The sequence below is a fragment of the Ruficoccus amylovorans genome, assembly GCF_014230085.1.
GTDB lineage: Bacteria > Verrucomicrobiota > Verrucomicrobiia > Opitutales > Cerasicoccaceae > Ruficoccus > Ruficoccus amylovorans.
Genome location: NZ_JACHVB010000020.1, coordinates 288358 through 346028 on the forward strand (window position 1 = coordinate 288358; position 57671 = coordinate 346028).

A 57671-nucleotide genomic window follows, 5' to 3' on the forward strand; every position below is an offset into this window, starting at 1 on the left:
CCAGGTCGATGTCCTTAAGCGCCGCCTTGAGTTCTTTGCCGGCCTTGAACTTGATCACTGCCCGCGTAGGGATGACCACGTCCGTTTCCGGTCGGTTGGGGTTGCGTCCGATCCGGCTCTTGCGCACCTGCACCTCGAACACGCCAAAATTGCGCAGTTCGACGTTGCGGCCCTCGGCCAACGCGTCAGCGATGCAGTCGAGGGTCAGCTGAACCGTTTCCCGGACTTCTTTTTGCGGAAAATTGGTCTTGTCATAGATGGCAAGCACGATGTCCCGCTTGGTAAGGTTCCCGGCCATAAGATGTAGTCTTTAAGGTATTTAGCTCTGGTGCAACGATATTTATGCGATTGGAATCGGATATTCCCCCCCGCGCCCTGTCATGTCAAACCCAATTTAGTTGCCCGCAATGGCCAAAAAAGCGTTACTTTTTGACAGCCGCCCTGTCCGTAGTTTCCCTCGACTGCTCACGCCGAGCACCCGCGCCCAACCGGAACCTCCGGCGGCACTTCACCTATTTTTCAAACATAATCCCCCTTTTTCATGAGCGACAAAGACGACAAGAACCCGCTGGAAGAACTTCAAAACCAGATCCAGGACATGATCCGCAAGAATCCCGGCCTGGCCAACATGGGCATGGGCGTGCAGCAGCCCGGACCCCAGCATGTGGAACCGCCCCCGCCCGAGGAAAAGGAGAAGGACGAGGAAATCCTGCGGCGCATCCGCGAGTTCAGCCTCAAGCCGAAGGAAATCCGCGACCACCTCAACCGCTACGTGATTAAACAGGCCGAGGCGAAAAAAGTCCTCTCCGTCGCCATCTGCGACCACTATAACCACGTGCGCCAGTGTCTGGAAAACTCCAAGCTGCGTGACCGCGAGTACAGCAAGCAGAATATCCTCCTGCTCGGCCCGACCGGCGTGGGCAAGACCTACCTCATGCGCAACATAGCGCGGCTCATCGGTGTGCCCTTCATCAAGGCCGATGCCACCAAGTTCTCCGAAACCGGCTACGTCGGCTATGATGTCGAGGACCTCGTGCGCGACCTGGTCAAGGCCGCCAACAACAACGTCGAGCTGGCCCAGTACGGCATCATTTATATCGACGAGATCGACAAGATCGCCAGCGCCGGGGAGACCGGCGGCAAGGATGTCTCCGGACGCGGCGTGCAGATCAACCTGCTCAAGCTGATGGAGGACACCGAGGTCAACCTCTTCGCCCCGAACGATATCATGGGCCAGATGCAGGCCATGATGTCCATGCAGCGCGGCGGCAAAAAACAGCAGCCCCAGTCCATCAGCACGCGGCACATCCTGTTCATCGTCAGCGGGGCCTTCGACAAGCTGGCCGAATCGGTCAAAAAACGCGTCGAGGCCGCCTCTATCGGTTTCGCCGCCAACCACGACGATACCGACACCGACCCCTACGCCTATTTAAAGCAATCCTCCTCGGCCGACTTCATCAAGTACGGTTTCGAGCCGGAGTTCATCGGGCGTATCCCGGTGCGCGTCGCCTGCGAATCCCTCCAATCCGAAGACCTGGCCGAGATCCTCACCTCATCCGAGGGCTCGCTGCTCAACCAGTACCGCAGTGACTTCGCCGGGTACGATATTTCCTTCAACATCACGACCGAGGCCATTCAGGAAGTCGCCCGCCAGGCCCACGCCGAGAAGACCGGCGCACGCGGCCTCATGACCGTGCTGGAGCGGCTGTTCCGCAACTACAAGTTCGAGCTGCCCTCGACCGCCATCAAGAGCTTTGAAGTCACCACCGACACCCTGACCGAACCCGAGCACGCGCTCAAGGAGCTGATTGTGGAAAACCTCCACCTTCAGGACGAGGTCTGGAAGACCGACCTGGCACGCTTCACCGAGGCCTTCCGCAATACGCACGGCTTCACCCTCACCTTCGAAGACGAGGCCGCCGAGGTCATCATCACCGCCGCGACCGAGGCCGACAAAACCATCCGCGCCGTGTGCGAGGAAAAGTTCAAGGACTTCCAGCACGGCCTCCAGATCATCAGCCGCAACACCGAAAAGACCGAGTTCACCATCACCGCCGCCGCCGCCAAAGACCCCGACAAGGAGCTTTCCCAGTGGGTCGTCGCCAGCTTCCGCGGAGAGTGATCGCAACATCCGGTTGCGCCCTGCCGCCGCAACGGATACCGAATCGAAATAGCTGTGAGGGTTATGCGAGAGGTTTTTTTTTGAAAAAAACACCCTCTCGCGCTCTCTCCAAAAAACTTTTGAGGCGGAACTTCGTTCCTTCGCAAGAACGGTAAGCGTCAAACCCGGCGGGAAGTGCCCATAAGTTTTAGAGGTAACTCAGTTTGGATGCTCCTCTGGGATTGCTGCTTTCAGCGACGCTGAAAGCAGCAATCCCAGACGCGATGCGGCAGCATCGAAAGTGCAGGCTTCGCCTGCCGCAGGGTTTGGGGGCGCGGAGCCCCCAAGAGAGAATCTCAGCTGCGCTTGCGCCAGGGCTGGCTTCTGAGGGCTTCGATGTCGCCGTTGGCGAGCAGCTTCCAGAGCGAGAAGATGCGCGGGTTGCTCAGGCCGTCCATCTCCCATTCCGGGACGGGGCGGATGTTGTTTTCCAGGGTGACATAGCCGTCGGGGAAGACCGAGACGGTCCAGCCGGTTTCCAGGTGGGTGAGCCAGACGTCCGGGTTTGAGCCGTCGTCGTCCTCGTCGTCGCCGACGGCGAGCAGAAGCTCTTTCAGCTTCTCGTCGGAAGGGTTGATATCGGTGACTCCGCTGCGGTCGGTCGTGTGGTACATGGAGGTCGGTGGTGGGCGGTAAAAGGAAGCGCGGGAGATAGCCGCAGATGAGCTCAGTTGTAGCGGCGGCGCAGGTTGGTCGGCAGGATGCCCAGTTCCTCGCGGTACTTGGCCACGGTGCGGCGGGCGATCTTGATGTCCTTCTCGGCCAGGATGCCGACAATGCCCTGGTCGCTGAGCGGCTTGGCCGGGTCTTCGTCCTCGATGATATGGGCGATCATTTCTTTGACGCTCTTGTTGGAAACGGCTTCGCCGTCCTGCCCCTGATAGCCGGGGGTGAAGAAGTACTTGAACTCAAACACCCCATGAGGCGTGTCGATGAACTTGTTGGCAATGGCGCGGCTCACGGTCGTCTCATGGACACCGACCAGTTCGGCCACCTGGTTCATGGTCAGCGGGCGCAACTTTGAGACACCCTCCTCGAAAAAGTCATGCTGGAGCCGCAGGATTTCGCGCGTGATGCGCTCGATGGTCTGCTGCCGCTGCTCGATGGAGTTGATGAGGAACTTTCCCGAGCGGATTTTCTCCCGCAGGTACTCGCGGTCCTTGCCGTTGACGATCCCGCGGGCGATCATCTCCTTGTAGGCGTGCGAGATGCGCAAGCGCGGGATGTAGTCGTTGTTCAGGTGAATGACCCACTCGCCGTCGTCCTTCTCCACCCGCACGTCGGGCACGATGACACGGTTCGAGTCGTCCCCGAACTTGCGCCCCGGTGCCGGATCGAGCATGGCAATCTCCTCCATCGCCTCCTGCACGTCCTCGATGGGGACGGAGGCCTTGCGGGCGATCTCGGGGATGCGGCGGCGCAGCAACAGGTCGTAGTGGTCCTTGATGATGCGCGCGGGCAGCGACTTGACACGCCCCTGGAGCTTGAGCTGGGTCAGCAGGCAGTCCTGCAAGTCTTTTGCACCGATCCCGGCGGGGTCGAAAGTCTTCAGGATCTCCGCCGCGCTCTGCACGCTGGCGAGCGGCAGGTTGGCCATGAGCGCGAGGTCCGACAGACTGGCCGTGAGAAAGCCCCGGTCATCGAGACTGCCCACGAGGTAGTCCATGGCCGAGCGCTCCAACTCGTCCAGCTCGGAGAGGTCGGCCTGCCCCAGCAGGTGCTCCTGCAAGGAGGTCTCCGAGGTGAGCGAATCAAAAAAGTGCTGGCGCTTCTCGTCGTCGTCGCGGGTGTAGGAACTGGCGGCATTCTCCTGGGCGAAGTATTCGCGAAACTCCTCGTTGAGATTGCTCAGGACCGAGTAGTCGTCCTCTCCCATCTCCAACTCGCGGGGCCGGTCCTCGTCCTCGGAGCCGGAACTGTCGTTGTCGGCGGACTGCTGTTCGAGGCTGATGCCCTCCATGGGCAGCTCTTCCAGGGTGGGATTGGCCTGTAGCTCTTCGAGAATGGTATTGCGCAGCTCCAGCGCGGGAGCCTGGAGAATCTTAAGCGACTGGCGCAGCTGGGGCGCGAGCACCAGCGACTGCGTCTGCTTCTGAACCTGCTGAAACCCTTGGTTGGCCATCGATGGTAGTCGTAATCATTGGCGTGGGGTCTCGCCAGGTGAAGGTTTATTCGTGCGCCTCAGGCCCTTCCTGTGAACCAGCGTGTGCTGGCCGAGCCCCCCTTGTCGCTGTAGAGGTCTTTGAGATAGACAGCCAGCTTTTCATTGGTGGGACCATAGCCATCGCTGTAGAGGTAAACCTCCAGCGCGGTCAGTAGTTCGGAAGCGGTCTGATAGCGCTCCTCGCGAGGGCGGGCGAGGCAGCGATGCAAGATGTCGTTGAGTTTCTCGTCAATACCCTCACGCATGCGGGTGAAGTCGGGCAAGTCCAGGTACTGGATCTTGTGCCGGGTCTGCTCCGGCAGTTCACCTTCGAAAATGTTGTAGCCCAGAAGCAGCTCGGCCAGGACGATGCCGCAGGGGAAGATGTCCGCCCGCTCATCGGTGATTTCCTTCCGCGCCTGCTCGGGCGAGAGATACTCGTCCTTGCCCGCGATGACCTCGCCTTCCTCGTTGTACATGAGGTCGAGCGCCTTGGCGATGCCGAAGTCGGTCAGCTTCACGTCGCCCTCGTAGGCGAGCATGATGTTCTTCGGGCCGACGTCACGGTGGACAATGCCCAACGGCCGCCCGTACATGTCGCGCTTGTTGTGGGCGTAGGCCAGCCCGCGCGCAATACGCGAAACGATGAACACCGCCAGCTCGACCGGGATGAGCTGATTGGTCTCCATGTGGCGGTTGATGAACTCCTCGGTATTGATGCCGTTGACGTACTCCATGACCATGAAGTACTGGCCGTCCACGGTGCCGAGGTGGTAGGTCTGGACGATATTGGTGTGGATAAGGTCAGCCACGAGGCGGGCTTCGCCGATGAAGTTTGCCCGGAACTCGTCGATGGCGGAAAACTCCTCCCGAATGACCTTGATCGCAACGACCTTGCGGAAGTCGTCGATCCCGATCTGGCGTGCCTCATAGACCATGCCCATGCCGCCCTCCGCGATTTTGCGGATGAGTTCATACTCCATGTTGTCTATGAGTCGTTTATACGCTACCACAATCCCGGCAGTTTAGGGTACATTTTCGCCTGCGCAAGCGGTTTTTTACCGGGTGAGCACGAAACCTGCTTCCCGCTGGTTGACAGACGCCGGGATTAATATATACGCTTATTGTCATGATTAAACTCACCGATAGCGCGGTCGAGCGCATTCGCTCTCTCAAGTCCAAGCTCAACGACGACACGAAGCTTCTGCGCCTCTTCGTCGAGCCGGGCGGCTGCTCCGGCTTCGAGTACGGGATGTCCTTCGACGCCGAGAAAGACGGCGACACGAAGATGGAAAGCAACGGCGTGACCCTGCTCGTGGATGCCGCCAGCCTCCAATACCTCGATGGCTGCGTGGTCAACTTCGACGACGGCCTCACCGGCAAGGGATTTGACATCTTTAATCCCAACGCCACCCACACCTGCGGCTGCGGCAAAAGCTTCAGCTAACGGGTAGCACCCGCTGGCATAGAGGGGCTCCGCCCCGGGCGGGCAAGGACCTCAATGCGGCAGTATCTCAACTTCGTAGCCGTCGGGGTCGGTGATGAAGGCCATCTGCTTGCCGTCGGCGGATGTAAATTTCTGCTTCCAGTCGCCGGGCCAGACTTCGATGCCCGCGTCTTCGAGCATCTGGCAATAGGACACGATGTCGTCCACGCGAATGCAGGTGTGGACGAGGTCCTCGGGGAACTCCACCTTGTAGTCGGGCGAATAAGTCAGTTCCAGCAGGTGGTCGCTGGCCGGGATTTTCAGGTGCGCGAGTTGGTTACCGGAGGGTGACTTGTCGGTGCGCTTGAGCACTTCGAAGCCGCAGGTCTTGCAGTACCAGTCGATGGATTTTTGCAGATCGCTGACGCGGATACGGGTATGGTCAAAAGTGACAGGCATGGGAAAGGAAGTTTATGAGTTTAAGAGTTTGAGAGTTTGGATGCGGGCGAACTTAGTCGAGTCCGGGCGTCACGTCTAGCCTGAAGCCGCCCGCCAGATGTTCGCCCGAAGTTAACCGCACTCACCTCCCCCGACAAGGCACAGTTCCCAGGGTAGAAGCCTTTCTGGCTCCGTAGGGGCGAAGCCCCTCAGTGATGCGGAAGCATCACGGGTCCAGGGCTATGCCCTGGCTTGGTGGATGGCGACGATGCCGCCGGTCATGGGGACGGCCTTGACCTCGGCAAAACCGGCGTCGAGCAACTGCTGCGAGAAGACAGAGCGGGCCGGGAATTTTTCAATCGAGTCGCCCAGGTACTCGTAGGCGTCGCGATTGCCGGTGGCGACGCGGGCCATGAGCGGGAGAATGCCCTTGAGATAGGCGTAGTAAAAGGGCTTCATCCACCACGAGGGTTGAGAGAACTCCAGGATGAAAGCCGCACCGCCGGGCCGCAGGACACGGAGCATTTCGCCCATGCCGCGCGCGCGATCCTCGAAGTTGCGCAGCCCGAAGGAAATCGTCACCGCGTCCACCGAGGCGTCGCCAAGGGGAAGATTCATGCAGTCACCGAAAGCAAAGCGCAGGTTCTCCGTGCCGGGGCGCTGGGATTTTTTGGCCTCGGCCTGATCGAGCATCGGTTGGCAGAAGTCCAGCCCGGTGATGGCCGTAAACGGAGGAAGCGTCTGGCGCAGGGTAAAGGCGACATCGCCGCTGCCGGTGGCCAGATCGACCACATCGCGGGGCTCCAGAGCCTTGACCATCTGCGCAAGGCGACGCCGCCAGCGAAAGTCCTGCCCGAAGCTGAGCAGGTGGTTGGCGGTGTCATAGCGTCCGGCGATACCGGCAAACATCCGGCTGATAGCGGCTCCTTCTGGCATGTCTTTTTTAGAAAAATAATCGGTGACGCGGCAGTCCGCGAGAATGGATAAAAATCAGGCGCCCCCTTCTTCGTTTGTTTGGGCGTTCTCGGCCATCATTTTTTTCAGGCCTTCGGGCAAATTGTCCGGACGGCGGGTCAAGTACGGGAGCACCGGGACCTTATACGTATAGGCACCCTCGTAGCGAGCCTTGCCGTAGTCGATGAGGATATATAAATAAGGCAGAAACGATTCCTCGATCTCGAAGCTGGTGTAAAAAACGTCCTCCGGCCACTCCTGGCTCCACATGCGGGCGGTCAGCTCGGCATCCTCGCTGCGGGGTTTCTGAATGACGATGCGGAAGCCGTCGAAAGTCTTCTGGCGGCTCCTGACCTTCGCATCGACGCCGACGAGGTAGATTTGCTGGCCCTGTCGCTCCTTGTGTGGGTCGATCCCGAGCCGCACGCCGACCTCGACCGCCTGCTCCGGGCTGAGCGGAACGACTTCCCGCTCCGGCTCCTGGGCGTGGGTAAGGTTCACCCCGAGCAGACCGGCGAAAACGAGGGCAAGCACGCGCATCATCCCGCTAACGCTAACGCCCCGCCGCGCAAGTTCGAGACATTATTGCGCGGGAGATGGACCGCAAAAGAGTCCGTTAATCGAGCACGAGACAGGAAAGCGCCCCCGCCTCAGATATGGCGGGAGTCGTCTTCGTTCTTGGCGCTGTAGCCGCTGTCCTGGCGGTTGTGGTTGACCTTGTTTTTCTTGGCGTAGGCGTCGTACACGTCCTGCGCGCTCATGCCCAGCACCTGAGCGAGCGAGACCAGGAAGTGAAACAGGTCCACGACTTCGACACGGGCGTTCTGCTCGTCGAACTTCTGGTACTTGGCCCACCACTTCCACGGCACCGAGTCAATCAGTTCGGCGGTCTCCTGCTGGAGGGCGCGGGTGTAGTTGAGCACCCACTCGGCCTTGCCCTTCTCGTCGAGGGCGCCGGTGTCCACGCCGATGCGCTTGTTCAGTTCGTCTTGCAGGCGAAAGATTTCCTCGAGTTTGTCCATCAGCCAAGCCATAGTGGTTCGTGCCCCGGCGGCAAGCGATTTTACCGGCTTTCCCCGCCCCACTCGCCCGGCAGGCAAAAATTGGCTTGAGCTTGAGCCGGATTTTTACAGCGTCGCATTACGAGGTAACAAAGCGTCCGGCCCCGCCGACGCCCACCGCAGTGGCAAATGAACTTGCCCTCCCTCGCCGATCGACCCCGGCGCCGACCGATAATTATCCTCGCCGGGACATTCCTAGAATCCAAGCAAACAATGCCTTCATACGAAACCCCTTCGAAACGGGAAGTCCCCGGTGACGAAGCCAACTACCAGCCCGGAAGCAACGCCAAAGCAGAACTCCCCGAGGTCCCGGCTGAAGAACGCGACGAGAACGAAGACCGCAAGGCCATCACCTGGAGCGAACTGGCGGAAGAAAAAGAAAAAGGCGACGAAGTTCTCGCCTCCCTGCTGGAAACCGGCCCCCGCGCCCCCTGCCAGATTACGACCGACGGCTCTGCCCCGCAGAGCTCCGTGCGTCGCTTCACGCCCGCCACCGACGACTCCGCCAACGTAAGCCTGCGCGCCCGCGCCAAGGCCCCTTCCAATAAGGGCAAAAACGGTGCCTCCGGCCCTCAGCCCGGCGAGGTTGACCCGACCAGCGCGGTCGAGTCCCTCAGCGGACACGCCGCCAACGGCTATCCGGAGCGTCCCGAGCGCCCGCGCCGCGAGCGCAGGCCCGACAGGGACGAAACGCAGGAAAGCAGCTTTTCCGAAGACGACGAGCAGGCCGCGCCCGCCAAGGAGCGTTTTTACGCCAAGGACGAAGAGAACGAGGACGACGATGTCCCGATGGAATTCTCCCGCCAGCGGGACGACTCCGACAACGCGAACGACAATAACGACGACGAGGATAACGACTCCGACGGCGAAGCCCGCGCACAATCGGCCTCTGACGAGGATTCCTCCGACGAAGCCGCCCCGCGCAAGCGCCGCCGTCGTCGCCGCTCAGGCCGCCGTTCCGAGGGCGAAAGCTCCGGCGATGACGAAGCTTCCGGCAACCGCGAACGCGGCCCCCGCCGCGAGCGTGGCGAACGTCCGGAACGCGAAGGACGCGAACGTGGCGAAGGACGCGAACGTGGCGAAGGCCGTGAGCGCGGTGAACGCCGCTCCCGTGGAGGACGCGGTGAGCGCAGTCCGCGTTCCGAAGATGGCCAGCGCTCCGAAGGCGGTTCGCGCCGTCGCGGAGAAGGCCGCGACCGCTCCGGTAACGACCGTCCCGCCCGCGCGGAAAAGCCCGCCGCACGAGAACTTCCCGCCAGCAAGCCGACCGGCCTGTTCGGGCGCGTCAAGTCCGTGCTCGGTTCCATTTTCGGTGGCTCCACCGAGCCCACCCCGGCCAAGGCCGAAAAGGAAACATCTTCTGACGACAGCGATTCCCGCCGCCGCGGCCCCCGTCAGGGGGGTAACCGCCAAGGTGGCAACCGCCGCCGCCAGGGTGGCAGCGGGAATGGTGGCCGTTCGCGTGACGGTGGTAACCGCCAGCCGCGCTCCGAAGGGGGCAGCGGCGAAGGCAGTGACCAGCCGCGCCGTCGCCGTCGTCGTCGCTCTTCCGGGGGCGGACGCCGCCGCGAAGGCAGTGGCGAAAACCGCTCCAACGATTAATCGGAAGTGCCCGCATGGACGTCGTCCGCATCAGGGGTGGCCGGCGACTGGCCGGTACGGTTGAAATCGGCGGGGCGAAAAACGCCTGCCTGCCGATATTTTCCGCCTGCCTGCTTACCGCCGAGCCCGTCACCATCCGCAACGTCCCCGACCTGAGCGACGTCCGCTTCATGGCGGACATCCTCGAACGGCTCGGGGCCACCGTTGAGCGGCTCGATCCGCACACCTGGCGCATCACCGCCGCACAGGTGGCCACCCGCGCCCCCTACGACCTGGTCCGCAAGATGCGGGCTTCGGTCTGCCTGATGGGGCCGATGGTCGCCCGCATGAAGCGCGCGGAGGTCTCTCTCCCGGGCGGTTGCGTGATCGGCCCGCGCCCCATCGACCTGCACCTCAAGGGGCTGTCCAAGCTCAACTGTGGGGTCGAAATCGAGGCCGGGTACGTCAAGCTCGATGGCTCGCGCATGCGCGGGGGGGAAGTCTTTCTCGGTGGCCGCCACGGCAGCACCGTCACCGGCACGGCCAACATCCTGATGGCCGCCGTGCTCACCCCCGGTCGCACGCGCATCGACAGCGCCGCCTGCGAGCCGGAAGTCGTTGACCTTTGCCGCCTACTCATTTCTATGGGCGCGAAAATCGAGGGTGTCGGCAGCCACGCCATCCACATCGAAGGCGTCGAGGCCCTGCACGGGGCGGACTACAGCGTCCTGCACGACCGGATCGAGGCGGGCACCTACCTGCTGGCCGGGGCCATCACCCACAGCGACATCACGGTAAAAGGTGCCCAGGCCGAACACATGGCGGCATTTCTGGACAAGCTTTCCGAGGCCGGACTGGTCTTTGAGATCGTGGACGCAGCCACCATCCGCGTCCGGGGCGACCAGTCGGACCTGCGGCCGGTGGACGTCATCACCCTGCCCCACCCCGGCTTTCCGACCGACCTGCAAGCCCAGACCTGCGCCCTGCTGGCGCTCATCCCGGGCCTGAGCATCGTCACCGAGCGCGTCTATCCGAACCGCTTCATGCACGTCCCCGAGCTGGGCCGCATGGGCGCGGATATTTCCATCGAAGGCCCCAGCGCGGTCATCAAGGGAGGGCGTCCGCTCTCCGGCGCGCCCGTCATGGCCAGCGACCTGCGCGCCAGCGCGGCGCTGATCCTGGCCGGTCTCGCCGCCAGCGGCGAAACCTGGGTCCAGCGCATTTACCACCTCGACCGCGGTTACGAGAAGTTCGACGAAAAGCTCGCTTCCCTCGGCGCGGACGTGGCCCGGCTCAGCGACACCGAGATGCCCAAGGATCTCTCCGTCGAGGCCTGAGCACGTATGCCCCCATCTCCTTCCCGCCTGTTATTTCTTCAACAAACCCGTCAGGTTAGATAGGCCCCGTCTCAAGATTGAATACCATTTCTCCCCCGTTTGATTCTCAAAAAAAGATTTAACAGGAAGGCCGGAAAGTAAGGAAAGAAACGCCTTCGATCTTCCTTTTCGTTCTTTCCGCCCTTGCTCTTAAATCCCTTGATTGTGTCAGGCGGTTAGAAGACAGGTCTCATTTCAGTTTAGAAACGACATAAGTGGACAATCCCGCGTCACGCTCTGGACGCAGGGGCGAAAACGGCCTAGGTTCATGGGCGTTGATATAATTTCCTCAACATCGGCATCTGTCGTCCCTCTCTCATGAAACGTCTTTCCCTGCACCACACCACGCGGTACGAGTTCCAGCAGCCGGTCCGTCTCGGCCCGCATACGCTCCTGATCCGGCCCCGCGTCGGCCACGATGTCCGCATTGAGAGCAGCACCCTCGACATTTCGCCGCAGCCCGCGCACATCCGCTGGCAACGCGACCTGTACGGAAATTCCCTCGCGCGGGTGGCATTCGCCGACGCGGACACTACCAGCCTGCAAATCACCAGCGAAGTCACGCTCCAACAGTTCGACATCGAGGAGCCCGGCCTCGAAATCAGCGACAACGCCCAGTGGTGGCCTTTCCAGTACGATTCCGGGGAGCGGCTGGACCTGGTGTCTTTTATGACGCCCTCATTTTTCCGGGACCAGGCCTCGGTGCGGCAGTGGGTGGACGGCATCATGACCGAGCAGACCGACTGGCACACCGCAGACCTGCTGGCCCGGCTCGCCGCCGAGACCGCCAACACCTTCACCTACGCCATGCGCGAGGAGGAAGGCGTGCAAACCCCGTCGCAAACCCTCCAGCGCCGGGGTGGTTCCTGCCGCGACTTTGCCACGCTTTTCATCGAGTCGTGCCGGTATCTCGGGCTGGCCGCCCGCTTCGTCAGCGGCTACCTGCACGCGCCCGAACTGGCCTTTGCCGCCGGTTCCACCCATGCCTGGTCCGAGGTCTATCTCCCCGGCCAGGGATGGCGCGGGTTCGACAACACCAGCGGACGCCTGTGCGGCCCCGACCACATTGCCACCGCCATCGCTCGCCACCCGGAGATGATTCCGCCGGTTTCGGGTAGTTTTTCCGGCCCGGCCGGCACGAGCAGCACGTTGTCTGTCATGGTCAATGTCAGCGAGCTGCCCTGAGCCCGGCAGTACGCAAGCGCGTTTTTTTTCGCGCCAAGCCGATTCAGGGATTGCCCGCGAAGGCACGCGAAGAGGCGCGAAGGTTTTTTTTAAGGGAGGCTGAAGTCGCTAAGGAACGAATAGGGCTCAGTATGCCTCTGATTTATATACAATCTATGGGTTAAAAACACAGGCGCACAGGATCGCTCACCCTTGATTTTCCGCTCCCTTCTTTTTACCTTCGCGCCTCTTCGCGTACCTTCGCGGGCAAAAAAGACGGCTGGCCACACACTCCTGACGGTGAAATGCGACCCGTTTTTTCCCGTGGAATAGACTTGGCGGGGGAAGCCGGATGGGTGAAACTTTGAGCATGTCCGACTCGAATAAAGGCACCGACTATCTTCAGCACGTGCTTGAGGCTCCCGAAACGGCGCAGGAAAAAGCCCTGCGGCCGCTCTCGTTCGCCGATTTCAACGGGCAGGGCAAAACCATCGAGCGGCTGGAGGTGATGGTCGGCGCGGCCCGCAGCCGGGGCGAGGCGCTCAACCACATCCTCCTGCACGGCCCCCCCGGGCTAGGAAAGACAACCCTCGCGCTCATTCTGGGCAGCGAGATGGGCGCGCAGGTCCGGCAGACTTCCGGCCCCGTGGTCGAGAAACCTGGCGACCTGGCCGGGCTCCTCACCGGCATGGACGAGGGAGACATCCTTTTTATCGACGAGATCCACCGCATCCCCAAGACGGTTGAGGAGTACCTGTACTCAGCGATGGAGGACTTTCGGATCGACATCATGATCGACCAGGGGCCGAACGCCCGCAGTGTCCGCCTGAACATCCCGCGCTTCACCCTGGTTGGCGCAACCACCCGCACCGGCTTGCTGACCGCGCCCCTGCGCAGCCGCTTCACGCTCCAAACCCGGCTTTCCTATTATCCGATTGCGACGATGGAGAAAATCGTCCGCCGCACCTGCAAGCTGCTCGGCGTCGAGGCGGACGCGGACGGCATCGCCGAAGTGGCCCGCCGTGCGCGCGGCACGCCCCGCATCGCCAACAACCTGGTCAACTTCGTCCGCGACTACGCCCAGCAACGCTCGGACGGCAAGATCACCCGCCCCGTGGCCGAGGCCGCGCTGGAACTGCTTGAGATCGACACCCACGGCCTCGACGAGATGGACAAGCGCATTCTGCGCCTGATGGCCGAGAACTACAAGGGCGGCCCCGTCGGGCTGGGTACCATCGCCGTCGCCGTCGGTGAGGAGGAGCACACACTGGAGGAAGTCCACGAGCCCTACCTGATTCAGGAAGGCTACCTCGCCCGGACCCCGCAAGGCCGCGTGCTCACCCCCAAAGCCTGGCAGATCATCGGACTCGACCACCTGCGCGATAAAAGCTCTCAGCAATCGCTGCTGTAGGCCGTGTTTGCGACAGGATGATTGCGGGCTTGCGCAGCCCGCACCCGCGGTGCGTGGCCGCACTGGACAATGAAGGAAGTCCGGCTGGACCAGTAATCGCCTCTTCGCCGCCAGACAAGCGCCCCCCCCGGCTTCTCGCCCAACCGGGCGATTTCCCGCAACACGCGGCTTGCGGATAATCCTCTGTGACAAATGTGTCACGAAACACCGTTCCGGACAGCGTGACTAATTTTCGCGTGCAGGAGAGATTATCCGCCTAATGGCACGAAAGCTGCAATCTTCCCGCCTTAGCATCTAATGACAAAGGAGATGCGTCATTTTTATGATTTCACCGAAAATAAAGAAAACGTCACTTCCGGGTTGAAGTTTGTAAAAATTTCCGTAACATAAACGTAACAATCATTGAATTAACCTTCTAAAATACCACTGCCGATGAAAAAGCGTACACGACTCCAATTCCTCTGGTTCCGGACCGCGTCCTTTTGCGTCATGCTGGGCGTCTTCGGCTGGCACCTGCTGGTACATTGATTTTTTTTCAGGGCGGCTCCGAGGGGTCGCCCTTTTGCATTCCGGGGGCGGGTATTTGCGTAAACAAGTCGCGTGCTCTGCAGCTTGCGACACGCCCTAATGGAGCGCATTACGGCTCGTGTTAACCGATGCTAAAGCTCCATCAGCTCTTTTAATGGCATCGCGCATGGGCCATGTTAGGGTTGAATGAATGTACTTTTGGTTTACCCGGAATTTCCGGCCACTTTCTGGAGCTTCAAGCACGCGCTGAAGTTCGTCGGTAAAAAATCCTCCTTCCCTCCCCTCGGCCTGCTGACAGTAGCGGCGATGTTGCCCGCCGACTGGCAGCTCAAGCTGGTTGACCTGAACGTGCGTCGCCTGCGACGTCAGGACGTGGAGGCCGCCGATGCCGTCATGATCAGCGCCATGACGGTGCAGCAGGATTCGACCGAGCAAGTGATCAAGCTCGCCAAAAGCCTCGGCAAAACCGTCATCGCGGGCGGTCCCTTGTTTACCTGCGAGCCGGAGAAATACCCCGAGGTGGACCATCTCATCCTGAACGAAGCCGAGCTGACTCTGCCGCCGTTTCTGGCCGACTTCGCCGCCGGACGGGCCCGGCGCATTTACAGCGACACGAGCCGTTTCCCGGAAATGGAAAAAACGCCCGTCCCCCGCTGGGATCTTGTGCGGGTCAAGGACTATGCCTCGCTCAGCATCCAGTTCTCGCGCGGATGCCCGTTCAACTGCGACTTCTGCAACGTGACCGCCCTGCTCGGCCACCGGCCCCGGCTCAAGCCCGTCCCCCAGATCATTGAGGAGCTGGACGCGATTTACGCCTCCGGCTGGCGCGGTTCGGTCTTTTTCGTGGACGACAACTTCATCGGCAACAAGCGCGTGCTCAAGCGCGAGCTCTTGCCCGCCCTGATCGACTGGCAGCGCGACAAGACCGGCATTCCCTTTTACACCGAGGCTTCGATCAACCTCTCCGACGACGAAGACCTCATGAACATGATGGCTCAGTCCGGGTTCGACACGGTTTTCATCGGCCTGGAGACGCCATCCGAGCAAGGCCTGGCCGACTGCAACAAAAAACAGAATGTCGGGCGCGATCTCGTGGCCTGCGTGCACAAAATTCAGCGTCACGGGCTTCAGGTCCAAGGCGGGTTCATCGTGGGCTTCGACTCGGACAACGAGAGCATCTTCCAGCGCCAGATCGACTTCATCCAGAACAGCGGCATCGTCATGGCCATGGTCGGCATCCTCCAGGCCCCCGTCGGCACCGCCCTCTACGAGCGCATGAAGGAAGAAGGCCGCCTGCTGGGCAACTCCCTCGGCAACAACACGAAGGCCGTGAGCAACTTTGTCACGCGCATGAACCCGGAAAAGCTCCGCGAGGGCTACCGCAACCTTTTCAAGGGACTCTACCTGCCCAAGCCGTACTATAAACGGGTCAAAACCCTCCTGCGCAACTACAAGGCTCCCGTCATCACCGAGCCGCTCAACTACATAAAAGTCCGGGCCTTCCTGCGCTCGTGCGTGCGGCTAGGCGTGCTGGGCCGGGAGCGCTACCACTACTGGAAGCTGCTGGTCTGGGTCATGCTGCGTCGCCGTGCCCTCCTGCCCCTGGCGGTCAACCTCGCCATCACCGGCCACCACTTCCGCAAGGTGTACGAGCAGGATGCCATGTAGAGCGTTTCAAAAAATACTGTAGCCACAATCGTTAAATAGCTAAATGGCCAATTGTTAATTGTTGGATGCGGAACGGGGAAAGCAACAATTAGCCATTTTAACCATTTAGCCATTCGGCCTTTTTGTGGCGGCTACGACTTTATTTATACCGCTCTAGTGTCGTGTTAGCTAAGTTCTTAACAAATGTTAATGGCCACAAAAAGGCACAAGAAGCACAGAAAACTTCGTGGATACAGAGTTCGCTCTGCGTCTTTGCGCCTCTGCGGTGAAAATATTTTTATCAGGAACTAAGCTAACGGGACACTAGAGCTGGCGTACAGGTCGCCATTTGTGCTCATTCGGGGCCAGCCTGCCCGATATTTCACCTCCAGCCCCGCCGGTGCAGGTTTGTGCCTTACCCGATAAAGGCCGATAAACGACAGGGACGCATTCGCCGCCCGCGCAAGGCGGCAAGCCCGGTTTTTCCTTACCCGACAGATCGGTGTTTACGCCTTGACTCTGTTGGGGTTTCAGGCAGACTTCCCGGCTTTTTATCGGGCCTCCCGAGCGGCCAACAGCCGTCACACGCGCCATGAATTTGAAGGATACGCTCAATCTCCCCCGGACCCAATTTCCCATGAGGGGCAACCTCGTGAAACGGGAGCCGGAACGCCTCGCACACTGGGAAAATCTGGACCTTTACAAGAAGATCCAGGACAAGAACGCCGACGGCCCCCTCTTCGTCCTGCACGATGGTCCTCCCTTCACCAACGGCGATGTCCACATCGGCACCGCGCTGAACAAGATCCTGAAGGACTTCATCCTGCGCTACAAGTCGATGCGCGGCTACCGCACCCCCTACCTGCCCGGTTGGGACTGCCACGGCCTGCCGATCGAGCACAAGGTCAGCCGCGAGTTGCGCGCCGCCAAAAAAGACCTCTCCGCCGCTGAACTGCGCGAAGAGTGCGCCGCCTTTTCCGAAAAATACATCGGCATCCAGCGCGGGCAGTTCAAGCGCCTCGGCGTCCTCGCCGACTGGGAACGCGAGTACAAGACCAAGAACCCCGCCTACGAGGCCGAAATCCTGAAAGCTTTTGCCAGTTTCATCGAGCAGGGGCTGGTTTACCGCAGCAAGAAACCTGTTTACTGGTCCATCCCCTGCGAAACCGCTTTGGCCGAAGCCGAAATCGAGTATCAGGACCACGTCAGCCCGTCCATCTGGGTAAAATTCCGCGTCAGCGAACCGGAAAAGCACGGCCTGCCCGAAAACAGCTTCTTCGTCATCTGGACGACCACTCCGTGGACCCTCCCGGCCAACCTTGCCGTCGCCGTCCACCCGGACCTCCAGTACACCCAGATCGCCTACCAGGGCGAAACCTATGTGGTCGCCCTGCCCCTGGCTGAGCAGTTCATCGCCGACTGCGCACTTGAAGGCGCTGCCGCCGGGGCTCTCCACACAGGCAAGGACTTTGACGGTGCCGAAACGCGTCACCCCTTCATCGACCGCGCCTCCCCCGTCGTGCTGGCCGACTACGTCACCACCGATGCCGGCACGGGCTGCGTTCACACTGCTCCCGGTCACGGGCTGGAGGACTATATCACGGGCCTCAAGTACGGCCTGGAAATTTACTGCCCGCTGGACGACAAGGGCTGTTACGTCGATGACGGGCAAGTGCCCGCCGACCTTGTTGGCGTCAGCGTGCTGGAGCAGAACGGCAAGTGCCCGGCCAACGACGCCGTGCTGGGCATCATCGGCGACAACGGCTCGCTCCTCCAGTGCAAGCGCTACGAGCACCAGTACCCGCACTGCTGGCGCTCGAAGACCCCGGTCGTCTTCCGCGCGATGGACCAGTGGTTCGTCAGCCTCGACCACAACGGCCTGCGCCAAAAGGTGCTCGACGGCCTCGACGGGGTGCAGTTCATCCCCGAGCGCGGCGAGAACCGCATCCGCAGCGCGGTCGAGACGCGCCCGGACTGGTGCATCAGCCGCCAGCGCTCCTGGGGCGTGCCCATCCCCGCCTTTTACACCGAGGATGGCGACGCCCTCCTCGACGCTTCCGTGGTCCGCGCCCTGGCCGAGAAAGTCGCCCACCACGGGACCAACATCTGGTTTGAGCAGGAGCCCGAGCAGTTGCTCGAAGGCATCGAACTGCCCGCCGCCTTTGCCGGAAAGAAGCTGAAAAAAGGCACCGACACCCTCGACGTGTGGATCGACTCCGGCTGCTCGCACCTGGCCGTGCTCAAGGGCAAGCCGGACCTCAAGTGGCCCGCCGACCTCTACCTCGAAGGCTCCGACCAGCACCGCGGCTGGTTCCAGTCCTCGCTGTGGACCGGCATGATCGCCGAGGGCCGCCCGCCCTACGAGAAGATCATCACCCACGGCTTCATCGTGGACGGCAAGGGCGAAAAGATTTCCAAGTCCAAGGGGGCAATGAGCTCCGACGGCTGGGTGGAGAAATACGGCGCGGACATCATGCGCCTGTGGGTCTGTTCGCAAGACTACCGGGGAGACATCCGGCTCTCCGACGGGCACTTCAAGCTCGTCACCAACACCTACCGCTCGATCCGCAATACGCTATACTTCCAGCTCGGTAACCTGCACGATTTCGACCCGGCCAACGACTCCGTCCCCGACGGCGAACTTGACCCGCTCGATCAGTGGGCGCTCAAGCAGACCGCTGACCTCATCGCCGCCTGCACCGAAGCCTTTGAGCTGGCCGAGTTTCACCGCGTCTATCAGCTCGTGGACCGCTTCTGCGGGGTGACGCTCTCGCGCATCTACCACGACATCCTCAAGGACCGTCTCTACACCTACGGCACCGACTGGAAAGAGCGCCGTTCCTCCCAGACCGCGATCCACCTGATTTTCCGCGCCCTCACCCGCCTGCTCGGACCGATCCTGACCTTCACCTGTGACGAGGCCCTCTGCTACGCCGCTACCGACGGTGATTTCGCCCCGGACAGCATCCACCTGCAGGACTGGCCCGTGATCGACTCCGGCCTCTACTCCGAGGCCGTGGCCGCCGACCTCGACGCGCTGCTGGAGTTCCGCAACCGCGTCAACGAGACCCTCGAAGGCCTGCGCGAGCAAAAAACCATCGGCAAGTCCCTCGATGCCCGCGTCACCATCCGTGGCACGGCTTCGGACGCGACATTTGCGCTGCTTCAACGTTACGAGGCGCATTTGCCGGAACTTTTCATCGTCTCGCAGGTCAGCCTGGAAGCCGCCGATGACGGCGAGCTGTCCCTGCAGGCCGATCGTGCCCAGGGCGTCCGCTGCCCCCGCAGCTGGCGCTGGGTGCCCGAACTAGTCTCCGCGGGCGAGTATGGCGAAGTTTCGCCACGCGACCGCGACGCTCTTCTCTCACGAACACATCCTCCAACCCTCTGAACGGACATGCCTGCCAAAAAAAATCCCCAGAAAAAGACGGTAAAGAAATCCGCGTCCTCAAAGCCCGCGGGTAAGGCTGCCGCCAAGACCAAGTCCTCCCCCACTTCCTCACAAAAAACTTCTGCCAGTAAAAAAGCGGCTACGAACGCAACTGGCACAAAAAAAGCAAAATCCGCTGCCAACATGAAAAAAACCGAGAGCAAAGCCGCCGACAACTCCAAGGCGGACGTTGTAGATTCCAAGACCAAAGAAATCGTTCTCAACGCGCGCAAGCGCACCGTGACGCCCGCCCTTTTCAAGCAGCGGAAGGGGGGCAAAAACACGCCTGTCGTCTTCACTATGGAAGACGTCGAGGAGATGCTCAAGAACCGTAAAACCGGCGACGAAGAGCAGGCCAAGGCCGCCGCCGGCAAGGCCCAGCCCAAGAAAAAGGCTGAAACGTCTATCGAAGACATCAAGGTCGAACCCCGCAATCACGGGGCCGCTTCGCTGAGCGATATTCTCGGCTTCAACCCGGCCGAAAAAGCCGCCAAACAGAGCGAGGATAACGTCCCGCAGAAGTGGATCAAGTACTACAAGGCCCTGGTCGAACTGCGCGACCACGTCAACGACGGCCTCCAACTCCACACCGCCGACACGCTCAAGCGCTCGAACAAGGAAGACTCCGGCGACCTCTCCGGCTACGGCCAGCACATGGCTGACGCCGGGACCGACACCTTTGACCGCGACTTCGCCCTGAGCCTCGTCTCCAGCGAGCAGGAAGCCCTCTACGAGATTGAAGAGGCCATCCAGCGCATCTTTAACGACACCTACGGCACCTGCGAGATCACCGGCGAACCCATCGCCAAGGACCGCCTGCTGGCCGTGCCCTTCACCCGCTACTCCCTGGAGGGCCAGCGGGAACTGGAGAAGCAGCGTCGCAACAAGATTCAGCGCGTGGGAGTCCTGAGCGAGGACAGCGACGACGCGATGAACTTCACGGACGACGACGGCGACAACTGAGGCGGGCCGCATGAACGCCGCCCGCCTGCGCCCCTACCGGCTGCTGCTCGTGGTCGCCCTGCTGGTCCTCGTCGTGGACCAGATCACCAAACTGATCATCGTCGAATGGCTGCCGGTGGGCACCTACTTCGTCGGCTCCAGCCTGCCGCCTGTGATCGTGATCCCAGACTTCTTCTATCTGGTCCATATCACGAACAAAGGCGCAGCCTGGGGCATGTTCGAGGGCTACACGCTCGTACTCGGTCTGCTGGGTGTGGTCGCGTTGTATTCAATTTTCCATTACAGGGCCACGCTCGGCCTGAAGCGCCCGCTCATGCAGGTCGCATTCGGGCTGCTGATCGGGGGCATCATCGGCAATATGATCGACCGCTTCGCTTACAAGCATGTGGTGGACTTCATCGACCTGCACTTCGGCTCCTATCGCTACCCCTCATTTAACATCGCCGACTGCGGGATAACCATCGGTGTGGGCCTGTACATTCTGGCCACGATTCTGGACGCCTGGAAAGCCCGCAAGAATGGCACCGTGACGGAAGGCTGAGGCCGGAGCCGCAATCAGCCGTGTGGTCGAGTTTACACAAACGAGTCCACTGGCGCGCTTAGTCTTGCGATCTTGGAAAGGCAGCAGACTGCCTTGGCGAAACGGCTCAGTTTACGTGGACACGGCCACCGGTCGATCCCCTGTAATCGTGGACCGGTATAGGGACCGGTTTTCCAATCCAAGGTGGTCTTTTCGGTTCCGCAAACTATCACGGAAAATTACGAAATTAAAAAGTCGCAAGTCCTTGCTTATGGCGCAGTTAGTCAAAAAAATCCTCTCCTGACGCGGAGAGGCAAAAAAGTGAAATGGTGGTGGGAACTGGATTCGAACCAGTGAACCGATTACCGGAACAGATTTACAGTCTGCGTGCTTTAGCCACTTGCATATCCCACCACTCGAAAGCGGCGTATTCCCTTGCGGGAAAAGTTGATGAAAGTACCGTTCGTCCCGGCTTTGCCAAGTCTTTTTTTGAAAAGATTGGAAGTTAATCGCAAACATCGGCTTCCAGAGCTTGGGTACTTGACGGTGAGCGGGCGGTTTGTTAAAGCTTGACGGAATATGAGTGGTTCAGCAGAGGGCTTCCCCGAAGGGGAGATTCCAGCGCGATACAAGTTTTTTTCACCGCAGGCATGGCGGTGCTATGCGCTGTTTTTAATGGGTGCGCTCATGATCGGGCTGGCGGCTTATGTCTTTACCCTGCTGGAGCATTGGTCGGGGAAGTACTTGGAATGGGCGTTGGGAGTTTCCTGGGCTTTGCCGTTTGTGACGGCTCCGCTCGGGCTCATGACGATTATTTTTATTCGCAACCGCTTTTTTGACGGTACGCAAGGGACCGGGATTCCGCAGACGATTGCCGCGCTCAAAATGGAGGCAGGCCCCAACCGGCGTTACCTGCTATCGCTGCGGATCGCAGTGGGGAAATTCTTCCTGACCGCGCTCGGGCTCTTTTGCGGAGCGTCTATCGGGCGCGAAGGGCCGACGGTCCAGATCGGCGCGAGTATTCTGTCCACCCTCAACCGCTACGCGAAATTCCCGCGTCATCTGGTGGAGCGGGGGTTAATCCTCGGCGGGGGCGCGGCGGGGATTGCCGCTTCCTTTAATGCCCCGGTCGCCGGGACGGTGTTTGCCTTCGAGGAGATCGGACGCTCGTTCGACAAGCACAACGCCAGCACGATTGTGCTGACGGTGGCCATTGCCTGTCAGGTGGTCTTGTCCTGCCTGGGGGGCTTTTATCTCTTTTACGGCGAGGTCAACACCGCGCTCGTGACGGTAACCGGCTGGGCGGCTCTGCTGGTGATCGCGGTGGTGCTGGGAGCGCTCGGAGGGGCTTTTGCCAAGTGTTTGCTGTTGCTGACGGACCGGCTGGTCAAATACTGGACCACGCATCCGTACTGGATGGCAGGCGGAGTGGGACTGGTGCTCGCGCTGATCGGTCTGGCTTCCGGGGGGCTGAGCTATGGCAGCGGCTACGAGCACGCCAAGCAGATCCTGATCGAGGGGGAGCAGTTGCCGTGGTTCTACGCCTTTAGCCGTATGCTGGCGACTTTTGCCACGCTCCTGAGCGGGATTCCCGGCGGTCTTTTTGACCCGACCTTGTCGGCGGGTGCCGGGTTTGGGCAGCTCTTCAGCGAGCTTTTTCCGTCGGTGCCACCGCAGGCGATTATCCTGCTGGCCATGGTCTCGTTTTTCTCCGGCGTGGTGCAGAGCCCGATCACATCGGCGACGATTCTGGTCGAGATGACCAGTGCCTACGAAATGATTTTACCGCTATTGATCGCCGCTATTATCGCTTACGAGTTTTCGCATATGATTTGTCGCAATTCGCTCTATGAGGAAATCTCCGAGACCTTCCTGAGGGTCTTCCGTGAACGTCACGGAAAGGAGATGCAGTCATAAAGACTTTTTTCGGGCTTCAAAGGTTTCCGGACTGGTTGCGCCGACGTTTCTCGGACAATCAGCGTTTCCTGATCCTGTGTACCGTGGCCGGTGTCCTGTGCGGGCTGGCGGCGGTCGGTTTTCATCTGGCGATTGAGTACACCTTTCACCTGGTCTGGCATCTGTCGCAGATGACGGGACCGGTGTGGTTCTGGGTCGTGATGCCGCTGATGCCCGCCGCCGGCGGGTTGATCGTGGGCCTGTTCCTGTGGAAGATCGCGCCGAGCGCCTCGGGCAGCGGCATCCCGCAGACCAAGGCCGCCTATTACAACGATTTTGGCCGAATCACGCTCAAGGACGGATTCTTCCGCTTTCTGCTGGGAACGATTTTTATCGGGATGGGCAACGCCCTCGGGCGGGAAGGCCCGACGGTGCACATGTGCGCGGCCATCGCTTCGACGCTGGGACGCTGGGCCGGACTGGCCAAGGCTCGGGTCCAGGCCATGGTGCCGGTCGGCATGGGGGCGGGCATTGCCGCTGCCTTCAACGCGCCGCTGTCGGCCATCTTTTTTGTTTTCGAGGAACTGCTCTCGGACTTCAGCACAAAGGCGCTGGGCGGGATCGTGATCGCCGTAGTCGTGGCGGCGGCGGTTTCGCGGAGCATCCTCGGTGAAGACCCGGTCCTGCAGGTCGGATTATCCGAGGATAATGTGCGCACGGCCTGGTGGATGCTGGTCTCGCTCCCACTGGGGGTGGCGTCGGGCTTTGTCGGGTCGTTTTTCGTCACTACCCTGCTGAAGGCCCGGAGCATTCAGCGTCAGTGGAAGGGGCTCCCCGTCTGGATGAAGCCGGCGCTGGGCGGGCTCACTGTCGGTATTGTCGGGGTGAGCGCCTTCGCCTTCACGGGCTACTTTGGCGACCCGCAGACGGGGGTGTTCAGTATCGGTTATATCAGCCTCGATGCGGCCTTCGAGGGGCGGCTGATCTTTATCGTGTTGCTGGCGCTGTTTGTTTTCAAATTTATCGCGGTCGTCATCAGCTACGCAACTGGCGGTAGTGGTGGTCTGTTTTCGCCGACGCTGTTTCTGGGCGGGATGCTCGGTGGTATCTTCGGGGTGGCACTGCTGTACCTGCACCGCGAGTTCGGGTGGTTCGGCGGCCTGCCCAGAGACGAGGATGTGGTCGGGGCCTGCGTGCTGCTGGGGATGGGCGCGATGTTCGCCTCTATCGTGCGTTGTCCGATTACCTCGCTGGTCATCATCTTCGAAATGACCCGCAACTACTCCTTTATCCTGCCGCTGATCGCGGGCAACATGATCGCTTACTTCATCTCGGCGCGTAAGCGGGCGGTGCCGCTCTACGACGCGCTGCTGATCCAGGACGGGGTCACACTGCGTAAGATGCCCAGCTACCAGGGGATGCGCGACTACCAAAACCTGCCCGTGAGCGCGATCATGACCCATGACAGCGTGACGGTGGACGGCAGCCTGAACAGCGCCGAAAACCTGAAACTGCTCGACGGACGCAAGCACCACGGCTACCCGGTGATTAATGCCGAGGGCGCACTGTGCGGAATGATTACGCACCACGAACTGCTGGAAAATGTCGAACACGAGCTGAACGAGCCGCTGGCCAAGCTTGTCCTCGACCAACGCTTGGTGACGGTCTTGCCGGACACGTCGATCCGTGCCGTGGCGGCACAGTTGATCAAGGAGGACGTCTTGCAAGTCCCCGTGGTCAGCCAGAAGGACGCGACCAAGCTGCTGGGGATCGTCACCCTGCACGACATCGCCCGCCAGCAAAACGCCGTGACCGAGCAGTTCGGGCGCGACTAGGGCACTTCACCTAAAAGCCGTCCCAGTATCCGTCCTCTTCGTCCTTGCAGACGTTTTTTCTGATCAACCGCAGAGACGCCAAGACGCAGAGTTACTCCTCTGAGCTCTCACTGGTCTTGATGCCTTAGGAGATTTAAAAGGAAGGCCGGAAGGGAGGAGATACCTCTGCATGCCTTGGCGTGCTTTCCGCTCTTCCTGTTAAAAATCCCTGCCCCTCGGGGCCGATCCGACGCGGCAATTATGACTTGTTGCGGAAATACTCCGGTTCGCTGCCGGGTTTCCACTTGATGTTGCAGCCGATGGAGGGCTTTTGCACGTCGTCGGGGATTTCCTCATTATCGAGGACGGCGTCGAGGGCGGCGCGGAGGTCGGAGCCGGTCACGTTGATGCCGTTGCCGGGGCGGGCGTCGTCGAACTGCCCACGGTAAACCAGCAGCCGGTCCCTGCCGAAAACATAAAAATCCGGTGTGCACGAGGCGCGGAAGGCCTTGGCCACTTTTTGGGATTCGTCCAGACAGTAGGGAAAGCTGTACCCCTGCTCGGCGACTTCGCGCACCATGTTTTCCATGCTGTCGTCAGGGTAGTTCTCGATGTCGTTGCTGTTGATCGCGACAAAGGCTACGCCCTTGTCCTGATACTCGCCCGCCAGGTGCGCGATCTCGCGCCGGAGCATGCGCACATAGGGGCAGTGGTTGCAGATGAACATGACCACGTAGGCTTTCGCCCCGTCAAACGCTTCCAGCGACACCGTGTTGCCCTGCGTGTCGGGCAGGTGAAAGGCCGGAGCGGGAGTCCCCAGGGGGAGCATGGTGGAATTTACAGCAACCATAGGGCCAGAGTAATAGCGCATGAATATCCCGCGTCAAGCCGTGCTTGCGCGTGAGAAAATGCCTGTGGGGCCTTTTCGCGTGCGTGTCGCCGAAAATCCCCGCCAACAAATCCGCGCCCGGCTGTCGAAAGGTTTGCCAGCGGCTTTTCCGGTGTTCTAGGCTGTGTCTTTTGTTTTTGCCATGATCGACATCAAACTTTTACGCGACGACCCCGAGGGGCTGAAGAAGGCCATTGCCCGCAAGAAGTTCACCGTGGAGTGGGACGCCATTCTGCGGCTGGACGAGGAGCGCCGCTCCGCCATCAACAAGGCCGAGACCAAGCGCGCCGAGCAAAAGGCCGCCAGCAAGGAAGTCGGGCAGTTCAAGGACAAGAAGTCCCCGGAATTCCAGAGCCTGCTCGCCTCGATGAAGGTCCTCGCCGATGAAGTCAAGGAGCTCGAAGCCGCCGCTGCCGACATTGAGACGCAGTGGAAGGGGCTTTTCCTCTCCATCCCGAACATGCCCGACGCCAGCGTGCCCGAGGGCCGCACCGAGGAGGACAACGTCGTGGCCGCGACCTGGGGCGAACCCGCCGAGGTGTCGGCACACGCCGTTCCCCACTGGGACATCCCGTGGTTTTCGCAGGCCATCGACTTTGAGCGCGGCGTCAAGGCCACCGGCGCGGGCTTCCCGTTCTACGTCGGCGACATGGCCCGGCTTGTGCGTTCGCTGATCAGCTTCTTCCTGGAGGAGGCCCGCCTCAACGGCTACGAGGAAGTCCTGCCCCCGCTCATGGTCAACGCCGCCAGCGCCACTGCCACCGGCCAACTCCCTGACAAGGAGGGCCAGATGTACCACATGCCGGTCGAGGATTTTTACATGATCCCCACCGCCGAGGTGCCGGTCACGAATTTCTTCCGCGAGGAAACCTTCGATGAGGCCGAGCTGCCCGTTTACCGCTGCGGCTACACCCCGTGCTTCCGCCGTGAGGCCGGGAGTTGGGGCAAGCACGTGCGCGGCCTCAACCGCCTGCACCAGTTCGACAAGGTCGAGCTGGTCAAGTGGGTCCACCCGGACAAGAGCTTCGAGGAACTCGAACTGCTGCGCGGCAACGCCGAAGTCATCCTGCAAAAGCTTGGCCTGCCGTACCGCGTCCTGCTCATGTGCGCCGGGGACATCGGCTTCCCCCACGCCAAGCAGTACGACCTCGAAGTCTGGGCCGGTGGCCAGCAGCGTTGGCTGGAAGTCTCCAGTTGCTCGAATTTTACCGATTTCCAGGCCCGCCGCGCCGGTATCCGCTTCCGCCCCAAGGGCGGCGGCAAGGCCGAAATCGTCCACACCCTCAACGGCTCCGGCCTCGCCGTCCCGCGCGTGCTCGCCGCCCTGCTGGAAAATAACCTCCAGCAAGACGGCACCGTCAAGGTCCCCGAATGCCTCCACCGCTGGTGCGGCTTCGAGACCCTCGCGCCGAAAGCAAAGTAGAGATGAGAGGGGGAACGCGGGGCTCGTCCCCGCGCCCGCGCCGGAGGCATGAGATTTCTCCTGCTCCGCACAATCCATATGCCAGACCGCGTGGCCAAGCGCCACTACCAGATAAAAGCTTGAGAAATAAGGACTAGAACCCATGCTAATCGCCATGTCTTCTGGTTCTAGCTACAAAGATCGTATCGCTGCACGTAAATCGCGCCTTCTGGCGCCCTCCGCTGTCGCCGCCACCGTGGCGCTTGGGAGCATCGCCAGCAGCGCCCAAGCGGCGATTTCCTATCATTTGACCCCCGGGGTCAGCGGGGGTTTTCTATCTCTCAATCCCTTAACGGGAGATACCAGCATCAGCTTCGGCGTCAGTGACACCTATCCGATAAGTGCGGGCGCATGCACAACGAACCTGGTTCTTTTAAATGAAGGGAACCTTGGCAGCGGTCTGCACACCGTTATGCTTTCGTCCGGTGATATTGTTGACGAGAATCTCAGCTATGGCACAAGCGATCTCACCGGCCGTGGCACTCTCCCCTTCGGAGATGATTTTTATATCGGCTTCCGTTTCACCGGACAGGGTACAAACAACGACGAGACCTACTACGGGTACATGCAGTTGTTTTCCGACACTCCCAACAACATCGAGCTGATCGGCTACGCTATCGGTGGCAACAACGAAGCCGTGCCGATCTCGCCGGTCCCCGAACCCGCGACCTATGCGCTCGGCTTTGGTGTGCTGGCCCTAATGGGCTGCCTGCTGGCAAAAAGACTTGGAAAGCGCCTCTCGGCGGCCTCAAAGTAGGCCCCGGTGAAAGCCCCGGCGACCACAGTTGAACAAATCCTCCTCGATGCTCAGGCAACCCTGAAGGCCAGGGACTGGGATCGGCTGACCCGGTTGGCGCGTATGCTCCAGCGTAACCGCCAATGGGAAGCTGCCGAGCACTGCCTGCAACAAGTCCTGGCGCAAGTGCCCGGTCACCATGAGGCGCAACTGGCGCTCGCCGACCACTTTATGATCGGGGGGCGGGCCGACGAGGCTCGTCAACTGATCGAGGCCGCGCTGGCCGCCCGCCCCGGCGACCCGCTCCTGCTCATGGCCTTCGCTCGGGCCTGCTCGTCGATGGGCGAGATCGAGGACGCCCTCGCTGCGCTCGACCTGGCCGAGTCCAAACCCGGCCCCTGGCAGGCACGGGCGGGACGGCTTTTCGCGCTCAACCTGGCCTACCTCCCAGATGTCAGCGCCGAGGACTTGCGCGACTGCGGAACCGAGTGGGAAAAACGTTACGCGCCGGTTGCCTCCCCTCGCCCGGTATTGCCGGCGCGGCGGCCCGGACGCTGGCGCATCGGCTATTATTCGCCGGACTTCTGCCGACATTCGGTCGCGCATTTCCTGCCAGGGATATTCGAGCGGCATGACCGTGACGCCTTTGAAATCCACCTCTACAGCGACACCCCGCTGCGCGACGAGATCACCGCTCGCTACCGCCAATTGGCCGAGCACTGGCACGAGTTGACCGACCTGCCCGACGCCGAGGCGGTCGCCACTTTGCGGGCTGGGGAGCTTGACCTGCTGGTCGATTGCAGCGGATTTTTCGGGGCCTGCCGCCCGCAGTTGTTCTCGCAACGCCCGGCCCGCGTGCAGGCCCACTTTCTCGGGTACAACGGCACCACCGGCCTGCGCTCGCTTGATTATCGCTTCACCGACGCCATCTGCGAGCCACCCGGGACGGAAGCCGCCAGTTCGGAAAAACTCGTCCGGCTGGAGCCGGGCTTCCACTGCTACCGTCCGCTGACAGACGCGCCCGAGCCCGGCCCCCTCCCCTCCGCCACCAACGGCTACGTCACCTTCGGGAGCTTCAACAACCTCCCAAAAGTCAACGACGAGGTCGTCGCCCTCTGCGTCGATGTGCTTCAGTCCCTCCCCGACAGCCGCCTGCTGATCAAAGCTATTTCTCTAACCAATCCGGCCAGTCGCCAGCTTCTGGTGAAGCGCTTCGAGGCGCTGGGGATTGACCCCGGGCGCATTGATGCGCTCCCGCCTTCCCCCGGCCAGCAGGAGCATCTGGAGACCTACGACCGGGTGGATATCACGCTCGACACCTTTCCGTGTAATGGCACCACCACTACACTTGAATCGCTCTGGATGGGCGTACCCGTCCTCACCCTGCCAGGGCAGCGGCACAGCGCACGGGTCAGCGCCAGCCTACTCTCACAGGTCGGCCTGCAAGCCTGCGTGGTCAACGACCCGACCGGATTTGTGGAAACGGCCAAACGACTCGCCCGCGACGAGCAACTGCGCGCCGACTGGCGCAACTCCCTCCGCCAACGCATCCGCAACGCTCCGCTGGGCGACCCCGGCCAGTTCGTTCCCAGGCTGGAAGCAGCCTACCGCCAAATCATCCGTGCCAGCGAAAGTTAAAGGGCGGCTGGTTTATTAAACGCCGCCCTCCTTTCACCCGACGAAGCCCGACCTTGCTAATTGGCGCGAAATACGTTCCTTTGCTGCTGTTTTAGGGATTTTATGGGAAAACTTTTACCGAAACGCCTGGGAACGGCGGGAACCGGCGACGCGCAACTCCTGCGCAAGCCCGAGCTACTCGCGCCCGCCGGTGACTGGGAATGCGCCCGCGCCGCCATCGAGAACGGCGCTGACGCCATTTACTTCGGTCTGGAGTGCTTTAACGCCCGGCTGCGCGCCCATAACTTCGCGACGACGGAGCTGCCCGAGATCATGGCCCGGCTCCATGAGCGCGGGGTGCGTGGCTACGTCACATTCAACACCCTGGTCTTCGCCGACGAACTGGCCCAGGCGGAGGATTTTTTGCGTAAAATCATCGCCGCCGGGACCGACGCCGCCATCGTGCAGGACGTGGGCATCTGCCGCCTCATCCGGCGGCTTTCGCCCGATTTCCCCATTCACGCCTCCACCCAGATGAGCATCACCAGCGAGGCGGGCGTGCGCTTCGCGGCGGAGCTGGGCTGTTCGGTCGCTGTGCTCGCCCGCGAATGCTCGCTGCAGGAAGTCGCCGCCATCCGCGAAAAATGCGAGGCCGACTGGGTTTCCCTGCCACTGGAGATTTTTGTCCACGGCGCGCTCTGCGTGGCCTATTCCGGCCAGTGCCTGACCAGCGAAGCCCTCGGCGGCCGTTCGGCCAACCGGGGCGAGTGCGCCCAAGCCTGCCGCCTGCCCTACGAACTGATCAGCGACGGCAAGAACGTGCCGCTCGGGGACCGGCGCTACCTGCTCAGCCCGCAGGATCTGGCCGGTCTTGACGCGCTGCCGGGGATCGTCCGCGCCGGGGTGTCCTCGCTCAAGATCGAGGGCCGTCTCAAGAGCCCCGAATACGTCGCCGCCGTGACCGGCGTCTATCGCCGCGCCCTCGACAAGGCCTGGGCCGAACTCGGCCCGCAGGCGGAGGCTTTGGCTTCGTCTACCGCTGTCTCAGGCAAGCCTGCCGCCAGCGGAGAAACGCCCTCGGCGCAGGAGGAGCGCTACCAGTTGGACATGACTTTTTCGCGCGGCTTCCACACCGGCTGGCTGGAAGGGATCGACAACCAGCAACTCGTCCATGCCCGCTTCGGTAAAAAGCGCGGCGTGCGGCTGGGCACGGTCAAATCCACCACCCCGCACGGGCTGCTCATTGTGCCGGAGGGGCCGGTCAAGCCTGGGGACGGCGTGGTCGTGGACCAGGGGCGACCGGACCTGCCCGAGGCCGGGGGTAACGTCAACGCGGTCGAGCCACAGGGCAAACTGCTCTTCTTACGCCTGCACGGGGACGCGCTCCAGCGCGTCCGGATCGAGCCGGGGTCCATCGTCTGGAAAACCGCCGACCCCGCCCTGGAGCGCACCTTGCGCCAGAGCTTCGAGGTCGAGCAGCCCCGCTACAAGCGCCCGCTGGAGGCGCGTACCGAGGGGGCGGACGGCCAGCCGCTTCGCCTGACGGTCTGGGACGAGGAAGGGCTGGAGGCCGTGGCAGAGTCCGCGCAGCCGCTCGAAACCGCCCAGCGCCAGCCGCTGGCCGAAGCCATTTTACGCAAACAGCTCGGGCGGCTGGGCGACACACCATTTTTCCTCGCCGCGCTGGATAACCGCCTGCCCGGCGGGCTCATGCTCCCGCTCTCCCTGCTCAACGCCTGCCGCCGCGAAGCAGTTGAGCGCCTGCTGGAAAAGCGCCGCACGGGCCAGCGCTGGACCTTGCTCTCGCCCTCGGACAACGAAGCCGACGACGAAACTAAAATGACAGCCGGGCCGGAAGCGATTCCCCCCCCGTCCGCCAAGGCGAACCCGGCGCTGATTCCGCTGGTGCGCTCGCTGGAGCAGTTGGACGCCGCGCTGGAACATCCGGCGGGGGATATTTACGTCGAACTGGAGAACCCTCGCCGCTACCCCGAAGCCGTCGAGCGCGTCCGCGCCGCCGGAGCCGGGCACACGGTCTGGGTGGCCCCGCCACGGATTTTCAAGACGGGCGAGGACTGGATCATCAAGCAGTTGCTGGGCTGCGGGGCGGACGGCTTTCTGGCCCGCAACCACGAGCACCTGCGCGCCCTCGCCGGGCAGCGGCTGCGGGGGGATTTTTCGCTCAACGTGGCCAACCCGCTGACCGCCCGCTGGCTGATCGAACGCTGGGGCCTGGAGCGGCTGACCTGCTCTTACGACCTGAACGCCTCGCAGTTGGCGGCACTGCTGGAGTCGGCCCCGCCCGCGTGGTTCGAGGTCACGCTGCACCAGCACATGCCGATGTTTCACATGGAGCACTGCGTGTTTTGCGCCTTTCTCTCCAGCGGAAAGGACTTCCGCGACTGCGGGCGGCCCTGCGAGACGCAAAGCGTCAGCCTGCGCGACCGCGTGGGCGCGGAGCACCCGCTCAAGGCCGACGCCGGTTGTCGCAACACGCTTTTCAACGCCCGGGCGCAGACCGGGGCTGAGTTCGCGCAGGACTTGCTCGGGCTCGGTGTGCGGCACTTCCGGATCGAGTTCCTCAACGAGAGCCCGCAGGAGGTCCGCGAAACGCTCCACCGCTACGCCGCCCTGCTGCGTGGCGAAATCAACGGCACGCAACTCTGGCACGAACTGAGACTTGTCAACCAGCTCGGCGTGACCCGGGGCACCCTGCGGGATTAGAGCCAGGCAGCCTAGAGCATGTCCGGGTAAACACGGTTGGCGCACTCGCCGGTGCGTTCGATTTCGTGCAGGTTGTCCAGCGTGGTCCGGGCGATCTGACGCAGGGCGTTATCCGTGAAAAAGGCCTGGTGGCCGGTGATGAGCACGTTGGGGAACGTGAGCAGTCGGGCTTCCTGAAAAACCATTTCATGACGGCGATCCCCCTTGCCCGCTTCTTTGAAATAACGCTCATCGTAGGGCTTGCTGCTGAAAAAGGTAACGATCATAAACGCACCATGACACAAGCCAGGTGCATCTCAAGACGGATCGGGCAACGCCACGCCCACCCGCTTCGGACGAGCGTACTCATGCTCTGGTCAAGCGCTCTTGCACTCCGCCCCTGCGCCCGGACAAAGGCCCGCTCCTCCCTCGCCCAATGACGCTGCTGTGGATCATCACCGCGTTGTGGGCGGTTTCTTTTTCACTTATCGGGGTTTATATCTCCGGGCAGGTGGACGACACCATCGCCGTCACCACGCGGATGTTTCTGGCGCTGCTTATCTTCCTGCCCTTCTGGCGGCCCGCTCCCTGGCGCAAATCCCTGCGCATGATGGCAACCGGCGCGGTTGAGATCGGCCTGACTTACCTCTTCTTGTACCAGAGTTACCACTACCTAAGCGTGCCGGAGTTGCTGCTGTTTACGATTTTCACGCCCTTGTACGTCAGCCTGTTCTCCGACCTGCTGGCCCGGCGCTGGCCGCGCCAGTTCTGGGCTCCGGCCCTGCTCGCGGTCGCCGGGGCAGCGGTGATCCGCTGGACCGACCTCAGCGGCGACTACTGGATCGGGTTCGCCTTTATCCAGGCCGCCAACGCCTGCTTCGCCTTCGGGCAGGTCTGGTACCGACAGCAGAGCATGGGCAATCCCCTGCCCCACCGCGCCCGCTTCGCGTGGTTCTTTCTCGGCGCGTTCATCATCGCGGGGAGCGCCATGCTGCTGACCGCGGATTGGAGCAAACTGCCCGCAACGCCCGTCCAACAAGGGGTGCTGCTCTGGCTGGGGGTCGTCACCTCCGGACTCGGCTATCTGGGCTGGAGCTACGGCTCGACCAAGGTCAGCGCCCAGCAACTGGCGGTCATGAACAACATGCTCATCCCTGCGGGCATCCTCGTCAACGTGCTCTTCTGGGGCGGACATATCGAGCAGTGGCCACGGCTCCTGCTCGGGTGCGCCTGCCTCGCCGCCGCCCTCTGGCTGTGCCGCAAACGCACGCCAGCCCCAAGCAGGAGTACATAACCGGCACCAATGCCGCTCTTAGGGTTGTCCTTGCTGGAGGGTGTCGTCTTCAACGCTGGCGTTTTCCGTGTCTGGAGAATCAGCTTTTGATCGCAAGATTATTTGAATGCTTCGGCCAATTATAGCCACCATTCGCGGTCGTGCCAGTCGCTGGCATTAGCACGGGGCACAACCGCTATAGCCAGCCTTTATAGCCCGGCCTTTCTCATTTTGTGTGTTGACGGCCAAGAGCAATGAGAGGTACTGCTCACTGTATTGGCATATTGATGCCAATAACTTACCAAGAGATGAAATCTACCATTCGCAGTAAAACACGCTATTCAACCACGCTGACACTCGGCGCTTTCGCGGCCGCCGCCCTGTGCGCCGGGACCGCGCACGCGGAGTACATTACCAGTTCCATATCTGTCATGGCCGACGGGCAGTTCACCGTCAGCGGAGGCAATATTCACTACTGGTCCGCGTCCTCCGGCTACTCCACCTATAACCTCTCCACCGGGGCCACCACCACCATAGGCAAGCCCCCCGCCGGCACATCCAGCAACGGCTTTGGCGACCCCTTCGGCGTGTACGACAGCTCCAGCGGGACTTTTTATACGGCAAGCTTTCGGAGTGGCGGTTCCAGTTATATTTACCGCCATGACAGTGCCAGCGGCTCCTGGTTGCAAAATTCAGGCAGCACCTACGGCACGGAGCTCGTCAACGCCTATGGCGGGGCCACCCGCAACGGCCAACTCTACGTCTCCGGCTTGGTTGAGCCCTGGAATGGCGGCTACGGTCAGTCCACCTTCATCTCGCTCTTTGACGCGGATGGCCGCCAGGACACGCTGATCGAAACGGCGAACAATTCGGCCTACCTGGCTGTCGACGGCGACGGCGGCGTGTATTATGGCATTTTCAACCTCGGCGGATCCTCCTCGCTCTACTACTGGACGGCGGAGCAGGTAGCGTCTGTCACGAACGACCTCTACGCCGAGGGAGCCGTTGACACCTTCCTGACGCTGGCCGACGGACAAATCCTGCTCGACATCGACGGGGGCTTCAACGGCCTGACGGTCGATGAAGCCGGAAATATTTTCTTCTCCGTCAACGGCGGAAGCGCCGGAAGTGTCGTGGGTATGGTGGATGATTCCTCCGAAGGCTACGCCGTGATCTACGACGGACCGGGGATGTGGTACGGGGCTCTCTCCATCGACGGCGACTTCAATGACGGGGCCACACTCTACATGAACAATTACGGTGAAATCGTGGGCATTGCCGTACCGGAACCGGCCACCTACGCCGCGCTCTTCGGCCTGTTTGCACTGGCTTTCGCCGCCCGGCGGCAGGCCCTTTCTTCGAAAAAAGCCTAAAACACTTTGCCACGAGGCACAGGACCGGGCCAGGTCCGAAAGAATGACTAACTGGCGGCTCTGGCCCGGAAAACCTGCCCGTACGGCATCGCCTTCATCGGCGGTGCCGTTGGCGTATGAAGCCAAACCGCCGATTCGACATGAAGCGCTCCCGCATCCTTTACACCGTGGCAGGCGCACTCCTTTTACCGGGAGTGGCGCCCTTGCTGGCACAGCCATACTCCGCCGGCCTGAGTGACAACCGCAATCCATACGACGCGCCGATCCCGGGCTTCGTCGGCCCCGGCGGCGAGGGGAAAGTCAACGACCTCGAAGGCTACGAAAACGAAAATGGCGCAACCTGGGTTAACCCGATTTTCCTCTCGTGGGCCGATACCGTGGTGGACTACAGCCCGGCCTTGGGCACGCACTCGGACGGAAGCTCGGTTGTCGATCCCTATTGGCAGTTCTCAGGCGAAACCCTCGGCCCGGTCACAGGAGATAATTTTGCCGTCGCCTCTCTCGGCGATCTGGATACAGCCGCCATCGAGGCAGGCATTGAGCCTGGCTCACTGACCATCAGTTTCTCCAAGCCGATCCGCAATTTTTCTGGGGCGGACTTCGCCGTTTTCGAGAACGGCTTCGTCTCTAATTACAACACCGGCGGGACCGGAATCGGAGGCGTCTGGGCAGAGCTCGCCTATGTCGAAGTCTCCAGCAACGGACGGGACTTCGCCCGCTTTCCTTCCGTCTCGTTGATCCCGTCGCCGGTCGGGCCTTACGGCTCCGTCGATCCGGGAAACATCTATAATCTGGCAGGCAAGCACGTGAACGCCTACGGGGATAGTTGGGGGACGCCCTTTGACCTGCAGGACCTCGCCAATCACGAACTGGTCCTCAACGGCACGGTGGACCTTGACGACATCACCTGCGTCCGCCTCGTCGATGTGCCCGGCAGTGGCGACTTTCTCGACAGCCTGGGCAACCCCATCTACGACGGCTGGGTAACCTGGGGCAGCGGTGGCGCGGACATCGAGGCCGTCGGCGCGCTCGGCCAAAGCCTCAGCTACGAGGAGTGGAACGGCGGGCGCGGCCTCAGCCGGGACGACGACTCCGACGGCGACGGCTGGACCAACTTCGCCGAATACGCCCTCCGTCTCGATCCGCTGGCACGCGACGGCTACGGCATCACGCGGCTGGAACGCGACAGCGACGGCAGCGTCCACTTCGTCTTCCCCCGCGACGAGCGCAACACCAGTGTGGCCTATATCATTGAAAGCCGCACGGACTTGTCACAGGCGGGCACTTGGGTAGAGGCGGCCCGCTTCGGCCCGTACCTGGCCACCTCAATTGATAGCGACGTATTTGCCGCCTACGCCACCGCAAGTGTGGCCCGGCAAGCCAGCATCGGCGTCTTACAGGAGGTCCGCGTCAAGCTGGCCAGCGCGTCCGTCCTGAGCACGCCCCGGTATTTCCGCCTGCGGCTGGAGGAGGTTTATTAATGATGAAACGAAAAGCATTCACGCTCATCGAACTGCTCAGCGTCATCGCCGTGCTGGCGATCCTGCTAAGCATCATCATGTCGGCTGTGGGGAATATTCGCTTCCTCGCCGAGAAAAACCAGTCCGCCAGCAACATCCGTGAACTGGCCACCGCGAACCTCATTTACGCGCAGGACCACGGACATTTTTCCCCACCTTCGAATCTTACCGACACCATCTGGTGGCACGGCAAGCGCCAGGGCGGAGACTTCGACGGGACGGGCGGCTACCTCAGCGATTATCTCGAAGGCGGAGCCGTCCGCATCTGTCCCATATTCAAGAGGCTGCTGGCCGAAAACGAAGGCGTGCAGTTCGACCGGGGCACGGGTGGCTACGGCTATAACACTACCTACTACGCCCGCCCGGACATGATGCTCGAGCCCATCCCGTCCGGAGCCACTCGTGGCAGTTATCAACCCTGGTGGGCGCGCGGCAATCTGCCGGTAAACATCACCGCCCCTTCGCGCACGGTCATGTTTACCTCGACGGCGATTGTCCGCATGGGCGGCATCGTGGAAACGGGAAACTCCGTTCCCTACCGCCACCTCCAGAACGGCCAACTCGGAGAACGCTCGACCCCGACCTGCCACTTTCGCTTTCGCGGGGAGGCCGTCGTCGCCTGGGGCGACGGGCATGTCACCTTCGAAAAGCGCAACACCCGCATCGACACCAGCCAGAATGTCTATGGCGACAACAACAGCCCGTATCAGGTCGGCTTTTTCGGTTCGGTGGAATGGAACGGCTTCTGGAATCCGCGCGCGCAGGAGCAGCTTCCGTACTGACCACCCCGGCTAGATGGGCACGTAACCAGGCAGCGCACGAGCTTACCGCTCGAAGCGGAACGGCTCGTCATTGAAATCCACTACACGCTCCATGCCACCGGCCCGGAAGGCCACGATCCCGCTGTCCCAGGGGGATTGCAGGTAAGGGCTCCCGTAGGTCGGATAGTCGAGGTCAACCGCTTGCCCGTTGACCATCCGGGTACCGTCCGGCCGGATCACGATGAGGCCGTTGCGCGCGGAGTCGTAGGAGAGTTCGAGTGTCTGCGGGTCGAACGTCACCTTGTTCTTCACGATCCGGGCGCAGAACTCATCGAAGGAACCGAAGTCGTTCAGGTGCCCGCACTCGAACACGGACGCTTTCTTCAAGCCCGGACTGGTCAACTCCATGTACGCATACGGCCCGGTCTTCGTCCATTCGTATCCACCGTGCAAATACACGGCAGCCAGCACGTCCCCTTTGCGGGCAAAGACCCAGCCCGCATCCTCACGAATTTCGTCGAACTCCTTCGCCGGCAGGTACGCGTGGATATACTTGTACCTGGAGCTACCGGGAATGTCCCAGGTGGCCAGAACGGCGTTCTTTTGCTGAAAGGTCTGTACCGTATTGCGGTAGTCCGAGCCGCGCCAGTAGGTGTGTAGCCCGCTGTTGCCAGGGTGATGGGTAAAAATGCGCGCCCCCGGCGAAGCCGTCACGGAAAAATCCCATTCGAGTTGCTGGTGCTTGGCGTAGCGCTCGCCGCCACCCGTCATGGCCGGGTATGGGTCCTGCCACTGGATCGCGCCCAGCAGGTAGCCGTTCGCCAGGTAAGTGAGCTTGCGGATACTGCCCTCAAGCGGTTCCACCGGGAGCACGTCCTCCATGTTGTGCAGGTGCTTGCGCTCACGATTCTCGTAAGGTAAGTCCCGCTCAAGCGCAATGGCCAGCACGACATCCATCGGGCGAAAGCTGGAGAAGAGCGCTTCATTCATGGTCTCCCATGTACTGAGACGCTCCTGCCCGACCAGTCGCATCTTTCCCGAGCCAGGCTCATAGTCGCCGATCCCGAAGTACAGATATTGCAGTTCCTCAAGCGGCCCCTGCCCGTGCCGCAGCACGTCGCTCTCGGCGACGCGTCCGCGCGCCCCGCCGTAGAGGCCACTCTCGGTGTCCACCGCCATGTCGGCCAGAATCAGGTTGACCATCGCGCCCGAAAGCGCCGCCAACTCCGGGTCCGGCGCGAAATCATAAAGTGTCAGCAACCCCTTGATCACGAGCGCCTGGTACCCGGAGGAGTCGAACTCGCCCCACCCTGTGCGGGCACGGTAGCGGATGAACTCCTTCAAATAGGCCGCGTCATCGACCTGTAGTTCCGCCCCGCTCATCCCGTAAGCCGCAAAGGTCTCCTGCGGCAGTTCCGACGCCATCAGGTAACGCGCAGTCGTAAAGACCAGCTTGTGGTTTTCGGAGTGGTACATGCTGGCGTAATTCTGCGTCAGAAAAAACTGCCGGATTTTCTCCCGTGTGGATTCCTCCAAATTCGGGGAATCCTTCAGCGCCACATACAGGCGGGCCAGCTCCAGCGCCGTGAAGTCCACCTCCCCTTGCAGGTCGCGTCCGCGCACATGGGGCCTCTCAAACCATTCCGCCACCTCGCGAATGACTGCGTTGGCCTCTTTCACATGCAGCCCAAGTCGCAGGAGCATGGCCGAGTAGCCGCCGTAAATATTGATCCGCTGCTCCCCGGTGCGCGGCGCCTCCACAGTGCTATCGCTTAGCTGTCCTGCGCTCGCCCCGAGGGTGATGGACAGCAGTTGATCCCGCCGTGTCGCGTAATCATCTCTGACCGCAACCGGGTCCAGCTTGCCTGGACTCACGTCGTTGGTTTCTCCTGTCCCGGCGGACAATACGTTGCAAAAGAGTGCAACCGATGCCATCATGGCAGCATGCCGGGCGTAATGTTTACCTGAACTGAAAAGACCCTGCCTCATAAAAAAATGTTTCTTGTTGTTGATCGTTTAAAATTCAATGCAAGGGCTTGATGACAACGTTGTCGAACCAGGTGGTACCCGCACCCTCCTGTTCAAGCACCAGAGCGGGCGCCTGCCCGGTGACTTTGAAATCCACACTCAACTCGGTCCACTCGTTGTCACCGCTCAGCCATTCGGAGCCGACCCATTCCACCCTCTCGTCGCGCTTGCCCGATGTGTGCACCCAGAAATCGGACTGACTCCCGGGCGCTACTGCCAAGCGTGCGCGCCCCGTCAGCCCCGCCGTGCGCACGCGGGCCGTCATCCGGAAGCGCTTGCCACCGATTTTATCCAGCGAGCGCGGATAGCCCCAGGTATTGGCCGCGTACCAGGCCTTTAGTCCCGGCGTCTCGGAACGGATGCGTACCGAGTAATGATCGTCATAGCCGACCTCGTCATCCCGGACGCAGTCCCAGCTATTGGCGAACCACGGCCACTGCGTATCGACAGAGCCGCTGATGAGTTCATCAAAACGGTTGTCATTGGAAAAGACCGGCAACTGGTACTCGCCCTGTTCCCGCCAGGGTAATTCCTCCGCGGCGTCCAGCAGGCGGCTGGCCTCAGCCGGGCTTTGCGGGATAAAGCGAACCTTGTAGCGCAGTTCAAAGTCTTTGGCCGAGCCTCTCACCGGCACAGCATTGCGCATCAGGAAGTGCACATCCTGATAAAACCAGCACAGCATAAAACTCACACTCGATCCCGGCGTTTCCGGCATCTGCACGAGTTGCGTAAGCCAGCCGCCTTCGCCCGCGTCGAGAAAGCCAAAGTACTCGCCCGGCTCGTCGATCTGATAATTACCCAGCGCGTTAAGCGCGATGTAGTTCTCGCCCCGCCGGGTGGTAAACGACACATGCAGCTTGGGCCATTTCTCCCAGGCTTTCCCATCGGGCGAACGGACAAAGGCCTCGTAGAGAATGTCGTCCGGCTCATAACCGTTCTGCAAAAGATCCGAGATCGAAATGCGGTTCACATGGTAGTCAAACGCGTCCAGGCTGGCTCCGGGCCGCCCCGAGGTGTAGGCCCCCGACCGGGCGAACCATGACTCCTTCCACCACGCCTCCAGATCCGCCCGCATGGTGGAGCTCAGGGTGTATTCGAACATCCGCTTGTCACGGTTCCAGGCAGCCTCTATCAGCAGCTTGACCTTGCCGCTGACGGAGGGCTTGTCCGCCTCGACTGCGATGGTGAATCCCTGCTCCGTCACACGGCTGTCCGCTCGCGTGACAACGAAATCTTTCACATCCTGATAAGACCACGCCAGGTCCATCGGGCTGTCCTTGGTCGCGATCCACAGGTCGTTGTCCGGGCTCGCCCGGAAGCGCACGAACCGGTTGTTGCGCAGTTCCAGCAGCAGGGCTTCGCCTTGATAAACCAGCGTCGTCGGCTGGACCTCGTCGAGACTCTGCACACCACCGCGCAAACGACGGTCCACCTCGTCCAGACTGACAACCTGTTCCGTTCGGATGGAAATATCCGGCACTGCACGGGCGGAGGAAACCGCTGCCAGGCAAGCGAGCAGAAAGACCGGCAAGGACCAAAGGCGGCTATTTTTCATGACGTGGCAGTACCGCGACTTCGGCGGGTTCAGTGATGATTTCAGCCTTGTTGAAGTCCATGCGCACGCGTCGGTCACCATGAATAAAATCAATCACGCCGCTATCCCAACGCGATTGTAGATAAGGGCAGTCATAGGTCGGGTAATCCAGATCGACCGGCTGACCATCCACCGTGCGAGCCCCGTTGCGGTGCAGCTCAATCAGCCCGGCGCTGGCCGAGTCGTAGCTCAGGGACATGGTTTCCGGGTCGAAGATCACTTCGTTACCGAGTACTTCCTGGCAGAAGGCCTCAAAGGAACCGTGCTCCCGCCTTGACCCGGCCTCCAGCACCGCCCCCTTACGGGAACCCGCGCTGGTCAGCTCCCGCCCGGCCCACTTCCCGCTCGTGGTCCATGTGTATCCATCGGTCAAATACAAAGCCGCGTACACGTCCCCGCAACGGGCGAAGATCCAGCCATCCTTTTCCGTTACCTCGTCGAAGTTTTCACGGGGGAAATAGGCGTGGACCAATTGATACGGCTCGCGGTCGGGTATCTCGAAGAGGGAAAGCTGCGCGGCCTTGTGCTGGAAGGAGTCGCGGCACAGGCAGCCGAAATCGCCCTCCCAGTAGGTGTGGATGTCGCCGTTGCCGGGATGGTGGACGAAGATGTGCGTCGAGGTGCCATGCGGGATACTGAGTCCGCCGTCGTGTTGCTGATGTTTGGCATAGACGCCCGCCTTCAGGTCAGCCGGGTACGGGTCCTGCCACTGGAGGCTGCCCATGATGTACTGCGGCGTGTACCAGGTGTACTTGCGGATGCTCCCCTCCAGAGGCTGAAGCGGCACGACGTCCGCCATGTTGTGCAGATGCTTGCGCTCCTTGTTCACATAGGGTTCAGGGCGGTCAAGGGCGATTCTGACCACGATGTCCAGCGGACGAAAACTTGAGAAAAGCGACTCGTTGCTGCGCTGCCAGTAGTTCATCGGGGTAAAGGAGAGCAGACGCTCCTGCCCGGACTCCGGCTCGGGATCGACGAGTCCGAAGTAGAGGTACTGCAACTCGTTAACGGTGTACATCGGCGGGCTGCCGCGCTCGCCATCGCGTCCCTGATCCAGCACCTGGCCTTTCACCCGTCCGCGTGCCCCGCCATAGACGCCGAACACGGTATCGACCGCCATATCGGCCAGCATGACATTGGCCATCATTCCGGCCAGGGTTTTCAGTTCCTCATCCTGCGAAAAGTCGTAGAGCGAAAGGATGGCATTGAACGACAGAAACATATAGCCGCCCGAGTCAAACTCGCCCCACCCCTGCCGGGCTCGGTAGCGGATGAAACGCTTCAGCCTCTCGCCATCCTCCCGGGCCAGTTCGGCCCCCGTCTTGCCTTTATAAGCGGAGAAAACCACGTCCGGCATGTGCTGGGCGATCAGGTAGCGGGCCGTCCAGAAAACCAGCAGGTGGTTCTCGCTCCCGTGCTTCGGACTGAAATCAAAACGGCAGAGCGCGTCCACGATGGCTTCTCGCGTGGCCGGCTCCAGCAGCGGCGAGCCGTTGAGCGCGTTATAAACGCGCACCAGTTCCATCATGGTAAAGCCGCTATCATCGACGACCGTCTTGTTACGCGAACGAGGCTCGCCCAGGCTCGCGCAGATTTCGCGCAGCGTCCGGTTAGCGGCCTCGGGCTGGAGCCCAAGACGCAGAGCAGTGGACGCGTAACTGCCAAACACATTATACGAGCCATCCGGCGCATCCGGCTGTCTACCCGCCAGATAATCTTCCGCCGTCATCCCAAACGTCGTGCTCCGCAAGCGGTCACGCCGGCTTTCGTAGGCTGCCGCCACTGACTGTACCGGGTCGTCCTCCGGGCGGGGCTTCACGGCGGAAGATTGCTTCTCCGCGCTCGATGCCGACGCATCCGAAAGGGGCCGCTCCGGCGGGGTTGCCTGCCTGCCGCAACCGGTTGCAATACCCGCCAGGCAAGCAAAGGAAAGCGCCGTCAGTTTCTTGAATTTCATAACAGATCAACTTCTATTGAAAACAGTTTAACCAGCTATCGCCGACAGCATAGGCAGTTAGCTTCCGCTCACGCAGACCTTGGCAGATGCCCGCTTGATCGCTTCCAGGTAGCCGAAGCCGAGGCTCACCTCGGGCTCCAGAAAACTGCCCTCCGTCCACTCGTTCCAGGCGTTGATGGTCAACATTTGAAAGCCCTCTCCCTCTGCAGCCAAGGCAAGGGCACGCTCCAGCGCGGCCTCGAAACGGGCGGGCGTGTTGCCGGACAAAGTACCATGAAAGGGATAGTCACCGACCTTCCAGGGCTTGTCCTGCCGCGTCCTGGCGGAGGGGTCCCAGCCCATGGTTACGTTCGGATAAACCGGCACGGCGGCCTCGGCCCGCAAGCGGGCAAACGACTCGAAATACTGCGCCGCAACGGCGTCGTAGTCGTTTTTCTCATGGCGCGTCATATCGGTGTAGTGGACCCAGATGTAGGCGTTGATGGAGTCCGCACCCAGCTCCGGGGCGAGCGCCGCCGGACGTTTCGCCCCACCCTCGCCAAAGAGGATGGCCACGTCCCAGTCCACCAGGTTGATGTGCAGCCCCGGAAAGCCGAATGCCACGGCCTTCCTCCGCCAGCGGTCGAGCGCCTCGCGGGCCGCCTTGACCGAGCCGAAGGAGCGAACGAAGTGCGGGGCGTCGTAGATCGAAAAGAACGGGGCGCCGTCCACCTTGAGATAAGACGGGTGCGAGAAATACTGCTCCAGCATCCGCGTGCTGACGGCCTCGAAGACATCCGGGTTCAACAGCCCGCTGTAGCGGGTCTGCGGTGTCACATCCGGGTCCGCCGGATGGATGTCATGCCAATCGTGGTTGGCCCACATCAGCGCGAACTGCAGTCGGTCATTGTTCGGAGCGCCGAGAAAGCCCTCGTCCAGCGCGCGCTCCAGGTAGGGGCCGTCGTTGTAGTAGTACCAGTCAAAAAGGAAGGTATCCACGCCGTGGTCGGCGGCGGCGTCGATTTTCATCGCCATGACCTGCGGGTCCGACTCGTCGCACTTCCCCCAGAGCGGACGGTACGGCAGCGGATGCCCCTCGAAGCGCGGGCGGGCGGCCTCGACCAGTTCCCATTCGCTCCAGCCCTTGCGCCCGGTAAAGGCTTCGTTGCGGCGGTCAGGGTGGTAGTTCGGAAAATAATAAGCGGCGATTTCAGGCTTGGGCATGGGATGGATGTTTTTTTGGAAAAAACTCAGTTAATCTCGTTGAGAAATAGATCCTCGCGCTCCTGGCGGGAAAGTTCGGCGGCCACAATCTGCGCACAGCTCCCGTCACCCATGAGCACGTTGCACTTGCCGGCGTTGCGGTCGTAGGGACGCGCGCCATAGGCACCGGTCGAACCGCGCTCGGCGAAAAGCCTCCCGTGCAGCAACCATGAACCGTCCGTGCTTCCCGTCGGTTCGTTGTTGCCGTCGAGCCCGGCCACCGAAGCGATCAGGACTTTCTTTTCGAGATTGGGCGTATTGTACACCGAAACGATTCTGTCGGGATCGGTGTAGTCCCTGTACATGATGAACTCGTAATTGGCTCCATAGTCGCCCCACGGGTGACTGCGTTCGGCGTTCGGGCAGTAGAAAATAATCGGAAGCTTGTAGTCACTACGACTATAGGCCGCGGCGACCGAATCGGGTACCTGACCGGGAAGGTTCACGTACTCCCTCACCTGAGCCATCCACGAGTTGGCCATATTGGGGCCGCCGGAGGGGTCGTCGTTCTGCCGGTTCAGCGTGGGGAGGCGCCCGTTGTTCTCGCCCACGTAGAGCTTCAGAGCCGTTCCCAGTGCGCGTAGATTTCCAAGACTCTTGGTCGCGGCGGCGTGCTCGCGGATATTACCCGCCACAGAGATCACGATCGATCCCAGCAGCGCGATGACCGCGATCACGACCAACAACTCCAGGAGGGAAAAACCTTTTGCGGGGGCAACTTGTGCGTAAAGCCTTCGTTCCATGCTTCGAGTGGGGTAAGGGATATTTTTCGGAGGTGGCTCCTTCTGGCGGAATCTTCCGCCAGAAGGAAAGGCCTGCGCCGTGATCGACGCTCCGTCCGATGAGAAACAAGTCTGAACGCCAGGCAAAGCCTAGCGGCGACAGAAGGCACGCTTGTAGAAGAAAGCGACCAGCGCCCCTCCGAACAGGAAGATCAAGGCGCTCTCACGCGGTTCGGGGATGGCGGAGGCCCGGATGTTTTCCAACTGCGCCTGACTCAACACGCCGGATGCGTTCGTGGTGGAAAGATGCAACTGAAAATCGTCAATGTAGCCTTCAAACGCATTGCTGAGGGTCCCGATGTAGTTACCGATCCTCAGCGTCGAGGAAATGTTCATGTTACTCGCACCGACGGAGCTGGTCGCCACGAGAGAAACGGCGTCTTCGGTCGAACCGGCGTAGAACTTGACGTTGCTGGAGGGCTGAGTCAGGTCCACCGTGACCGCAATATAGAGCCACTCGCCGACAGCCGCGTACGGCGTGGAGACGCCGCTGCCCGTATTAGGAGTCTCTTCTCCCAATGTCGTGGCCACCCGTCCGTCGCTGATGTAGTTGCGAATATCTACAGGGTTGGCGGTACCGGTGATCGCCATCAGGCGGGCTGAATTCGACAGCGCGACATCCGTCGAATAGTACCACATGCTGATCGTGTAGCTCTCGACGAGTGTGGTGCCGTAAGCGTTGCTGAGCGCGTCCCGGAGGTTGGAAGCCGTGACCGCTCCCCCTGCGCCCGACATGGTGGCGGCAGAATTATTAAACGCGTAGTCGCCGGCCTTTCCGCTCACGCCGGTCACGTTTTGCAGCGCGGTGGGAGTACCGGCACTGTTGACAAACACACCGTTCAGCGCCGCGCCGGAGGAACCACTGTTGGTTGCGGTCGTGGTCGAGGTATTGGCATCATTGAAGGTGTAATGGATAAACGGTGTGGTCTGGGCGTTCAGGCCCAGAGCGGTGCCGAGAACAAGCAGGATAGAGGGCAGACTTTTCATGATGTATATGGGTGTATGGAGGGGAAGAAGGTTGGAGTTGTCATGGGGCGCATTTGCCTCATGAACTGCGGATAAATTGCGAATAATCGTTGCAGAACGCAATCGGGAGCGACACCCCTTTTATATACAAAATCGCCCATTTTTATGGCCTATAGCAATATCACTCGCTTTTAAAATTTTCATAAACGACTTATAGAAAATGAATTAAAAGTCGACACCAGAACAAACACTTCGCCCTCCTCCTCGTATTTCGCTTTTCACATTTTCCCCGCTCAATCCCTGAAATCGCGGACGGAGAGTCTCACGACACAAACTCCGGTCGAAATTGAATCACTTGACGCGCAACCGCCACACGTTGGGTGACGTCTTCTGCACACGGGCAAAGACGCGACAGAAATCCGACGTACTGACGAACCCGCATTGGGAAGCGATCTCATCAAGCGTGGCCGAATCGGTCGAAAGAATATCACAGGCGCGCTGGATGCGCTGTCGGGTAAATATCTCCTGCGGAGCCTTGCCCATAACCTGATGAAACAGACGGCGCATGTGGCTGGGCGAGATGTTGCAGGCATCACAAATCGTCGTAATTTTCGGGGCCTCGTGCATGTGCTCAACGTACCATGCGATGATGCGCTCCACCCGCTCGCCCGCCAATTCGTCCAGCCGCCATTGGGACTTGAGCGGGACTTCGCTCAAGGCAATCAGCGCGAGTTCAATGAGGATTTTCTCAAAGGCAAGGCTGCTGAGCTGGTTGGGCGAGTCGTAGCTCGGGCGGGCCTCGACGGCGAGCTCACGCACCCGGTCGAGGCGTTTTTCTTCGAGCTTGAGCGCGAGCACACCGCTGCGGGTCACCTCCTCCTTGAGCAGCAGCGGCACCTGCGGAAACGAGAAAAGCGTCCGGTCGCAGACAGCATCCGCTTCCCGCGGTTTCCAATTGTAGGAGAACTGCGGGGGAATGACCCAAAAGTTCGCCTTGGCCGAGAGTTTGAGCCTGCGGTCCGACTGCACAAAGGATAGCCGCCCCGAATGCAGCGCGAAAAACTCCCAGTTCAAACGCTTGGCGGTATGGTCGGGGTAGTCCCGAAAATCTCGAAGGCCATAGGTGAGGTAGCGCAACATGGGGGCAGTATTACATCGTTGGGATTATTGTTTCTTGCGCGTGGGAGTGGAGCTTTTTCTTTTCGGGCTGACAGGCCCTGTGGTGGCGACGGAAAAAGCCAGAGCGGTGCCTTCCGCCTCCGTCGGGAAGGAAATATTTTTGCGCCACTGATGCGGGGTGAGGTTGTACTCGTCCTTGAAGGAGCGGTGCAGATCTACCTTGCTGGCAAAGCCTGACTCGGGATAAATCCGGTCGATGGTCCAGTCCGTATTCGCCAGCAAGCGGGCGGCTTCGTAAAGCCGCAAGCGGCGAAAAACCACATGCGGCACCAGCCCATACACGGCGAGAAAATCCCGCCTCAACTGGCTGGGAGACATCCCGTTCTCGATAGCGACACGGTCGATGGTCGGCCGGCTTTTCATGTGCAGTTGATACCACTCCTCGGCCCGACGGCAGCGCTCCGATACCCGACGCTGCACGGAGGCGAGCTGACGGTGCTCGTAGTCCTCAAGGAATAGGATCGAAAGCTGCACTACAACCTTCTGGGCATACAACTCGAAAAGTTCGGTCGGATTCACGTAGTAGGGCGCGAGCATGTCCGCCAGTTGCGTAACCATCGCGCAGTCCTCGTCGCTCAGGTCGTGACGCAGGTAGTTCAGGCCCTGCATCCGCCGGTAGAGCAACTCCGGGATGACGCTGAAATGCAGCGATATTCGCTGGACCGTGTTGGACGAACTTTCCCAGTGATAGGTCAGCCCCGGGCGCAGGAGCCACAGCGAAGGCCGTTCGGGCTCGGCCACTTGCTCGCCCGCGATGACGGGCGCGGCCCGTCCCTTCAGGATGACGTAAAATTCCCAGCTCGTGCGCCTTGCCGAGGGGTCCGGCCATTCGTTGAAGTTACGCGTTCCCTGGGAGAAATAACGCAGCATGCGTTCACTCACCTAGCCGACTTCGCCCGAAAATGAAAGGCAATTCCCAAGCCGCCAATGACCAGGCTCACCGCCAGAATCGACACGCGCCCGCCGAGCGGATTAGGGATAAACAACAACAGCGCCACCAGCAATCCGATAACCAACGCGAACCGGCTCATAATCATCAACTGCAAACTGTCATTGGCCTGCCCCACTTCTTTCTCGAAATCGACCGGCTTATGCATGAGCGCGAAAAAATCGTCCACCCGCTGGCGATAAAACGCCGTTTGCGGGAAAAACATACTCAGGAAAAACGCCCCCGCCCCGGCCACAAACACGCTGAGCGTACGCTCGCCGAAGCTCATCAGTCCGGGGTTGGCGTAGTAGATGAGCGAGGGGACGACACCCATTGCGACAGAGAACAAACAGGCCCAGGAAGGTGCACGCCGGATAAACAGGCATAGTGTCATCGGGATCGACATTGGCATGCCGATCGTCGCAGCCAGTCCGATGGCGAAACGGAAGATCCCGGCCTCATTTCCCATCGCCAGATAGCAGGCGATCCCGATAATCAGAAAACCGAAGACGACCGTCATCACCCGGCTCCAGCGCAGCAGGACATCCTCCGGCGGTAGCGGACGCTTCAGTAGCCCGAAGATGAAGGGAACGATGTTGCGGATCAGGATGGCGACATTGCCGTTGAGCCCGCTGTCCACCGAGCTCATCGTCGCCGCGAACATGGCCACGACCATCATGCCAATTAACCCCGTGGGCAGCATTTTCAGCGCAATGACCGCGAAGGCTGCCTCCTCGGGCTTGGGCATGCCCGAGGCCATCACCTCTTCCGGGAAAAGCATTCGCGCCGACATCGGCGGAATAAACCAGAGCATCGTCCCAATGACCGTCAGCACGCCGGTCAGGATGGCCGCCTTGGTGGCCGAGCGCCCCTCCTTGACCGAGAAGTACCGCGTGCTCTGCATCATCGAAGTCATCCCGATAAACTGGATGAAGAAAATCGAGACCAGCCACTCCAAGGTGTAGTCGTTGTTCAGGTCGGAGCCATCGGGCTTGATAAAGGCGAAGGCGTCGCTCAGCCCCTGCGCTTTTATCTCGGAGAAAAATCCGCCAATGCCACCGAAATGAATCAGGCACAATACGGTCAGCAGAATCGTCATGGTAAACATGACCAGCCCCTGAATAAAGTCGGCGGACAGTACCGCCCAGCGCCCGCCCAGTGTGGAGTAGAACAGCACGGTCAGCCCGAGCGCGGGGATGGTCAGCATGAGGGGAACGGAGAAACATGTCGCCGCGAAGATCGACAGCCCGAGTAGCCAAAGCCCGGCTGTCAGCACGGAGAGAAAGACGCCTATCACGGCGAAGACCTGCTCGGTCACCGGACCGAAACGGCTTCGCAGCGCCTCCGGAAATGTCGTCACCCGTAGTTGGCGGAACATCCTCCCGAGGAAGAAAACATGGAAGACATACGCCGCGATGCTGCCGAAGTAAATCGCCAGGACGCTCCACCCGGCCATGTAGGCGGCGCCTCCATTACCAGTAAACGTCAGCGCGCTGATGCCACTCATGAAGGAGCTCATCCCCACGATCCACCAGGTTCCCCGCGAGCCGCTTCGGAAGAAGTCGCTCGTGTCGGTATTGAGCTTCTTGCAGGCCGGACCGACGGCAAGAATCACCAACAGATAAACACCAATAACAATATACTCTACGACCTGGTTTTGCATGGAAGGCAACGAAACAAAGGGTTCGCACTGATTCTGAAGCCGCGCCCCTCAAAGACAAGTCAAGCAACCTCTCACGATAGTAACCTCAACGACCAAGCTGTCACCCCTAATAAGGCCCCACGCGCACGTTATTGTTACCTTTCTGGTGGGCAGATGGCATCGCGGCTTCGTCCCGGCGCGGTATGCTGGTCACAGTGAATACTCCCCATCAGCCCCCGATACGTGTCGGTATAATTGGTGTATCCGGCTATGCCGGATTGCTCGCTGACTGTGTTCAGCGGCATGTCGATGCCGGTCACGCGCACTGGATAGCCGCCGCCGGATTAAAGACCCCGGCAGACATCGCCCGTTGCGAAATCCTCGCCCGTCAGGGAGCGCATATTCACACCGACTGGCGGGAATTGATCGACCAACACGCCGGGCAGCTCGACCTGCTCATGATTCCGACCGCGATCCATGTTCACCGGGAGATGACGGAATACGCCTTGGCCCGGGGTCTGCGGGTTTTTATGGAAAAGCCGCTCGCGGCGACCTATGCCGACGCGCGCGCCATCTGCGAAGCCAACCGCCTCAGCCAGGGTGAGCTTGTTATCGGCTACCAGAATCTTTATTGTGAGAGCACCCACCAGATAAAGAGGTATATCCTCGAAGGACGGCTCGGGAAAATCCAGTCCATGCGCGCACTTGCACTGTGGCCCCGCCCCGCCTCCTACTACAGTCGCAATGGCTGGGCCGGACGCCTGAGCACCGGAGGCAAGCCGGTTAACGATTCGCCCGTCAACAACGCTCTCGCCCACCACATCAACCTGCTGCTTTTCTGGGCCGGAAGCCGTCCGCTGGAAACCGCCCATGTGGAAGCCATTGAGGGTTCACTCTACCGCGCTCGCGACATCGAGAGCTTCGACACGGCGAGCCTGCGCATTTCCACCGGTCAGGATTACCCGCTGGAGTTTCACGGCTCGCATAGCACCCGCGAGATATTTAACCCCGAACTGCATATCCTCGGCAGCCGTGGCAACGTCCGGTGGAAAACCGACCAGAGCATCCATATCGAAACGCCGACAGGTCGCGAAGTCCTGTCGCTGCCTCCAGCCCCCGAGCTACGAGATTACACAGTTTCGCAATTGATGCGTTGGGCGGCTGGAGAAAAAATCCTTTGCTGCACCCCCGGGCAGGCGCTTGAGCAAACCCACGTCGTCGATCTGATTCACCGGCACCTGCCGATTCGGCGCATTCCGGACCGCTTTATCGATATGGACGAGGGCCAGCCAGTTGTCGAAGGGCTACCGCAAGCGTTTCAACGCCGTTACCTCGAAGGCGGTTGCCTCCGGGCTGGTGACACCCCCTGGGCTGAATCGCCCGCCCTCGCGCTTCCGGCGGAAAAAAAATCTGCTTCCCTCGCTGATGTCGCACAGGGTTAACCGGCGACCGGGCCGCACATCGGCCACTACATCCAAGATTCCGCTTGCCCACTAGGGTTGGCGGCGTTGCGCCGTTTTTAGCGAAGCACTCGCAAGGACATTGCGTGTCAATAAATCACGTGACAAGAAAGGCCAATCCGTCTCGATTCCAGTGCTGGAGCCGACTGACGGCGGTGAAAGATTATCTTGCCAAGCCGATTTAGCGGTCCTCAAGTAAGCACTGTGACCCCAACCACCCCACATACCCCAACGGCGGTTCCGCAGGGAGTTCCCGCCAGCGAATTCGAACGCGAACCGGTCCCGGCCAACAAGCTCAAGGGAGCGAACAAGTTCTGGGGCATGTACGCCGGTGAGCACGCCGCGGGGACCGAGTTCATGATCGGACCGTTGTTCCTGCTCAACGGCGTGAGCCTTCAGAACATTTTCCTCGGGCTGCTCGTGGGTAACTTTCTGGCCGTGCTTTCGTGGCGCTACGTCTGCGCTCCCATTGCCGCGCGGGCGCGGTTGACGCTCTATTACCAACTGGAGAAAATCGCCGGAGGCTCGCTGACCAAGGTTTACAACCTCGCCAATGGTGTGCTGTTCTGCTTCCTGGCCGGAGCGATGGTCACGGTCTCGGCCACCGCGGTCGGGATGCCGCTGAACATCCCCATGCCCGCGGCCACCGACATGTTCCCGACGAGCCTCTCGTTTGTGGTCATCGTGCTCGTGGTCGGGCTCGTCATCGCGGTCGTCGCCAGCTACGGGTACGAGACAGTGGCGCGCTTCGCCAACGTCGCCTCGCCGTGGATGATCCTCGTCTTTTTCGCCTGCGGCGTCATCGCCCTCAAAGAGCTGGGCGTGACCAACTGGTCCACCCTCGAACAAGTCTGGACCGAATCCACCATCTTCGCCCAGAACGGCAGCGACCAGACCCGGATGGGCTTCTGGAGCGTGACGTTCTTCGCCTGGTTCTGCAACTCGGCCATGAACGTCGGCATGGCGGACCTGTCCGTCTTCCGCTTTGCCAAAAAGCCCAGCTACGGCTGGGCCAGCTCGGCGGGTGTATACGTCGGGCACTACATGGCGTGGATCGCCGCCGCTCTCATGCTGGCCGCGCAGATCAAGCTCAATCAGGACGCCACGCCCATCCCCGGCCGGATGGCCAGCAACGTGGCCGGACTGGCCGGGATCGTCTGCGTCATCGTAGCCGGCTGGACCACCGCCAACCCAACCATTTACCGCGCCGGACTCGCCTTCCAGGCTATGGTCCCCAAAGCCTCGCGCTTCAAGGTCACGCTGGCCGCGGGCATGGTGGCCACGCTGGCCGGAGTCTTCCCCGCGCTTGCCTGGAAACTGCTCGGCTTCGTGGGGCTTTACGGCACTATTCTCGCGCCGGTCGGGGCCGTCATCTTCGTGGACTGGTACTTCGTCCGCCGCCAGAACCCCGAGGCCCTCTACAACGCCGAACCTGCCAGCAGCTTCAGCCTGAGCGTGCTTGCGGCCTGGGTTATCCCTGTTGGAATTGCGCTCTATTTCATGCACTTCCAGGGCATATCCTCCTGGTTCCTGCCCTTGCCGACATGGATTGCCTGCGCGGTGATCTATTACCTGCTTTCGGCCAAAAACCGCGCTTCACGCGCCCTCCCCGTCGCCTGACCCCCAGCCCCCTCAGCCATATGTACAGCTTTGCCAAAATCGCCGCCCGCCTGGGGCTCCTGCTCACGCTCACCCCTTGCCTGCTCTACCTTTTCGACCTGATCGACCTGGGCACCGTCAAGCTCCTGATGATCGTCGGCATGGTCCTGTGGTTCGCCTGCTCGCCCGTCGTCCAGCACATCAACGAAAAACGCTCCGGCGGGGACGGCCTCTAGCGCGGTGCCATGCTCAGAGGGGGCATAAAAGCCCTTGTCTGTGCCGTCGGAAAACATCAGCGGTCCGCGTTTTTTTGTAAATACTCGCTAAATACCCGGAAAGACCGACCAAGTTACATTGACGGCAGAGAGCTTTTAATAATCTTTTAAAGGGATCGCATGATTAAGGTCCCTCCACCCCAGTTTTCCTCAGAGACCCTGCGACTTTCCGTCTGCCTGGCCTACTGCCTGAGCTGGGAGATTGCCGGAAAGATGCTGCGCGAAAACTGGTCGAGGTTGCGAGCCGTCTGGCAATCGCTCGACGCTCTCAAGCCCGAAGACCGCCGCCTGATCGAACTCTACGAGGAGTTCGCCCCGACCGTCAGCGAGGAGCGCTACCTCACCCATCGCATCGAGAAACTCGTCCCCACCAGCAAATCCCGTCAGACCCTGGCCCTCTGGATGCTCAGTTGCCTGCCCGACGAACTGGAAAAAGCCGCCGCCCGCCACCCGCTCATCCGCGACTGGCTCTCTCCGACCGAGCGCAGCCTGCCCTTCCGCCTGCTGCGTCGCCCCAAAGCAGCGTCCGGCCAAAGTGCGGAAGAACTCTTCCCGGCCGAATCCGAACGCGAGGAGGACTTCGCGCAATTTCTGGCCATGCCGGGTTTTGAAAAAATCTTCGAACACTACTGGCACCAACCCCCGAAAAACCGCACAAACCGGCTCACCCGCGCACTCGTCACCGTCGCCGCCATCCTCTCGCACTTTTTCACTCCCCAGCAGTTTAAACGAGGCTCGGCCCTGCGCGCCCACCTCAAAGGTGTCTGCCACTTTTCCGACGCCACGGTGGACGAGCTGTGCGACATCGCCCGCAAGCTCGAATCCCACTGGTACCAGACCGCCGACCTCGCCTACCGGCTGCTCGTGGACACCCGTCCGCGCGACCGCCTCAACATCGCCGAGATGATCCGCACCCTCGACCTCGACGAACGCACCACCGACGAGGACCGCAAGACCTTCCACGAAGTCCTCGACCTCGCCAGCGGCCAGGGCGACCAGGCATGAGAAGAGGACAGCCCCTGCCCTCTAAATAAAGTCGCGGCCATCTCCCCCCGATTATTCTATGCATTTACGCCTCCGGGGCTTCTTTTTTTTAACCACAGAGGGCACAGGGAACACAGAGTTTTCCCCAACCCATGTCGGGAATATTTTTCAAGCAGAGATCAGGGAGGGCGGACTGCGCCCGGCGGGACGAAGCACCGCCCCGGCTTTTACCGAGCGATGCCGTCACCGTTGTCGAGCAGGAGCTTGTACTCGTAGGAGTCGAGCAGGGCTTCCCAGGAGGCTTCGATGATGTCGTCGGAAGCGCCCACCGTGCCCCAGATTTCGCTGCCGTCGGTGGACTCGATCTGCACGCGGATGATGGAGTCGGCCCCCTGTTTGCCGTCGAGGATGCGGACCTTGAAGTCGGTCAGGCGCACGCTGTTTATCTGCGGGTAAACCTGCTCCAGCGCCTTGCGGATGGCCAGGTCGAGCGCGCCGACCGGGCCGGTAGCCTCGGCCACGGTGTGGTACACCTCGCCGTTGATGCGCAGTTTGACCGAGGCTTCGGAGGTCAGTTCGTCCTTCCACTCGCCGTGAACGTCGATCACGCGGTAGTGGATGACTTCGAAATGGTCGGGCTTGTTTTTAAGGAAACGCGCCAGCATGAGCCGGAACGAGGCATCGGCCGCCTCGTACTCGTAGCCCCGGTATTCGAGAGCCTTGAGCTCGTCGAGAAACTCCTTCATGCGCGGCGACTTCGGATCGACATCGAAGCCCATTTCGTTCGCCTTCATCATGACCGAAGAGCGCCCGGACATGTCCGAGACAAGCACGCGGGTGCGGTTGCCGACGGCCTCGGGGCGGATATGCTCGTAGGAGTGCTTGACCTTGTTCACCGCGTCGGCGTGGACCCCGCCCTTGTGGACAAAGGAGGCCGCCCCGACGAAGGGCGCGCGGATGTCGGGCCGCAGGTTGGCCATCTCATCGACGAAAAGCGAAATGTCGCGCAGCTTGTTCAGCTTCGGGGCGCAGTTGACCTCGTAGCCGAGCTTGAGGGAAAGGTTGGCGATGATGCTGGTCAGGTTGGCGTTGCCGTTGCGCTCGCCAAAGCCGTTCATCGTCCCCTGCACGATGCACGCGCCCTCGCGCACCCCGGCCAGGCTCAGAGCCACACCCAGTCCGCAGTCGTTGTGGCAGTGCATGCCGACCTTCGCGTCCGGAAAGCGTGTGACCACGGTTTTTACCACCTCGGCGACCTCGTGGACCATCATGCCGCCGTTGGTGTCGCAGAGCGTAAGGAAGTCCGCCCCGCCCCGCTTCGCCGCTTCCAGCGTGCTCAGCGCGTAGTCGGGGTTGTCCTTGTACCCGTCGAAAAAGTGCTCGGCGTCGTAGTGGACTTCGCGCCCGGCGGCCTTGAGGTGGCGGACGGTGTCCTCGATCATCGCGAGGTTTTCCTCCGCCGTGGTGCGGATGACCTCCGTCACATGCAGCAGCCAGGTTTTTCCAAAAATCGTCACCACCGGCGTCTCCGCCTGAAGCAGCAGGGCCACCTGAGGGTCTTCCTCGACGGAGACATTGGCGCGGCGGGTGGAGCCGAAGGCCGCGATCTTCGCATGGGTCAGCTCCAGCGCCTTGGCCTGCTGGAAAAAGTCCACGTCACGCGGGTTCGAGCCGGGCCAGCCGCCCTCGATGTAGTCCACGCCGAACTGGTCAAGCTTTTCGGCCACCCGCAGCTTGGCCGAGACAGAGAAGGAAACGCCTTCGCCCTGCGTGCCGTCGCGCAGGGTCGTGTCATAGATAAAAACGTTGGATTTCGGGTTCATTGAAAGAAGCAAAAATAAAGGGTAATGAAAAAACGCGTTCAATGGGCAGCCAACGCCGCCCGCCGTGAGCTTTTTGCCCTGCCCGGAAATCCCTTCCGTAAAGTCACATGCCAACCTTGGCCCGGAAAGGATCCCGGGCTACCGAATTCGCGCAATGGCGAGGGTTGTGACGATAAACTGCATGCGAAAACCAATAAATGAAAACGCCTTTCCCCCGCCGCGCAACGTTTTATTTCGGGCCTGCCCGGCGTCAGTGAAGCGCCAAAGCCGGTCCGGCTGGACCAGCAATCAGGGGTAGCGGCCTTTCTGGACGCGTAGGGCGAAGCCCCTCAGTGTCCTGTGCGGTCACGCACTTGGGGGCGGCGGAGCCCTCAAAGAGCTAAAGCTGCGCGTGCTCTTCGATGAAGGCGCGGATGTCGTCGATTTCGGCCGGGAGTTCGTGGCGGACGATGGTTTTCGCCTTGAGTTCCTCCAACGCGGGCGCGGTCGGCTCGATACCGATCGCCTCAGTGATCGTTTCGGGGAACTTGGCCGGGTGCGCGGTGGCGAGGACGACAGCGGTCTTGGCCGGGTCGCGCTCGACGAAGCCGCAGGCCGTGTGCGGATCGACCACGTAGCCGTACTTTTTATAAACTTCGGCGATGATCTCGCGGATGCCCGCATCGGTCGTGTGCGAGGCGGTGAAAACGTCCGCGTCGAAGCTCTCGAACTGGTAGCGCCCGTTGTCGCGGAACTCGCCCATCACGCTGCGGACCTTCTGCGGGTCGCACCCGACCAGGTAGTACAGGAAGCGCTCGAAGTTGGAGGCCACCTGGATGTCCATCGACGGGGCCAGGCTCGGCACCACGTCGCCCACCTCGTACTGGCCGCTCGTGAAAAGCTTGTAGAGGATGTCGTTCTGGTTCGTGGCCACGCGGAACGAGGCGGCGGGCAGGCCCATGCGCTTCGCCAGCCACCCGGCCAGGATGTTCCCAAAGTTGCCCGTCGGCACGATGAACTCGACCGCCCCGCGCCGCTCCTTCGGGAGCTGGAAGTAGGCGTAAAAGTAGTACACGCACTGAGCGAGGATACGGGCCAGGTTGATCGAGTTGATGGCCGAGAGCCGGTACTGGCGCTTGAGGTCGAGGTCGCCGAAAAGCTCCTTCACGATGTGCTGGGCATCGTCGAAGCTGCCCTTGACCGCGAGCGGAAAGACGTTGGCCGCGCCGGTGGTCGTCATCTGCCGCTCCTGCAAGGGGGAGATACGCCCGTCCGGGTAGAGGATGAAAATGTTCACCCCGTCCTTGCCCAGCAGGCCGTGGATGGCGGCCGAACCGGTGTCGCCGGAGGTAGCCCCGAGGACGTTGATGTGCTCGGAGCTGTTGCGGATCTGCTCCTCGTAGAGGTTGCCCACCAGTTGCAGGGCAAAGTCCTTGAAGGCCAGCGTCGGCCCGTGGAAAAGCTCCAGCACGTAGAGGTCGTCGCTCAGCCCGACCAGCGGTGCGATTTTCTCATCGGTAAAGCGCTTGTAGGACTCCTCGACCAGTCGGCGCAGGACCGCCTCGTCCATGTCGGTGGCAAACTCCTTCAGAAACTCGAAGCACAACTCGGCATAGCCCAGGTCCTCCCACGCGTCGAGCTTGCCCGAGAGGTCCGGCAGCTCCCGCGGCAGGTACAGCCCGCCATCCGGGGCCAGGCCGGCGGCAACCGCCTGGGTAAAGGTGACCGATCCGCCATTTCCGCGCGTGCTGACATATTCCATAGGCCCTCCAAGAAACCCACCCCCTCCCCCGCCTTCAACACTATTTTAGCAGGCAGGACGCAGGACACAGTCCTGCACCTGTGGTGCTACGCACCACGGATGCCCCCGCCAACGCGGCGGCATGGGCAACGGCGGTTGACGCCGAGCCAAACGGACTCCGACTGAACAACCGTCGAGAGGGCGAACCGTGTCTGCGGATTTCGCTATAAAAGGGAACAGGCCCTAGCTCGAGTCAGTCAGGCTACTGGCATCGGTTTGGATGCGCAGTATAGAAAGTGCAAGACCGTTTGGACTAGCGATCAGGGGTAATCAGGGGTAGCGGCCTTTATGGACGCGTAGGGGCGAAGCCCCTCAGGGTCCGGTGCGGCCACGCACCACGGGGCGTGCAGCCCCGGGAATTTGCGCAATAGGAGCACTGGAGCGTTCAACCCTCCTGCCGCGCGCGCAGTTCGATAGCGTGGCCGTTGACGAGGGCGCGGGCGACCTTGCCCCGGGCACTCTCAACGATGCGGCCAAAAGTCGCCCGCGAGACGCCCATCCGCTCCCCGGCCTGCGCGTGATGGAGCCGCTCCACGTCGGCCAGCCTGAGCGCTTCCAGTTCGTCCGCCTCCAGCACAACGACCT

The 57671-nt window shown here is 61.2% G+C and carries 46 protein-coding genes, 1 tRNA gene and 1 pseudogene (2 of these 48 only partly in view); 25 read left to right on the forward strand and 23 right to left on the reverse strand.

Translation table 11 applies throughout. The features are described 5' to 3' along the window. Nucleotides 1-298: the 5' portion of an HU family DNA-binding protein gene (locus H5P28_RS07690; protein ID WP_185675125.1), read on the reverse strand. 50 nt of this gene lie to the left of the window's left edge; the window shows 298 of its 348 coding nt (coding positions 1-298); it begins with the start codon at nucleotides 296-298; its stop codon lies off the left edge, out of view. A gap of 243 nt (nucleotides 299-541) precedes the next feature. On the opposite strand from H5P28_RS07690, the gene H5P28_RS07695 reads away from it, so the two are divergent. After that, nucleotides 542-2122: an AAA family ATPase gene (locus tag H5P28_RS07695; RefSeq protein WP_185675126.1), complete on the forward strand. Its 1581-nt coding sequence runs from the start codon at nucleotides 542-544 to the stop codon at nucleotides 2120-2122. A gap of 335 nt (nucleotides 2123-2457) precedes the next feature. Here H5P28_RS07695 and H5P28_RS07700 read toward each other — a convergent pair whose 3' ends face one another. The 3 genes from H5P28_RS07700 to H5P28_RS07710 are packed head-to-tail and all read right to left on the reverse strand — an operon-like array spanning nucleotide 2458 to nucleotide 5287. Further along, entirely contained in the window at nucleotides 2458-2775 is a 318-nt protein-coding gene (locus H5P28_RS07700; RefSeq protein ID WP_185675127.1) for a hypothetical protein, read from the reverse strand. A 53-nt stretch (nucleotides 2776-2828) separates the two neighbouring features. Next, the gene (gene rpoN, locus H5P28_RS07705; protein ID WP_185675128.1) at nucleotides 2829-4283 is read right to left on the reverse strand and encodes an RNA polymerase factor sigma-54; all 1455 of its coding nucleotides are present in this window, start codon (nucleotides 4281-4283) and stop codon (nucleotides 2829-2831) included. 59 nt (nucleotides 4284-4342) lie between these two features. Then, a complete protein-coding gene (locus H5P28_RS07710; RefSeq protein WP_185675129.1) occupies nucleotides 4343-5287 on the reverse strand; it encodes a serine/threonine protein kinase in 945 nt (314 codons plus the stop codon). 146 nt (nucleotides 5288-5433) lie between these two features. Between H5P28_RS07710 and erpA the strand changes: the two genes are divergently transcribed. Continuing rightward, nucleotides 5434-5751, forward strand: a complete 318-nt coding sequence (gene erpA, locus H5P28_RS07715; RefSeq protein ID WP_185675130.1) for an iron-sulfur cluster insertion protein ErpA — start codon at nucleotides 5434-5436, stop codon at nucleotides 5749-5751. A gap of 51 nt (nucleotides 5752-5802) precedes the next feature. On the opposite strand, the gene H5P28_RS07720 is transcribed toward erpA, so the two are convergent. The 4 genes from H5P28_RS07720 to H5P28_RS07735 form a co-directional block, all read right to left on the reverse strand. Beyond that, entirely contained in the window at nucleotides 5803-6189 is a 387-nt protein-coding gene (locus H5P28_RS07720; protein WP_185675131.1) for a VOC family protein, read from the reverse strand. Between the two features lie 219 nt (nucleotides 6190-6408). Continuing rightward, nucleotides 6409-7104, reverse strand: a complete 696-nt coding sequence (gene ubiE, locus H5P28_RS07725; protein ID WP_185675132.1) for a bifunctional demethylmenaquinone methyltransferase/2-methoxy-6-polyprenyl-1,4-benzoquinol methylase UbiE — start codon at nucleotides 7102-7104, stop codon at nucleotides 6409-6411. Between the two features lie 54 nt (nucleotides 7105-7158). Beyond that, a complete protein-coding gene (locus tag H5P28_RS07730; RefSeq protein ID WP_185675133.1) occupies nucleotides 7159-7665 on the reverse strand; it encodes a protein kinase family protein in 507 nt (168 codons plus the stop codon). Between the two features lie 107 nt (nucleotides 7666-7772). Then, nucleotides 7773-8144 carry a dUTPase gene (locus H5P28_RS07735; RefSeq protein ID WP_185675134.1) on the reverse strand — a complete coding sequence of 124 codons (372 nt, stop codon included), beginning with the start codon at nucleotides 8142-8144 and terminating at the stop codon, nucleotides 7773-7775. 252 nt (nucleotides 8145-8396) lie between these two features. Between H5P28_RS07735 and H5P28_RS07740 the strand changes: the two genes are divergently transcribed. From H5P28_RS07740 to lspA, 8 genes are all read left to right on the forward strand, one after another. Continuing rightward, nucleotides 8397-9785 carry a hypothetical protein gene (locus H5P28_RS07740; RefSeq protein ID WP_185675135.1) on the forward strand — a complete coding sequence of 463 codons (1389 nt, stop codon included), beginning with the start codon at nucleotides 8397-8399 and terminating at the stop codon, nucleotides 9783-9785. A gap of 14 nt (nucleotides 9786-9799) precedes the next feature. Further along, complete coding sequence (murA, locus tag H5P28_RS07745; protein ID WP_185675136.1) at nucleotides 9800-11101, forward strand: UDP-N-acetylglucosamine 1-carboxyvinyltransferase; 1302 nt, start codon at nucleotides 9800-9802, stop codon at nucleotides 11099-11101. A gap of 357 nt (nucleotides 11102-11458) precedes the next feature. Then, nucleotides 11459-12325 carry a transglutaminase family protein gene (locus tag H5P28_RS07750; RefSeq protein ID WP_185675137.1) on the forward strand — a complete coding sequence of 289 codons (867 nt, stop codon included), beginning with the start codon at nucleotides 11459-11461 and terminating at the stop codon, nucleotides 12323-12325. Nucleotides 12326-12674: 349 nt separating this feature from the next. Further along, nucleotides 12675-13715, forward strand: coding sequence for a Holliday junction branch migration DNA helicase RuvB (gene ruvB / locus H5P28_RS07755; RefSeq protein WP_185675138.1), 1041 nt, complete (start codon nucleotides 12675-12677; stop codon nucleotides 13713-13715). Between the two features lie 714 nt (nucleotides 13716-14429). Beyond that, a complete protein-coding gene (locus H5P28_RS07760) occupies nucleotides 14430-15911 on the forward strand; it encodes a B12-binding domain-containing radical SAM protein (protein ID WP_185675139.1) in 1482 nt (493 codons plus the stop codon). A gap of 571 nt (nucleotides 15912-16482) precedes the next feature. Next, nucleotides 16483-19281 carry an isoleucine--tRNA ligase gene (ileS, locus tag H5P28_RS07765; RefSeq protein ID WP_185675140.1) on the forward strand — a complete coding sequence of 933 codons (2799 nt, stop codon included), beginning with the start codon at nucleotides 16483-16485 and terminating at the stop codon, nucleotides 19279-19281. 183 nt (nucleotides 19282-19464) lie between these two features. After that, entirely contained in the window at nucleotides 19465-20283 is an 819-nt protein-coding gene (locus tag H5P28_RS07770) for a TraR/DksA family transcriptional regulator (RefSeq protein ID WP_185675141.1), read from the forward strand. Between the two features lie 10 nt (nucleotides 20284-20293). Beyond that, the gene (lspA, locus tag H5P28_RS07775) at nucleotides 20294-20824 is read left to right on the forward strand and encodes a signal peptidase II (protein ID WP_185675142.1); all 531 of its coding nucleotides are present in this window, start codon (nucleotides 20294-20296) and stop codon (nucleotides 20822-20824) included. A gap of 306 nt (nucleotides 20825-21130) precedes the next feature. On the opposite strand, the gene H5P28_RS07780 is transcribed toward lspA, so the two are convergent. Next, nucleotides 21131-21217: transfer RNA gene (locus tag H5P28_RS07780), tRNA-Tyr, on the reverse strand. A 165-nt stretch (nucleotides 21218-21382) separates the two neighbouring features. On the opposite strand from H5P28_RS07780, the gene H5P28_RS07785 reads away from it, so the two are divergent. After that, a complete protein-coding gene (locus H5P28_RS07785; RefSeq protein ID WP_185675143.1) occupies nucleotides 21383-22720 on the forward strand; it encodes a chloride channel protein in 1338 nt (445 codons plus the stop codon). Between the two features lie 35 nt (nucleotides 22721-22755). Beyond that, complete coding sequence (locus H5P28_RS07790; protein ID WP_185675144.1) at nucleotides 22756-24534, forward strand: chloride channel protein; 1779 nt, start codon at nucleotides 22756-22758, stop codon at nucleotides 24532-24534. Between the two features lie 238 nt (nucleotides 24535-24772). Here the strand turns inward: H5P28_RS07790 and H5P28_RS07795 are convergent, their stop codons facing one another. After that, on the reverse strand, nucleotides 24773-25363 hold the full coding sequence (locus tag H5P28_RS07795) for a thioredoxin family protein (RefSeq protein WP_185675145.1): 591 nt from the start codon (nucleotides 25361-25363) through the stop codon (nucleotides 24773-24775). A gap of 19 nt (nucleotides 25364-25382) precedes the next feature. Here H5P28_RS07795 and H5P28_RS07800 point away from each other — a divergent pair, with 19 nt between their 5' ends. The 5 genes from H5P28_RS07800 (at nucleotide 25383) to H5P28_RS07820 (ending at nucleotide 31941) form a co-directional block, all read left to right on the forward strand. Further along, nucleotides 25383-25523: a hypothetical protein gene (locus H5P28_RS07800; protein WP_185675146.1), complete on the forward strand. Its 141-nt coding sequence runs from the start codon at nucleotides 25383-25385 to the stop codon at nucleotides 25521-25523. A 21-nt stretch (nucleotides 25524-25544) separates the two neighbouring features. Continuing rightward, a complete protein-coding gene (gene serS / locus H5P28_RS07805) occupies nucleotides 25545-26825 on the forward strand; it encodes a serine--tRNA ligase (protein WP_185675147.1) in 1281 nt (426 codons plus the stop codon). Nucleotides 26826-26967: 142 nt separating this feature from the next. Further along, nucleotides 26968-27621: a hypothetical protein gene (locus tag H5P28_RS07810; RefSeq protein ID WP_185675148.1), complete on the forward strand. Its 654-nt coding sequence runs from the start codon at nucleotides 26968-26970 to the stop codon at nucleotides 27619-27621. Nucleotides 27622-27627: 6 nt separating this feature from the next. After that, nucleotides 27628-29238: an O-linked N-acetylglucosamine transferase family protein gene (locus H5P28_RS07815; protein WP_185675149.1), complete on the forward strand. Its 1611-nt coding sequence runs from the start codon at nucleotides 27628-27630 to the stop codon at nucleotides 29236-29238. 102 nt (nucleotides 29239-29340) lie between these two features. Next, on the forward strand, nucleotides 29341-31941 hold the full coding sequence (locus tag H5P28_RS07820) for a U32 family peptidase (protein ID WP_185675150.1): 2601 nt from the start codon (nucleotides 29341-29343) through the stop codon (nucleotides 31939-31941). Nucleotides 31942-31952: 11 nt separating this feature from the next. On the opposite strand, the pseudogene H5P28_RS07825 reads toward H5P28_RS07820, so the two are convergent. Then, nucleotides 31953-32111 (reverse strand): annotated as a pseudogene (locus tag H5P28_RS07825) (2-hydroxyacid dehydrogenase); the annotation flags it as partial. 245 nt (nucleotides 32112-32356) lie between these two features. On the opposite strand from H5P28_RS07825, the gene H5P28_RS07830 reads away from it, so the two are divergent. The 4 genes from H5P28_RS07830 to H5P28_RS07845 all read left to right on the forward strand — a co-directional run bounded on the left by H5P28_RS07830 (nucleotide 32357) and on the right by H5P28_RS07845 (nucleotide 36868). Then, the gene (locus tag H5P28_RS07830; RefSeq protein ID WP_185675151.1) at nucleotides 32357-33214 is read left to right on the forward strand and encodes an EamA family transporter; all 858 of its coding nucleotides are present in this window, start codon (nucleotides 32357-32359) and stop codon (nucleotides 33212-33214) included. A gap of 287 nt (nucleotides 33215-33501) precedes the next feature. Further along, nucleotides 33502-34566 carry a PEP-CTERM sorting domain-containing protein gene (locus H5P28_RS07835; RefSeq protein WP_185675152.1) on the forward strand — a complete coding sequence of 355 codons (1065 nt, stop codon included), beginning with the start codon at nucleotides 33502-33504 and terminating at the stop codon, nucleotides 34564-34566. 140 nt (nucleotides 34567-34706) lie between these two features. Next, complete coding sequence (locus tag H5P28_RS07840; protein WP_185675153.1) at nucleotides 34707-36047, forward strand: hypothetical protein; 1341 nt, start codon at nucleotides 34707-34709, stop codon at nucleotides 36045-36047. Beyond that, complete coding sequence (locus H5P28_RS07845) at nucleotides 36047-36868, forward strand: type II secretion system protein (RefSeq protein WP_185675154.1); 822 nt, start codon at nucleotides 36047-36049, stop codon at nucleotides 36866-36868. Before H5P28_RS07840 ends, H5P28_RS07845 begins: the two co-directional genes overlap by 1 nt. Nucleotides 36869-36910: 42 nt before the next feature. Here the strand turns inward: H5P28_RS07845 and H5P28_RS07850 are convergent, their stop codons facing one another. The 9 genes from H5P28_RS07850 to H5P28_RS07890 all read right to left on the reverse strand — a co-directional run bounded on the left by H5P28_RS07850 (nucleotide 36911) and on the right by H5P28_RS07890 (nucleotide 49138). After that, nucleotides 36911-38785 carry a hypothetical protein gene (locus H5P28_RS07850; RefSeq protein WP_185675155.1) on the reverse strand — a complete coding sequence of 625 codons (1875 nt, stop codon included), beginning with the start codon at nucleotides 38783-38785 and terminating at the stop codon, nucleotides 36911-36913. Between the two features lie 85 nt (nucleotides 38786-38870). Further along, complete coding sequence (locus tag H5P28_RS07855; RefSeq protein WP_185675156.1) at nucleotides 38871-40430, reverse strand: hypothetical protein; 1560 nt, start codon at nucleotides 40428-40430, stop codon at nucleotides 38871-38873. Then, nucleotides 40420-42426: a hypothetical protein gene (locus H5P28_RS07860; RefSeq protein ID WP_185675157.1), complete on the reverse strand. Its 2007-nt coding sequence runs from the start codon at nucleotides 42424-42426 to the stop codon at nucleotides 40420-40422. The genes H5P28_RS07855 and H5P28_RS07860 overlap by 11 nt, the downstream gene beginning before the upstream one ends. 57 nt (nucleotides 42427-42483) lie before the next feature. Beyond that, entirely contained in the window at nucleotides 42484-43629 is a 1146-nt protein-coding gene (locus tag H5P28_RS07865; protein ID WP_185675158.1) for a glycoside hydrolase family 99-like domain-containing protein, read from the reverse strand. Between the two features lie 26 nt (nucleotides 43630-43655). Then, complete coding sequence (locus tag H5P28_RS07870; RefSeq protein WP_185675159.1) at nucleotides 43656-44411, reverse strand: type II secretion system protein; 756 nt, start codon at nucleotides 44409-44411, stop codon at nucleotides 43656-43658. 129 nt (nucleotides 44412-44540) lie between these two features. Then, complete coding sequence (locus H5P28_RS07875; RefSeq protein WP_185675160.1) at nucleotides 44541-45437, reverse strand: LamG domain-containing protein; 897 nt, start codon at nucleotides 45435-45437, stop codon at nucleotides 44541-44543. Between the two features lie 330 nt (nucleotides 45438-45767). Further along, entirely contained in the window at nucleotides 45768-46556 is a 789-nt protein-coding gene (locus tag H5P28_RS07880) for a helix-turn-helix domain-containing protein (protein ID WP_185675161.1), read from the reverse strand. Nucleotides 46557-46580: 24 nt separating this feature from the next. Continuing rightward, complete coding sequence (locus tag H5P28_RS19990; protein ID WP_185675162.1) at nucleotides 46581-47477, reverse strand: helix-turn-helix domain-containing protein; 897 nt, start codon at nucleotides 47475-47477, stop codon at nucleotides 46581-46583. Next, on the reverse strand, nucleotides 47474-49138 hold the full coding sequence (locus H5P28_RS07890) for a sodium:solute symporter family transporter (RefSeq protein WP_185675163.1): 1665 nt from the start codon (nucleotides 49136-49138) through the stop codon (nucleotides 47474-47476). Before H5P28_RS07890 ends, H5P28_RS19990 begins: the two co-directional genes overlap by 4 nt. 242 nt (nucleotides 49139-49380) lie before the next feature. Between H5P28_RS07890 and H5P28_RS07895 the strand changes: the two genes are divergently transcribed. From H5P28_RS07895 to H5P28_RS07910, 4 genes are all read left to right on the forward strand, one after another. Beyond that, a complete protein-coding gene (locus tag H5P28_RS07895) occupies nucleotides 49381-50607 on the forward strand; it encodes a Gfo/Idh/MocA family oxidoreductase (protein WP_185675164.1) in 1227 nt (408 codons plus the stop codon). A gap of 222 nt (nucleotides 50608-50829) precedes the next feature. Continuing rightward, nucleotides 50830-52245, forward strand: coding sequence for a purine-cytosine permease family protein (locus tag H5P28_RS07900; RefSeq protein ID WP_185675165.1), 1416 nt, complete (start codon nucleotides 50830-50832; stop codon nucleotides 52243-52245). Between the two features lie 20 nt (nucleotides 52246-52265). Further along, the gene (locus tag H5P28_RS07905) at nucleotides 52266-52460 is read left to right on the forward strand and encodes a hypothetical protein (protein WP_185675166.1); all 195 of its coding nucleotides are present in this window, start codon (nucleotides 52266-52268) and stop codon (nucleotides 52458-52460) included. 159 nt (nucleotides 52461-52619) lie between these two features. Then, the gene (locus tag H5P28_RS07910) at nucleotides 52620-53504 is read left to right on the forward strand and encodes a hypothetical protein (RefSeq protein WP_185675167.1); all 885 of its coding nucleotides are present in this window, start codon (nucleotides 52620-52622) and stop codon (nucleotides 53502-53504) included. 206 nt (nucleotides 53505-53710) lie between these two features. Here H5P28_RS07910 and cimA read toward each other — a convergent pair whose 3' ends face one another. The 3 genes from cimA to H5P28_RS07925 form a co-directional block, all read right to left on the reverse strand. After that, nucleotides 53711-55306 carry a citramalate synthase gene (cimA, locus tag H5P28_RS07915; RefSeq protein WP_185675168.1) on the reverse strand — a complete coding sequence of 532 codons (1596 nt, stop codon included), beginning with the start codon at nucleotides 55304-55306 and terminating at the stop codon, nucleotides 53711-53713. A gap of 379 nt (nucleotides 55307-55685) precedes the next feature. Continuing rightward, entirely contained in the window at nucleotides 55686-57047 is a 1362-nt protein-coding gene (thrC, locus tag H5P28_RS07920) for a threonine synthase (protein ID WP_185675169.1), read from the reverse strand. A gap of 424 nt (nucleotides 57048-57471) precedes the next feature. Then, nucleotides 57472-57671, reverse strand: the 3' portion of a protein-coding gene (locus H5P28_RS07925; protein WP_185675170.1) for a DUF134 domain-containing protein. It continues 85 nt past the right edge of the window; 200 of the gene's 285 nt are visible here — the last part of the coding sequence; its start codon lies beyond the right edge, outside the window; its stop codon occupies nucleotides 57472-57474.

Excerpts from the sequence above, each read along its gene's own strand:
- H5P28_RS07695 (WP_185675126.1), top strand. The coding sequence starts at position 542 with ATGAGCGACAAAGACGACAAGAACCCGCTGGAAGAACTTCAAAACCAG.
- H5P28_RS07700 (WP_185675127.1), bottom strand. The coding sequence starts at position 2,775 with ATGTACCACACGACCGACCGCAGCGGAGTCACCGATATCAACCCTTCC.
- rpoN (WP_185675128.1), bottom strand. The coding sequence starts at position 4,283 with ATGGCCAACCAAGGGTTTCAGCAGGTTCAGAAGCAGACGCAGTCGCTG.
- H5P28_RS07710 (WP_185675129.1), bottom strand. The coding sequence starts at position 5,287 with ATGGAGTATGAACTCATCCGCAAAATCGCGGAGGGCGGCATGGGCATG.
- erpA (WP_185675130.1), top strand. The coding sequence starts at position 5,434 with ATGATTAAACTCACCGATAGCGCGGTCGAGCGCATTCGCTCTCTCAAG.
- H5P28_RS07720 (WP_185675131.1), bottom strand. The coding sequence starts at position 6,189 with ATGCCTGTCACTTTTGACCATACCCGTATCCGCGTCAGCGATCTGCAA.
- ubiE (WP_185675132.1), bottom strand. The coding sequence starts at position 7,104 with ATGCCAGAAGGAGCCGCTATCAGCCGGATGTTTGCCGGTATCGCCGGA.
- H5P28_RS07730 (WP_185675133.1), bottom strand. The coding sequence starts at position 7,665 with ATGATGCGCGTGCTTGCCCTCGTTTTCGCCGGTCTGCTCGGGGTGAAC.
- H5P28_RS07735 (WP_185675134.1), bottom strand. The coding sequence starts at position 8,144 with ATGGACAAACTCGAGGAAATCTTTCGCCTGCAAGACGAACTGAACAAG.
- H5P28_RS07740 (WP_185675135.1), top strand. The coding sequence starts at position 8,397 with ATGCCTTCATACGAAACCCCTTCGAAACGGGAAGTCCCCGGTGACGAA.
- murA (WP_185675136.1), top strand. The coding sequence starts at position 9,800 with ATGGACGTCGTCCGCATCAGGGGTGGCCGGCGACTGGCCGGTACGGTT.
- H5P28_RS07750 (WP_185675137.1), top strand. The coding sequence starts at position 11,459 with ATGAAACGTCTTTCCCTGCACCACACCACGCGGTACGAGTTCCAGCAG.
- ruvB (WP_185675138.1), top strand. The coding sequence starts at position 12,675 with ATGTCCGACTCGAATAAAGGCACCGACTATCTTCAGCACGTGCTTGAG.
- H5P28_RS07760 (WP_185675139.1), top strand. The coding sequence starts at position 14,430 with ATGAATGTACTTTTGGTTTACCCGGAATTTCCGGCCACTTTCTGGAGC.
- ileS (WP_185675140.1), top strand. The coding sequence starts at position 16,483 with ATGAATTTGAAGGATACGCTCAATCTCCCCCGGACCCAATTTCCCATG.
- H5P28_RS07770 (WP_185675141.1), top strand. The coding sequence starts at position 19,465 with ATGAAAAAAACCGAGAGCAAAGCCGCCGACAACTCCAAGGCGGACGTT.
- lspA (WP_185675142.1), top strand. The coding sequence starts at position 20,294 with ATGAACGCCGCCCGCCTGCGCCCCTACCGGCTGCTGCTCGTGGTCGCC.
- H5P28_RS07785 (WP_185675143.1), top strand. The coding sequence starts at position 21,383 with ATGAGTGGTTCAGCAGAGGGCTTCCCCGAAGGGGAGATTCCAGCGCGA.
- H5P28_RS07795 (WP_185675145.1), bottom strand. The coding sequence starts at position 25,363 with ATGGTTGCTGTAAATTCCACCATGCTCCCCCTGGGGACTCCCGCTCCG.
- H5P28_RS07800 (WP_185675146.1), top strand. The coding sequence starts at position 25,383 with ATGAATATCCCGCGTCAAGCCGTGCTTGCGCGTGAGAAAATGCCTGTG.
- serS (WP_185675147.1), top strand. The coding sequence starts at position 25,545 with ATGATCGACATCAAACTTTTACGCGACGACCCCGAGGGGCTGAAGAAG.
- H5P28_RS07810 (WP_185675148.1), top strand. The coding sequence starts at position 26,968 with ATGCTAATCGCCATGTCTTCTGGTTCTAGCTACAAAGATCGTATCGCT.
- H5P28_RS07820 (WP_185675150.1), top strand. The coding sequence starts at position 29,341 with ATGGGAAAACTTTTACCGAAACGCCTGGGAACGGCGGGAACCGGCGAC.
- H5P28_RS07830 (WP_185675151.1), top strand. The coding sequence starts at position 32,357 with ATGACGCTGCTGTGGATCATCACCGCGTTGTGGGCGGTTTCTTTTTCA.
- H5P28_RS07835 (WP_185675152.1), top strand. The coding sequence starts at position 33,502 with ATGAAATCTACCATTCGCAGTAAAACACGCTATTCAACCACGCTGACA.
- H5P28_RS07840 (WP_185675153.1), top strand. The coding sequence starts at position 34,707 with ATGAAGCGCTCCCGCATCCTTTACACCGTGGCAGGCGCACTCCTTTTA.
- H5P28_RS07845 (WP_185675154.1), top strand. The coding sequence starts at position 36,047 with ATGATGAAACGAAAAGCATTCACGCTCATCGAACTGCTCAGCGTCATC.
- H5P28_RS07850 (WP_185675155.1), bottom strand. The coding sequence starts at position 38,785 with ATGATGGCATCGGTTGCACTCTTTTGCAACGTATTGTCCGCCGGGACA.
- H5P28_RS07855 (WP_185675156.1), bottom strand. The coding sequence starts at position 40,430 with ATGAAAAATAGCCGCCTTTGGTCCTTGCCGGTCTTTCTGCTCGCTTGC.
- H5P28_RS07860 (WP_185675157.1), bottom strand. The coding sequence starts at position 42,426 with ATGAAATTCAAGAAACTGACGGCGCTTTCCTTTGCTTGCCTGGCGGGT.
- H5P28_RS07865 (WP_185675158.1), bottom strand. The coding sequence starts at position 43,629 with ATGCCCAAGCCTGAAATCGCCGCTTATTATTTTCCGAACTACCACCCT.
- H5P28_RS07870 (WP_185675159.1), bottom strand. The coding sequence starts at position 44,411 with ATGGAACGAAGGCTTTACGCACAAGTTGCCCCCGCAAAAGGTTTTTCC.
- H5P28_RS07875 (WP_185675160.1), bottom strand. The coding sequence starts at position 45,437 with ATGAAAAGTCTGCCCTCTATCCTGCTTGTTCTCGGCACCGCTCTGGGC.
- H5P28_RS07880 (WP_185675161.1), bottom strand. The coding sequence starts at position 46,556 with ATGTTGCGCTACCTCACCTATGGCCTTCGAGATTTTCGGGACTACCCC.
- H5P28_RS07905 (WP_185675166.1), top strand. The coding sequence starts at position 52,266 with ATGTACAGCTTTGCCAAAATCGCCGCCCGCCTGGGGCTCCTGCTCACG.
- H5P28_RS07910 (WP_185675167.1), top strand. The coding sequence starts at position 52,620 with ATGATTAAGGTCCCTCCACCCCAGTTTTCCTCAGAGACCCTGCGACTT.
- cimA (WP_185675168.1), bottom strand. The coding sequence starts at position 55,306 with ATGAACCCGAAATCCAACGTTTTTATCTATGACACGACCCTGCGCGAC.
- thrC (WP_185675169.1), bottom strand. The coding sequence starts at position 57,047 with ATGGAATATGTCAGCACGCGCGGAAATGGCGGATCGGTCACCTTTACC.